This is a genomic window from Micromonospora purpureochromogenes, from assembly GCF_900091515.1.
GTDB lineage: Bacteria > Actinomycetota > Actinomycetes > Mycobacteriales > Micromonosporaceae > Micromonospora > Micromonospora purpureochromogenes.
The window spans coordinates 225,737-283,407 of sequence record NZ_LT607410.1 but is presented as its reverse complement, the minus strand read 5'-3'; the positions used below and the strand labels follow the sequence as shown (position 1 = coordinate 283,407).

38 protein-coding genes and 2 pseudogenes (2 of these 40 running past the window's edge) are annotated in these 57,671 nt (G+C 71.6%); 20 read left to right on the top strand and 20 right to left on the bottom strand.

Annotated features, from left to right (window positions below; translation table 11 throughout):
- The 7 genes and pseudogenes from GA0074696_RS01250 to GA0074696_RS31570 all read right to left on the bottom strand — a co-directional run.
- A protein-coding gene (locus GA0074696_RS01250; RefSeq protein WP_157745751.1) for an ATP-binding protein crosses the window boundary here: on the bottom strand, positions 1-398 show its beginning. It extends 5,593 nt beyond the left edge of the window; only the first 398 of its 5,991 coding nucleotides appear in the window; the start codon lies at positions 396-398; the stop codon falls past the left edge of the window.
- A gap of 69 nt (positions 399-467) precedes the next feature.
- The gene (locus tag GA0074696_RS01240; RefSeq protein WP_088959391.1) at positions 468-2,840 is read right to left on the bottom strand and encodes a hypothetical protein; all 2,373 of its coding nucleotides are present in this window, start codon (positions 2,838-2,840) and stop codon (positions 468-470) included.
- The gene (locus tag GA0074696_RS01235; RefSeq protein WP_231925220.1) at positions 2,837-8,656 is read right to left on the bottom strand and encodes a DEAD/DEAH box helicase; all 5,820 of its coding nucleotides are present in this window, start codon (positions 8,654-8,656) and stop codon (positions 2,837-2,839) included. The genes GA0074696_RS01240 and GA0074696_RS01235 overlap by 4 nt, the downstream gene beginning before the upstream one ends.
- A 1,069-nt stretch (positions 8,657-9,725) precedes the next feature.
- A pseudogene (locus tag GA0074696_RS32380) lies at positions 9,726-9,995 on the bottom strand (PIN domain nuclease); the annotation flags it as partial.
- On the bottom strand, positions 9,992-10,189 hold the full coding sequence (locus GA0074696_RS01225; protein WP_088959390.1) for a type II toxin-antitoxin system Phd/YefM family antitoxin: 198 nt from the start codon (positions 10,187-10,189) through the stop codon (positions 9,992-9,994). The pseudogene GA0074696_RS32380 and the gene GA0074696_RS01225, both read right to left, overlap by 4 nt.
- Positions 10,190-10,445: 256 nt before the next feature.
- The gene (locus tag GA0074696_RS01220; RefSeq protein WP_088959389.1) at positions 10,446-11,924 is read right to left on the bottom strand and encodes a tyrosine-type recombinase/integrase; all 1,479 of its coding nucleotides are present in this window, start codon (positions 11,922-11,924) and stop codon (positions 10,446-10,448) included.
- A 2-nt stretch (positions 11,925-11,926) separates the two neighbouring features.
- On the bottom strand, positions 11,927-12,322 hold the full coding sequence (locus tag GA0074696_RS31570) for a DNA-binding protein (RefSeq protein ID WP_231925219.1): 396 nt from the start codon (positions 12,320-12,322) through the stop codon (positions 11,927-11,929).
- Between the two features lie 2,360 nt (positions 12,323-14,682).
- Here GA0074696_RS31570 and GA0074696_RS01210 point away from each other — a divergent pair.
- A complete protein-coding gene (locus GA0074696_RS01210; protein WP_088959388.1) occupies positions 14,683-16,392 on the top strand; it encodes a replication-relaxation family protein in 1,710 nt (569 codons plus the stop codon).
- 1,301 nt (positions 16,393-17,693) lie between these two features.
- On the opposite strand, the gene GA0074696_RS01200 is transcribed toward GA0074696_RS01210, so the two are convergent.
- From GA0074696_RS01200 to GA0074696_RS31565, 3 genes are all read right to left on the bottom strand, one after another.
- Entirely contained in the window at positions 17,694-18,161 is a 468-nt protein-coding gene (locus tag GA0074696_RS01200) for a restriction endonuclease (protein WP_088959387.1), read from the bottom strand.
- A 22-nt stretch (positions 18,162-18,183) separates the two neighbouring features.
- Positions 18,184-20,601 carry a DEAD/DEAH box helicase gene (locus tag GA0074696_RS01195; protein WP_157745750.1) on the bottom strand — a complete coding sequence of 806 codons (2,418 nt, stop codon included), beginning with the start codon at positions 20,599-20,601 and terminating at the stop codon, positions 18,184-18,186.
- 650 nt (positions 20,602-21,251) lie between these two features.
- A complete protein-coding gene (locus GA0074696_RS31565; protein WP_231925218.1) occupies positions 21,252-22,427 on the bottom strand; it encodes an OmpA family protein in 1,176 nt (391 codons plus the stop codon).
- Positions 22,428-22,432: 5 nt separating this feature from the next.
- Between GA0074696_RS31565 and GA0074696_RS01185 the strand changes: the two genes are divergently transcribed.
- Together GA0074696_RS01185 and GA0074696_RS01180 are read left to right on the top strand one after the other, a co-directional pair.
- Complete coding sequence (locus tag GA0074696_RS01185) at positions 22,433-23,152, top strand: hypothetical protein (protein WP_088959385.1); 720 nt, start codon at positions 22,433-22,435, stop codon at positions 23,150-23,152.
- 86 nt (positions 23,153-23,238) lie between these two features.
- Positions 23,239-24,450 carry a hypothetical protein gene (locus GA0074696_RS01180; RefSeq protein ID WP_088959384.1) on the top strand — a complete coding sequence of 404 codons (1,212 nt, stop codon included), beginning with the start codon at positions 23,239-23,241 and terminating at the stop codon, positions 24,448-24,450.
- A gap of 7 nt (positions 24,451-24,457) precedes the next feature.
- Here the strand turns inward: GA0074696_RS01180 and GA0074696_RS01175 are convergent, their stop codons facing one another.
- A complete protein-coding gene (locus tag GA0074696_RS01175; protein WP_088959383.1) occupies positions 24,458-25,111 on the bottom strand; it encodes a 4Fe-4S single cluster domain-containing protein in 654 nt (217 codons plus the stop codon).
- Positions 25,104-26,366: a hypothetical protein gene (locus tag GA0074696_RS01170; RefSeq protein WP_088959382.1), complete on the bottom strand. Its 1,263-nt coding sequence runs from the start codon at positions 26,364-26,366 to the stop codon at positions 25,104-25,106. Before GA0074696_RS01170 ends, GA0074696_RS01175 begins: the two co-directional genes overlap by 8 nt.
- A gap of 80 nt (positions 26,367-26,446) precedes the next feature.
- On the opposite strand from GA0074696_RS01170, the gene GA0074696_RS01165 reads away from it, so the two are divergent.
- The 15 genes from GA0074696_RS01165 (at position 26,447) to GA0074696_RS01095 (ending at position 49,074) form a co-directional block, all read left to right on the top strand.
- Entirely contained in the window at positions 26,447-28,726 is a 2,280-nt protein-coding gene (locus GA0074696_RS01165) for a protein kinase domain-containing protein (protein WP_088959381.1), read from the top strand.
- A complete protein-coding gene (locus tag GA0074696_RS01160; protein WP_088959380.1) occupies positions 28,723-30,087 on the top strand; it encodes a hypothetical protein in 1,365 nt (454 codons plus the stop codon). Before GA0074696_RS01165 ends, GA0074696_RS01160 begins: the two co-directional genes overlap by 4 nt.
- Positions 30,087-32,036 (top strand): AAA family ATPase, encoded by a 1,950-nt coding sequence (locus GA0074696_RS01155; protein ID WP_088959379.1) that lies wholly within the window; start codon positions 30,087-30,089, stop codon positions 32,034-32,036. The genes GA0074696_RS01160 and GA0074696_RS01155 overlap by 1 nt, the downstream gene beginning before the upstream one ends.
- A gap of 89 nt (positions 32,037-32,125) precedes the next feature.
- The gene (locus GA0074696_RS01150; protein ID WP_157745749.1) at positions 32,126-32,638 is read left to right on the top strand and encodes an FHA domain-containing protein; all 513 of its coding nucleotides are present in this window, start codon (positions 32,126-32,128) and stop codon (positions 32,636-32,638) included.
- A gap of 445 nt (positions 32,639-33,083) precedes the next feature.
- The gene (locus GA0074696_RS01145) at positions 33,084-34,091 is read left to right on the top strand and encodes a hypothetical protein (protein WP_088959377.1); all 1,008 of its coding nucleotides are present in this window, start codon (positions 33,084-33,086) and stop codon (positions 34,089-34,091) included.
- Positions 34,088-36,946 (top strand): ATP-binding protein, encoded by a 2,859-nt coding sequence (locus GA0074696_RS01140; RefSeq protein WP_088959376.1) that lies wholly within the window; start codon positions 34,088-34,090, stop codon positions 36,944-36,946. Before GA0074696_RS01145 ends, GA0074696_RS01140 begins: the two co-directional genes overlap by 4 nt.
- A 184-nt stretch (positions 36,947-37,130) precedes the next feature.
- Positions 37,131-39,473, top strand: a complete 2,343-nt coding sequence (locus tag GA0074696_RS31320; protein WP_088959375.1) for a caspase family protein — start codon at positions 37,131-37,133, stop codon at positions 39,471-39,473.
- Positions 39,474-39,512: 39 nt separating this feature from the next.
- Positions 39,513-39,737, top strand: a complete 225-nt coding sequence (locus tag GA0074696_RS01130; RefSeq protein WP_088959374.1) for a hypothetical protein — start codon at positions 39,513-39,515, stop codon at positions 39,735-39,737.
- Between the two features lie 129 nt (positions 39,738-39,866).
- Positions 39,867-40,880: a hypothetical protein gene (locus GA0074696_RS01125; protein WP_088959373.1), complete on the top strand. Its 1,014-nt coding sequence runs from the start codon at positions 39,867-39,869 to the stop codon at positions 40,878-40,880.
- Positions 40,881-40,907: 27 nt separating this feature from the next.
- Entirely contained in the window at positions 40,908-43,310 is a 2,403-nt protein-coding gene (locus GA0074696_RS01120) for a CHAT domain-containing protein (protein ID WP_088959372.1), read from the top strand.
- A gap of 22 nt (positions 43,311-43,332) precedes the next feature.
- A complete protein-coding gene (locus GA0074696_RS01115; RefSeq protein WP_088959371.1) occupies positions 43,333-46,281 on the top strand; it encodes a CHAT domain-containing protein in 2,949 nt (982 codons plus the stop codon).
- 11 nt (positions 46,282-46,292) lie between these two features.
- Positions 46,293-46,454, top strand: a complete 162-nt coding sequence (locus tag GA0074696_RS01110) for a hypothetical protein (protein ID WP_157745748.1) — start codon at positions 46,293-46,295, stop codon at positions 46,452-46,454.
- A gap of 604 nt (positions 46,455-47,058) precedes the next feature.
- Positions 47,059-47,541 carry an anthrone oxygenase family protein gene (locus GA0074696_RS01105; protein WP_088959369.1) on the top strand — a complete coding sequence of 161 codons (483 nt, stop codon included), beginning with the start codon at positions 47,059-47,061 and terminating at the stop codon, positions 47,539-47,541.
- A 112-nt stretch (positions 47,542-47,653) separates the two neighbouring features.
- Positions 47,654-47,947, top strand: coding sequence for a hypothetical protein (locus GA0074696_RS01100; protein WP_231925217.1), 294 nt, complete (start codon positions 47,654-47,656; stop codon positions 47,945-47,947).
- Between the two features lie 44 nt (positions 47,948-47,991).
- Positions 47,992-49,074, top strand: a complete 1,083-nt coding sequence (locus GA0074696_RS01095) for an NAD-dependent epimerase/dehydratase family protein (protein ID WP_088959367.1) — start codon at positions 47,992-47,994, stop codon at positions 49,072-49,074.
- A gap of 95 nt (positions 49,075-49,169) precedes the next feature.
- On the opposite strand, the pseudogene GA0074696_RS01090 reads toward GA0074696_RS01095, so the two are convergent.
- The 4 genes and pseudogenes from GA0074696_RS01090 to GA0074696_RS01075 form a co-directional block, all read right to left on the bottom strand.
- Positions 49,170-50,359 (bottom strand): annotated as a pseudogene (locus GA0074696_RS01090) (hypothetical protein).
- Between the two features lie 128 nt (positions 50,360-50,487).
- The gene (locus tag GA0074696_RS01085; RefSeq protein ID WP_088959366.1) at positions 50,488-51,237 is read right to left on the bottom strand and encodes a ZIP family metal transporter; all 750 of its coding nucleotides are present in this window, start codon (positions 51,235-51,237) and stop codon (positions 50,488-50,490) included.
- A gap of 214 nt (positions 51,238-51,451) precedes the next feature.
- Positions 51,452-52,636 (bottom strand): GNAT family N-acetyltransferase, encoded by a 1,185-nt coding sequence (locus GA0074696_RS01080; protein ID WP_088959365.1) that lies wholly within the window; start codon positions 52,634-52,636, stop codon positions 51,452-51,454.
- Between the two features lie 50 nt (positions 52,637-52,686).
- Complete coding sequence (locus GA0074696_RS01075) at positions 52,687-53,406, bottom strand: PP2C family protein-serine/threonine phosphatase (protein WP_088959364.1); 720 nt, start codon at positions 53,404-53,406, stop codon at positions 52,687-52,689.
- Positions 53,407-53,469: 63 nt separating this feature from the next.
- On the opposite strand from GA0074696_RS01075, the gene GA0074696_RS01070 reads away from it, so the two are divergent.
- A complete protein-coding gene (locus GA0074696_RS01070; protein ID WP_088959363.1) occupies positions 53,470-54,498 on the top strand; it encodes a LuxR C-terminal-related transcriptional regulator in 1,029 nt (342 codons plus the stop codon).
- A gap of 117 nt (positions 54,499-54,615) precedes the next feature.
- Positions 54,616-55,938 (top strand): benzoate/H(+) symporter BenE family transporter, encoded by a 1,323-nt coding sequence (locus GA0074696_RS01065; protein WP_088959362.1) that lies wholly within the window; start codon positions 54,616-54,618, stop codon positions 55,936-55,938.
- 260 nt (positions 55,939-56,198) lie between these two features.
- Here the strand turns inward: GA0074696_RS01065 and GA0074696_RS01060 are convergent, their stop codons facing one another.
- From GA0074696_RS01060 to GA0074696_RS01045, 4 genes are all read right to left on the bottom strand, one after another.
- Positions 56,199-56,573: a hypothetical protein gene (locus GA0074696_RS01060; protein ID WP_088959361.1), complete on the bottom strand. Its 375-nt coding sequence runs from the start codon at positions 56,571-56,573 to the stop codon at positions 56,199-56,201.
- Between the two features lie 29 nt (positions 56,574-56,602).
- Positions 56,603-56,860, bottom strand: a complete 258-nt coding sequence (locus GA0074696_RS01055; RefSeq protein ID WP_088959360.1) for a hypothetical protein — start codon at positions 56,858-56,860, stop codon at positions 56,603-56,605.
- Between the two features lie 81 nt (positions 56,861-56,941).
- Positions 56,942-57,415 (bottom strand): large conductance mechanosensitive channel protein MscL, encoded by a 474-nt coding sequence (mscL, locus tag GA0074696_RS01050; protein WP_088959359.1) that lies wholly within the window; start codon positions 57,413-57,415, stop codon positions 56,942-56,944.
- A gap of 39 nt (positions 57,416-57,454) precedes the next feature.
- A protein-coding gene (locus tag GA0074696_RS01045; RefSeq protein WP_088959358.1) for a FadR/GntR family transcriptional regulator crosses the window boundary here: on the bottom strand, positions 57,455-57,671 show its end. 467 nt of this gene lie beyond the right edge of the window; 217 of the gene's 684 nt are visible here — the last part of the coding sequence; its start codon lies beyond the right edge, outside the window — the gene reads right to left on this strand; the stop codon is at positions 57,455-57,457.

Here is a 57,671-nt window from a genome sequence, read left to right as displayed (position 1 = left end):
CCAGCCGCGTTCTTCTTCCACAGCGCGTGGAGGCGGTCGGCGACAGGGTGGGTGATGAACAGGGCGGCATCGTCGCGTTGGTGTTTCGGCCAATGCCGCAGTTTGTTCAGACCCATGCGAGCGGCGGTGGCGGTGGGCCGCCTTGCGGGCGGGACTCCTAAGTGGGTCAGGAAGTCGGTCCTGCCTGGTTGAGGCACTTGCCAGACGAGGCTGGCAAACTGCTCCCCGCTGAGGGATTCGAGCGCGGTCCCGATCGGGTCGGTGAGCTTGTCCAGTTCGCTTCTGAGTGCTGCGACCGCGTCGTCGCGGGCTGCCGCCAGTTCCGGGCCGATGTGGGTGCATTCGTGGGCGCAGGTACGCGGGTTCCGGCGCCGGTGGCGCCGTGACGAGGAAGCCATCTCAGGGGTCTCACTTTCCGCGGTGGTTCACGCTCGAGGGAGTGGCGGTGCGGGTCAGGCAGGGCGGTGCTACGGCTCGGCCGCGAGACGTAGCAGGCCGGCGGATTCGCCGGCACCGCGCAGCTGGCCGCGAACGAAGGTGTAACCGGCCGGCAGGTTGGTGTCGGCGTCCGGGCCGCGCACCTCGACGACCCACGCGGCGTAGGCCTGGCGGGCAGTGTCACTGGCCTGGTGGCCCGGCTGCAGCAGCCGACAGAACGGCGGCACCCAGTGCTCACGGACCCGGCCGGCGAGGACCGCATCCCGGGGAGTGTTCTGATGGGCGTTACGGCGGGCGGTGTCATCGGGCCACCACACGAACACATCGGGGCCGCCGCTGCCAAGCCGGCCGGGGCTGGTGGCACCGGATTCCTTTGTCAGCTTGCCCGCGTCGACGAGCCGGTCGCAGGTGTAGATGACCTCCCACATCAGCGGCGGAGCGACCAGGTCGGGTCCGAATAGGGCGGCGAGCAGCTGCGGGCCGGTGAGTCGTCGCGCCTGAAACGCTCCGGGCGCGCCGTGGCGGCGCAGCGCGGCGATGATCAGCCCCCGCAGCTGGGGGACGCCACGGTGCCGTTGCGAAGTATTGACCGGCAGCGGCTCCGGCGCCTCGGGTGGGGCGGTGGGTTGCGGTGGTGGCTGGTCGGCGCCGATCGCGGCGGCGAGGATGGCGGTGTTGGTTTCCCACCGGTAATGGTCGCCGTACGGCAGCGGCTGGTCGAGCAGGGTGGTGGTGACGCTGAGCCGGGTGGCGTTACGGGCTGCGGCTACGGTGACCTTGATGCCCGGGTAGAAGCTCCACGGCCAGCTGATACCGGTCAGGACCGTGCCGTCACGGCTGATCCGCTGGATCTGCTCGGATTCGTCGAGGGTCTCACCGTCGTGGTGCAGCTGCATGATCAACAGCCCGTCGGCGAGGACGTCCGCCGCCTGCTCGGGCAGGGGCAGTTCACCGGCATTCCAGTGACTTTCGCGCAGCGCAACGGTGTAAACGACCAGGCTGTCGCGGACGACGACGAGATCGGATAGGTTCTCGCCGGGTTCCTCGCCAGCTGCGGCGTCCTCGCCCGGCGTGCCGTCCTCACCCGGGATGGTCTCCTCGCCTTTGGGAACGCCATGTTCAGCGGGCGGTTCTGGTGGTGCGGGCTGCCGCCCACCTGCGGACGAGGCGGAGCCGGTCTCGGACGGTTCGAGGCTGTCCTGGACGGCGGGCTGGTGGCCGAGGCCGAGCGGGGTACGCGGGTCGGCGGCCAGCACCGTCGCCGGGATCGGCTCCCGCTGGGCGCGCCACAGGCCACCGGCCTGCCAGACGTCGTCGACGCGTAGGTGCACACCGCCGGGCAGGAGACCGTCGATGGCCTCGGCGACCAAATCTGCGGCGGTCAGGTTGGTGTGCACGAGCACGTCGGCGGCGCCGGCGAGCTCAAGCGGGTCCGCATCCATGCCGTCGCCGGCGACGCGGGCGGCCAGCAGCGGCCAGACACCGGTGTAGCGCGGCTGGGGGCCGCTGCGGCGCACGGCGCCGACGACGTCGTCGACGTCTGCTGCGGGCAGGCCAGGCCAACCGACACGGCGCCGCTGTTTGAACCGGGCCCGGCTGATGGCGTACCCGTGCCAGCGGCGCAGCGTGCGGGCGGTGTCGAGGAGTTGGTCGATGGTGCGGAGTGCCTGATGTAGGGCGGCAGTGAGCACCCGCCCGTCACCAGGGTCAGTGAGTAGACCACCGAGCGGGCCGCCGAGCAGCAGCGGGCGGGCCGGGCCGAGCAGGTAGGCGCCGTACAGGGCCACGTCGTCACGCCCGCCGTTCCCAGCCGGGTAGTGCACGGGCCCGGTCAGGTGACCACGGGCGTCGAGCACCTGGCCGCGGCGGCGCAGCCGGTCCAGTTCGGTGTAGTCGGCGGCGGTGAGCGGGGCCCCGAACGCTTCCACGTCCAGGATGACCCGTTCGACACCGGTGCGGGTACCGTCGGGTTCGTCGCGGCCGGGCGGGGCACCGGATAGTGCCGCCGGTACCCAGCCGTCGTCGTCGACGGCCGGGTCGGCGCCGTAGCGGGCGACGACCTCGGCCAGCAGCGACCGGCGGCCGCCGCGGTCGATGTGCACGAACGTGCCGACCGGCAGCACAGGCCGCTCCTGCTGCTCCGCGGCGACCTGAACGAACAGGTCAGGGGCGAGGACCTCGGCACGGTAGCCGTGAGCGTCGAGGTCGAACCCGAAATGCAGCGCGTTGAACGCGGTGCAGGTGTGCAGCGGTGCCCGCCGGATCTCCGCGACCCGGGTGAGGTAGCCGACGATCCTGTCCCGCAATAGGCCGGGGACAGTGTCGGGGCCGTGCAGTAGTTCCGGCACGAACAACGGCTCATCGTAGAACGGCCGCCACACGGTGCTGCTGGTCGCGGTCATCTTGTCCCATTCCCAACCGCCTGGGCGCGGGCCCGGGCGGCGTCACGTTCGGCGTACCGGGGCAGCCGCCACAGCCGGCCGTCACCGGTGATGTCGCCGCAGCCGGCCAGTTCGTTGACGGCTTCCTGTACGTGAGCGACCTTGATGCCGGGGTCGACGCCGCGCAGCCGGTGGTACAGCAGCCGCGGCCACAGTGGTCGGCGACGACCGTCGCCGGCCAGATACGTCTCGTCGCCGTGCAGAACCCGGTGGATCATGCCGATGGTTAGGCCGCGGTAGTTGTCCCACAGCAGCGACCGCACATACCGCTGGACCGCTTCCCGGTACGGCGCCGCGTCCCGGCGTGCGGTCGGCCGCGGCCGTGGCGTGTTCAACGCCTCCAGCAGCGCCGGCACCGGCCTAGGGTCGCCGCTGATCGCCCAGCAGGTGGAGCAACGGCACGCTGCGGTTGAGCAGACCTCGTCGGGCAGCATCGTCGACCCGGTCAGGGAGAAGTAGCCCGCGAACCCGGCATTGGCGCACACGCTCGCGTCGTACCAGGCGCCCAGTTCCCGCAGGTCGTCGGTGAGGCGGGCCCGGTGCCCGGTCATCTTCCGCAGATAGTCGACCGGAAGGGCGCTGCTGCCGCCCGGGCCGACCGCGATCAGGGTTCGGTTATTCCCGGCCTGGGACACGTCGACGACGCCGAGATCGTGCAGGGTCGCCAGGACCGCCCACGTCTGGGCCGGGTCATCAGCGATCAGCCGGTACCCGCGCACCTGGGTGGTCAGGGTCGTGTGCACGTCGGTCAGCCGGTGCCGGCCTGGCGAGGTGAGAGCGAGCGCAGCGACCGCAGAGGCGGCGGCGGTGAGGGTGTGGTCGTCGCAGCGGGCCGGGTCGTCGAGCGGGGTGATCATCACTGTCGAAGGGAAATCGCCGTGGTCGTCGACCGTCCCGGTCTCGGCGAGGACGGCGAGGGCTCGGACAACCGCCGACCGATACTGCGACACCGTGCCCGGCCGGCGGGCGTCGTCACGCGACAACCTGCCGGCGGCGAGGTCCGATGCCATGCAACTGTCGGTGACCCGGTCGGGGTCCAGAACCCCACCGGTACGGGCTGCGGTCAGCACCGCCTGCCCGACGGTGCGCAACGTGGCCGACGGCAGGCCTTGCGCGGCCATCCACGCCACGGTCCGGAACCCGCGGCCGGAGCCCAGCGCCAGCCCAGCCGACGGGGCGGTCACATCAGCCGGCGGCCTACCGGCCTGGTCCCGTCCAGCACGGCCGAGCTGCTGATACAGCGCGGCCAGGTCGGTCGGCGGGGACACCACGAACACGCAGCGGATGTCGCCGCGGTTGACGCCCAACCCGAACGCGCTGGTCGCCACGATTAGCAGCGGCGCGTACCCGTCCTCGTGCCTGGCCGGGGCGTCACGGAACTCGGTGAGCACCGCCGTCTTCTCCGCCTCGGACAGCCGGCCGTGGAAACGGCGGACCCGCTGCGCGCCGTCGCCGACGAACTCGCGCAGGTGCGCGTAGACCGCGTCGACCTCCTTGACGGTCAGGCAGTAGAAGATCGCGTGTTCGTCGCACGCCGCAGCGACCTCCTCGGTCAGCCCGGCGATCGTGTTCGGCCCGGCAGATTTCATCGCCCGGCGGTAGATCGCCAGCTCCGGGCGCAGCGGGTCAGCCGCGACCGTCACCAACGCCTCCCCTGGCGCGGAGGTGGCGGGCAGGCCGAACAGGCCGGTCCGCAGCCCTTCCCGGACCGACCGGTTCGCGGTCGCCGTGACCGCGGTCACCCGCACCCCGTACCGGAACCGCAGCTCGGCCAGCAGCCGCCCGGCCCGTCGGAAGCTGGGCCGGAAGTCGTCACCCCACTGCACGAACGTGTGCGCCTCGTCAACGGCCACCCGCCGCAGGATCCCCGCAGCGGCGGCGGTCCGCAGCAAGTCCTGGAAACGGCGGTTCCCGAGCCGTTCCGGGGACACGTACACCAGCTTGATGCCGTGCTCACCGATGCCGGTGAGCTGCTCGGCTACCTCCGTCTTACCGCGCCGGCTGTTCGACTCGGCCATCGGCCCAACCAGGGCCCGGACCGCCCCGCCGACGGTGGCGTTCAGTTCCAGGGCCTGGTCGGCCATCAACGCAATCAGCGGCGACACGACCACGGTGACACCCGGCAACGCCAGCGCCGGCAGCTGGAACGTGTACGACTTCCCGAACCCGGTCGGCATCAACGCCAGCACATCCGCACCATCGGCGACCGCCTCGATCACCTGAGCCTGCTGTGGCTTTAAAGCCAGCGGTGTGTCAGAGAACCGCAGATACCCGCCGATCGCGGCGCACCGGTCGGTCAACAACCGTCCCAGTGTGCCGTCGGCGTGGGCCGCAGCCTCCTGCTGCGGGGTCAGCTGCGCCTGCAGAATCTTGCGGGTCGCCGGCAGCAGCGTTTGCTCGGTGAGCGCATCCGGTTCGCACAGCTGCTCGAGCCGGTCGGCGGGGACCAAGCCGTTGTCGCCGAGGAACCGCCAGATCCGCGCCCACCCGTCAGCCATCGTCGTCAGGTTCCCGCCCGCCGCCTCTCCGGTGTCCTCGTCGGGGACCAGCAGGCCCGGTTCGAGGGACTCCAGGAATACCCGCCGGTACGCGCGGCGCAACGCGGTCCGTCCGGCGAGCTTCCGGTCGCTGATCACGACCACACCACGGTGTTTACTCGACCGGATCAGCCGGCCGACCGCCTGCCGCAGATCCATCGCTGCCAGCGGTAGGTAATACGACTCGGTCGCCACCCGGTCCGGGTCCGCAAGCCCGGCCAGTTCGGCGCGGCGGGCGACCGCAGCGCGGCGGGCGGTGATGATGGGGTCGGCGAACGGCGCGAAGGGCAGCTTGTTGATCCACACCAGCGACAGCCGGTCGGCAGGGAAGTCGACGCCCTGCCACATGCCGCGCGTTGCGACACAGAACCCGCCAGTCTCGGTGAACGTCCGCGCGGCGCGGGCGTTCCCCAGTATCGGCGCCGACGTCACCGGCACCCCTACCGCCTGCTCCTGCAGCCGCTGCGTGATCGCAGCGGCGGCCCTCGTCGCTGTGGTAAGTACGAGCGCACCACCGGTGAACGCCGCCTGCTGATCGGGACGGATCACCTCGCGGCCGTAGCCGGCCAGCTGATGCGCGACGGTCCGGACCGCGCCGTCGGTCTGTTCGGCCCAGCTCGGAAAGTCAGTGAAGCAGACCAGCCGGGCCTGCTCGGCCAGATCGAACGGGCCCGGCAGGGTGTGCGCGTCAACAGCCGGACCGAGGCCGAGCCGCTCCCGGATGTAGTCCCACCGGCCGGACACCTGCAGCGTCGCCGACACGTAGAAAATCCGGGCGAACCGCTGCCGGACCTCCAGCCACTGCGGGTCACGGGCCAGATCGATCGGAGCGGACGTCAGCGAGAATCCGTACCGGCGCGCGGATACGCTGACTCCGGCGAGGTCCTGCTCGACCGCGTACACCACCCGGTTACCCAGGTCCGGGCCTGTCAACGGGAACAGACCATCCGGGCCGAGGTCCTCACCGTCCGCGCCGAGCTCCTCCTCATCGACGCCGACCGCGCCGACGACTTCACCGTCCTCGGTGCCTTCGTCCATGCCGGAATCCCCGTCACCGTCCGTGCTGGGTTCCGTATCCTGGTCGAGGATGGCGCGGGCGTCAGCGACGATGCGTCCGGCCGCGTCCGCGAGCCGCGCGACCCGGGTTACGAGCGAACCGGCCCGCTCCTTCTCCCACCACGACACCGACTGCATCCCCGGCGCCTGCAGGTACGCGGCCAGCTGCCGGTGCACCTGCTCAGAGACAACTGCGATCGTGTCCAGCCGCGACAGCAGCTGCCGGGCCGGCCGGTCACCGCTTAGCCCGCCGAACGGGCTGGCCAGGGTCGCCGCCCGGCTTCCTGGCTCCCCACCGGCGGCGTCGAAGACCCCCTGCCCCGCCCGCGGCAGGATCTCCGTGTCGAGGTGTCCCTCCAGCTCGGCGACCACCGCCTGCAGCCGCGGCGGCACATTAGCCTGCTCGTCGGCCCAGCGGCGCAGATCCGCCGTCAGGTTCTCCAGCAGCCGGTAATCTACGACCGCGCTGGCCGCTCCAGTGACGGCCAGCTCAAGCGCATGCGCCTCATCAACGATCAGCAGGGTGGTTTCGTCGAACACGTCCGGGCGACTCATCAGCAGCGCATGGTTCGCGATGACCAGCCGATGCCCGGCCAGCGCCTCCGCTACGGAGTCGGTCATCGCCGCCAGCGGCGAACCCGACCCGCGGCCGTAGTCGTCGCCGTCCTGGCTGACAATGCGCAGCCACGATCCGAGCACCGGACCGTGCGTTGATCCGATGTACTCGGCCAGGAACATCGGCAGGTCCACCGGGTCGGCGCTGCGTGCCAGCCACCCCTGCGGCGTTGTGCCCGCAGTGATCAGCCGCCGGGTCAGATAGATCAGCAGCTCCCGAAATCCGGCCTGTGCGGCGAACTGCGGCCGTCCGGTCCTTGCCCACCAGGTCCCTGCCTGCACGGCTGCAGCGGCATCGGTGAGCGCTGCAACCAGGGCACGCAACGACAACCGGTTCGCCGCCCCCTTGACCAGGTCCGCTGTCTGTTCTAAGCCGGCGATCACACCGGTGAGCCGGTCGATGTCAGCGCCCAGCTGCGTCTGCAACGCCTTGGTGTAGGTCGCGATCACGGCACGGCGCCGCGGGTCGCCGTCCAGCCACTGCAACGCGGCCGCCAGCACCGCGAAGCTCTTCCCGGTGCCGGTCGGCGCTTCACACAGCGCATCCCGGCCGGCGCGGATCTGCCCGCTCAGCAGCTCCGCCATCTGCTGCTGCGCTGCCCGCCGCTCCGCCGTCCCGGACGCGGCCGCCTGCGCCAGCGCGTGCGGGTCAACGTCCCCACCGGTGCCGCGAACCGCAGCAGGCAGCCGTAGCACCGGCCGGGACCGGCCACGCCGCACCGGCTGATAACCGCCGGCCGTGTCGAGGCCAGTCAGCGCGTCAGCCAGCACCCGCGCGACGGTTACGTCGTCGACCGCCGGGCGGGGTACCGGGCCGGGCAGCAGCGACGAAAGCAGATCCCAGGCCGAGCTACCGGAACCGACCGCGCACAGCAGTTCGCGAACGCCGACGTCCCAGCCTTGGACGGCCGCGGCCGCCTGCCGCAGCAGCCTGGCGGTCAGCTCGGCGTCGTCGGCAGCCTCATGCCAGCTGAGCCCGGACCGATCGACGCCGACCTCATCAGCGAGCTCAGCCAGGCGGTGTGAATCGGCGTGGGGCCACACCGCGTACGCCAGATAGAGAGCATCCACCCGGCGCTGGTTGTGCAGCATTGGCTGCCCGGCCCGGGTCGCCGCGTCGTCCAGGATCGGGAAGTCAGCCCCGACCCCGTTGTAGGCGACCAGCAGGTCAGCGTCGGCGACGTACTGACGCAGCCCGTCTAGCACCTGCTCCAGGTCGACCGCGTGCTGCGTGTACTGCTCGCGGACGTCAGCTGACCGCAGCTGCTGCTCCCACTCCAGGTTCGGAAGCTTGACCCAGGAACTGAACGACGGCTGTTCGGCACACCACTGCGAGTCGGCCGACAAGCGTACCGCACCAATCTGGAAGATCCGGCGGTCACCGTTTGGGTGGTCGGCGCTGGCCCGGATCACCGCCTCCACGTCCACGATCACCGCGCGCAGCGGACCCGGCAGTCGCTGCACCAACGTGGGCCGGCCGGTGGGCGTGGGGTCATCGACGGCGGAGAGGACACCACCGTCGTCGTGGATTAGGTCGGCGGTGATGGCCTTGGCCACGACGCTGCGCACCCGGGGAGCCGGCGCCCCGGGCCATCGCTGCTGGGCAGCGGTCACGAGGGTGTCGCTGTCGCACGGGCCGATCTGCTTCAGCAGTTGCTGAAGCTGCAGCTCGCGGGTATCTACCTTGCCCGTAGAACCACCCCGTCCATTCAGTGACGCACTCGTGCCTCACCGTTCTGCGATGCTGGCGATGCGCGTGCCGCTCATTGTGTCGGGGACCCCCCGACAGTTTCTCGTCGTGTCGTCCTAAAGTCGAACCTCTTTCGGGTGATTGACACTGTGGATGGTAAGTGCTGTCCCTGTCCGTCTGAGGAGATGGTGGACGCGCATTGATCGAGGCGCGGCCGCGGTTGCGGGTGAGGATCATGCGGTGACCCGGATCTGTCGTTGGCCGCAGCGAGTTCCGTCCAGCCGCGCGGGAACCGAACCTGTTCAATGATCTGTCGTTGCCGTTGCGGCGGCGCGCCGGTGTACAAGGGGGATCAGGTGCTGCAGTTCGGACGGGGCTGCCGGATCGGATTGGGATGGTCGTCACCGACGATGCCCGCGGCTGCCAGCAGGCGGCGCCAGCAGGCGGCGCCAGCAGGCGGCGTTCCGGCTCACCGAAGGCCTCCGCGATCCGGATCAGCCCAGCCGCCCGGGCCGCTGTTGCCATGACGCGAGTTCGAGACGGTGGTGTGACTGATCCCATCCCGGGCGGTGAGCTATCTGTCGTAGAAGACGCGAGGGCGGGATCTCAGGTCGTCCAGGAAAGCCAGAAGATCGTGCTGTTCGGGCCAGTCGAGTTCGGCATCAGGCGAACCCTACAACCGGCCCATGTGTACATACATCAGTGCACGGTCAGCCGACTTCTGCAACCGCACGCAAACGGCTTCGCTGGCCGGTCCGGTGCCGGGCGCGGCCGGAGCTCGCGACGGCACCGGGTCGGCTCACCCGGCGGGAACAATCCGTTCAGCGATGACGGAGAGGAGCCCTCGCCTCCCCCGACAGAGCGGAGACCGTCATCACCGAAACCTCGACCGGCGGGGCGCCGGTAACTACCGAACGGATCATCGACATCACCCCGATTCCCGCTCGCGTCGTCCAGCGCCATGGACGCGTCACGGGAGGCCAGAGTCAAACTCTTTGTGATCGCCTGTGCCACGAGCATTCGGTCGAAGGGATCGCGGTCATTGGGTGGCTGGCGGCGATGGCGTGGGCGTGCGTTACCGGGAGTTCACGGAAGCCCAGGTCCCTCACCCACTCGGCGAGGTCAGGAGTCCTGCAAGCTTCCCCGCTCTGCATGATGGTGATCTCCCACAGACTGACCGGGGAAAGAGGTGTCAGGCTCGTGGCGTAGCTGGTCTATGGGGAGTCCCAGTCACCTGAGAGGCGCAATTGCCCGGCAAGGGGGCCCACAGCGGTGCGGTTGGTCCATCGCACAAGCGATACCACCCTCGCCACCAGGGTGCCCGCCCGGTCGATGGGGATCTCTTCGCCGTGTTCCACCCGTTCAATGATGCGCGGCAGGTGGGTCTTGTAGTGCACGGCTTCAGCCGACATCGTTCGACCTCCCTGTTTAGCTGACAGCTAAGCCAACACTCGACCCGATTTCGTCACCGCTGCACCGGATGAGCTGGGCTGACTCATCGGTAGCGGACAACCGGCGATAGTGGCGCTGTGGTTCGCATGGTGGCATCTCCGGCTCACCAGCAACCACCCGTCTCAGCCACGTTGTCGTAGCGAGCACGTCAAGATCCGGACCAGGTCGGGTCGGCAGCCCTGGCCTGCCGTCCGACCGGCCGGATATCTGTGCTGCCTACGCGGCTCGTGTCCGCCGACGGGGGAGCAGCTTGGCGGCGGCTTCGGCTTTGGCGCGTTCGACGTCGAGTTCGGCGATGACGGAGGTGTAGACGTCGGTCATGGCGGCGGAGGAGTGGCCGAGGAGTTCCTGGATGTCCTTGAGGTCGGCGCCGGCGGCTTTCAGGTAGGTGGCGGCGCAGTGCCGCAGGTCGTGCAGTCGGATCGGCGGTAGGTCGGCGTCGCGGACGAGGGCTTCGAACCGGTCGGTGACGGTGTTGGGGTGCCAGGGTTGCCCGTCGGGTTGGACGAAGAACAGTCCGGTGTCGGGCCACGTGTGATTAGCGGCGAGTTTCCACTGGGCGCGGCGGGCGTGGTGGGCGCGCAGGACGGTACGGGTGATGCTGGCCAGGGCCATGATCCGGTTGCCGGACTCGGACTTGACCTTCTTGATGACGGGTGTGTAGCCGTGGGTGGCCATCTGTTGGGTGACGCTGATTAGGGAGTTGTCGAGGTCGACGGCGGTGTCGGTGAGTCCGACGGCCTCGCCTCGGCGCAGGCCCCGGTGCAGGATCAGCGTGAACAGCGGGTAGAGGGCGATGTCGTGTTCTTCGGCGTGGTCGAGGAACTCCCCGGCCTGCTGGGGTGTCCACACCATGACGGGGCTGGGTCGCTCGCCGGTGTCGCGCCACCGTTGGACGGCGTTGGCGGTCCAGACCCGGGCCTTGGGGCGTACGCCGGAGGGCAGTTCGATGTGGGCGGCGGGGTTGAAGTCGATGAGCCGGTTGTTGCCGCGGCGGATGGCGTCGTTGAGTGCTTTGCGCAGGGTGGCGCGGATGCGGTGCATGCTGGCCGGTCGGGTGGTGCGTAGGCCGCGGACGCTGGCGCGGATGGCGGGTTCGTCGCTCTGCCGGGCGATCTCGATGGCGGTGCTGCGGTCGGCGATGGCGGTGAACATGGCCTCGATGTGCTCCACCCGCAGTTTGACCAGGGGGATGGCGCCGAGGTGGGGGACCAGGTGGGTGCGGATGTGCGACTCGTACGCGAGCAGGGTGTTGGGTTGGACGCTGCGCAGGTTGCGGCGGGACGCCAGCCACGACTCAAGGTATTCGCCGACGGTGGTCGTGACGGTGGCGGGTAGCCCGGCGCGGACCCGGCGGGCGATGGTGTCGCGGTCCGGTAGCGGTGCGCCGGAGGGGACGGTGAGGAGCAGGTCGGCGATCTCGGCGGCGACGGCCGGGTCGTCGCTGGCGAGGGCGAGCAGGGCTTTGGCGTGGTCGCGGTCGGCGGTGGCGGCGTCGCGGGTGTCGAAGGTGCTGCGGCGCAGTTGCCGGCGTGGCTTGCCGGGGTGGGTGGGCAGTTCGAGTTGGTAGGCCCACCGGCCGTGGGTGGGGCTCCACGCCCCGCTGGGCCGGCGCAGGTGCGGGCAGCGGTTGCCGAGTTTGCGTCCGTCGCTGTCGCGGCAGGAGCAGCGTTTGAAGACGGGTCCTTCCGCCATGATCAGGTGTTCCCTTCGGTCGGGGCGTGCGGCAGCCGGGGGCTGCGGATTCGGTACGGGGTGATCGACGCGTGACTTCCGCCGGGGGTCAAGTCGTCGCCGGGCGGTCCGGTCGAGGACCCCGGGTCGTCGGCGGCGGGTAGGTGCAGGGCGTCGAGGATCGCCGCGACCGGTACGCGGTAGCGGGTGTCGAATCGCAGCACCGGGACGGGGAACCGGTCGCGTTTGGCGAGGTCGTAGGCGACGGAACGGGACAGCCGGAAGATCCTGGCGGCGGTGCTCAGGTCGGTGACCGCGCCCAGGGCGCGGATCCGCTGGGCGGTCCAGGTGTCGTGCGAGCCGTCGCCGGCTGGGCGGGTGGGAGTGGCGGGGGTGGGGTGCTGGTCAGGGGTGCTCATCGTGCGGTGGTCCTTCCGGTGATCAAGACAGGCGCAGCGACGGTGTCGCCAGTGACGGGGCGGCCGACCGATCCGGTAGTAGCCATCGGCTCGGAGGTGCCGACGGCCCGTGCTGTGGCCCGGGCGTCGGCGGATCGTTGACCAAGCCGGGTGGTCACGAGGACGGGCGAAGGCGGTAGGGGTTGGCGGGCTGGACAGGCGCCGTGGTGGCCTGGGGTGGTGCTCGCTTACGTTGATGTCGACTCCGCGCCGGGCGAGTCGTGCCTGTCACTCCTAAACCCGCGTTTGTGTGCTCTGGCGAACGCCTGCCCCACTCACAGCCGCTCACAGCGACTCACAGAGCCGCCGTTCAACCGCTGACTCTGGTCCGCGGGACCGGCACCGCGCTGGGTGCCGCCGCGCCCGCCCGAGGCGCACGGACAGCGATAACTGCCGATTGCATAGCGGGTGCCTCGCGGTCGTGAATGCCCCCGGATGTCGCGCCCGATGACACGCCGACGGCGACGTGAACGTGTCACACGGCCGTGGCCACGGCGGTCGCGCAGGCACTCATGTTCGTCCATGTCATGAGTTGTTGGCGGACATGTGGCACCGCGAGGCACGCGCCACTGCCGGCGGGCCTTCGGCGGGTCTGTCCGCGCCGCCACAGTGGCATAACGCCGGTGCGGCCGGCGCTGGCGCAGGTGCGCCCCGTGGTCGACCGGATGTCAACGGAAACCCGTGTCATGCGCGCATCCCGGCCGTCAAAGCCCTGCTCAGCGACCGCGCCGGACAAAATGTCAACGACCGGTGCCGATGACATGTGCCACCTCTCGGACATCGGATCGCGGAACGCGTTGACACGCTCCAGCCACCTGCAAGCAACGCCTACGTACGCCATGTCAATAGCCGAGTCTGGATGGATGACGACTGCAGCCGGCGTGCGTGTCCGGACACGCGACGTGGTGCCGCTGTCGGCGGCTCTGCCATTTTGTCCGTGGCCGCGCCACGCCGCGGCGGACAACATGTCAATCGAAGAGTCCCGTTGACATTGGCGGCGCGGTGGCGTCGGAGTTGGCCCCCCGCATCTCCCGGGGTGCGACGGCGCCTGACGTGGGGTGAGGCGCTGACATGATGTCCCCGGACGAGCGGGGTGCCGTCAGCGTGGTCGAGACCCCGTGTCCCTCCCGCGCGGCTCGTGCGCCCAAAGCGCCAGCAGTACGTCCCACCTGCCCGTGCCGGCCGCTGTGAGCCGCTGTGAGTGCCAGGGTGTACGGCTCCCGGATAGCCACTCGTCTCGCGCCCTCGCGCCGGGGCCGCATGCTCTCACAGCCCTGCCAGGACCCCGTAGGAACGTGGGCTGGCCGTCGGTCGGCGCGGAGCGGCGCAGCGCTGTGAGTGGCTGTGAGCGGGTGCGAGTTGGGCAGGCGTTCGCCAGAGCACACAAACGGCGGTTATATAAGCGCAAGCGCAGTGCGGCCTCCCGATCGGGTCTGCGTCGTGCTGCATGACCGGGGCAACGCCTGCTGTCGATCCGGCCGCGCCAACCGGTGGCCCTAACCGCCCAGGCGGTCGTCCGGGCGCGACACGGCGAGCAGACCCTGGTGCTTTGCCGGGCCGACACCGTCGACCTGGCCGCCGCGCGGCATGAGCGGTGATCTCCTCGCACCCTCAAACCGGCTCCTGTCAGCTCTGGCGGACACCCCCCGATCTGACAGGTCTCTGACAACGACTCCGGCTGGCCTGACAGCCCTGGTCACAGGCCCACCGGCCCGCACCAGCTCACCTAACCAGCAGGCGGCGCAGCCGACTGTCAGAGCGTCGTGGCCGTCTCGACGCCGCTGTCAGATTCCGGCGGTGACGGCAACGGCTGCCCTGTCGGCCGTCGGCGTCACCGGCCTGCTCTTGGCAGGCGCATGGCGGCTGAGCTGCTCTGACAGCCCTCGGCGGCCATCCCGCCTGGGGGGTGTCAGATCCGTGTCAGACACCAGGGTGTCCGCCAGAGCTGACAAGAGCCGGTTTGAGGATGCGAGGGCTGCCCGCGCGGCGGACACATCAGGCGGCCCCAGGCGACTCCGGGCCGCCGGGGGTGGGCAGGTCGGTAGTGGACCCGTCGATGACCGTCCGCCCCTGGGGCGACGATTCACGGCTGGAAGGGGTGTGGGGTGCCTCGTCCGCAGGCATGGCGCTGTGGTCGACGGGGCGTCAGATGCGGCGGTGCGGGGGCTGTCGGGGTTGCCGTTCGCTTCGGACCCGAACGGCAACGCTCACGGCCGTCACACCGCAGCACAGGGCCACTGTGACGGAGTTCGATCGACAGGCGACTGACACTGTCCGTGTCACCGAGAGTGGGCCATACGAGCGAGATCAAGGAGGTTGGCATGTCGAACCAGGCTTTCGTGCGGCGGCTCCGGTCCTCCGGTGGCCCGTCGCACGAGCTGCTCGTCCTGCTCGACGCCCACCGGGTCCTGACCACCAACCAGCTGGCCCGAGCCACCGGCGCGCCGGTGCGCACGGTCCGGCACCGCCTGGACCGGCTGCGCACCGCCGGCCTCATCGACGCGGTCCGCCCCGGACGCGAGTCCGGGTCCGCGCCGCGGCACTGGTGGCTACGCACCACCGGGGCGCGCCTGGTCACCGGGACGGCCGCCGCGCCGGGCCGGCAACGCCCGTCTGGGCTGCACGTCGCGCACGCCGCGGCGATCGCCGACATGTGGCTCGCCGTCCGCGACCACGGCCCCGCCGCCGGCCTGACACTGCGCAGGTGGTGGTCAGACCGCGCTGGCTGGCAGACCTGGGAAACCCGCTCGCCCGGCTGGGGCACCCGCACCCGCCGGCTGACGCCCGACGCCGCACTGCTGGTCGACGTCGAGAACACCGACGGCACCGGCACCGCCGCCGCGTTCGTCGAGATCGACCTCGCCACCATGACCCAGGCCGTGCTACGCGACAAAGTCACCCGCTACCTCGCCTACGCCGCCGACCGGGCCTGGCAGGACCAGTGGCCGCACTGCCCGCCGCTTCTGCTGCTCACCACCACCGACGCCCGCGCCGCCACGTTCCTCGCCGCCGCCCGCAAAATGCTCGCCGCCGCCCGCCGCGACCACCAGGCGGCAGGCGGGCAAGCCTGGCGGGACATCGCCGACGCCAACAGCCTCGTCGTCGCCGCGTGCGGGCTCGTGCGCGACCCCACCGCCGCCATCGACGCACCGGTATGGCTGCTACCCGACCACGCCGCGACACGCGCCTCACTGCCGCAACTCCTCGCCGGCCGCATCACCGCCCAAACCCGCGCGCGGCACCACTACGACCAAGCCGCCGCAGCCGCGCACCGCCGCGACCGCATCGACCAACTCGGCGCCATCCACGACGCCGCCGACGAGGTCGCCCGACTCCTCGACGCACCCGCCACCGAGCACCTGCTCGCCCGCTGGTACCCGGCCACCCAGCCCGACCTGCACGACCAGGACGGCGAACTCGTCGACACGTTGCTGGCCTGGTGGACCAACCGCGACGACCCCAACCTGACCCACCAGGCCCGGACCGCGCTGCTCGACCGCCACACCGCCGCCTGGACCAAGCAGGCCAAACAACTCCTCGCCGCCGCCGAACGCCACGGCGACCACCCCCGGCTACGCGCCGCCGCCACCACACTCGCCGACGGCGGCCGGCTCCTCGACACGTGGATGCTCGACGAGCTTCACCAACCGCCGCCCCGGTCCTGGGCGCAGGTGCAGGCAGCCGCACTCGAGGGCTACCAGGCCGCCCGTGACGACGAGGTCACCGCCGTACGAGCCCACCTACCGTGGCGGGCCCGCCGCCACACCACCCTCGACCAGCTCACCGCCGAGCACGACCGCGAGCACCTGCTCATCTGCGACACCTGCGCGATCACCTACCCCCGCCCCGACCCCGACGGTGAGCATCGGCGCGACGACGAGGTGTGCCCCCACTGCCACACCGGCACCCCACTGCCCTACGAGCAGCGAGACCAAGTCGCCACCCTCGACCAGCGGCTGACCGCCATCCGTGCCCGATTGCACGCCGCATCCGTGACGCCACCGCCAAGACCGCGCCGCAGGGTCGAGTAGGCGTCGCAGTGCTATGGAAGCGCGGCTCACAGGCCGCTCAGGCATCGCCTTCAGCGCCGCAAGGCTTCGCTCTCAGGAACCCGAGCGGGACGGACGACTTGACCTTCCGGTAAAGGTGAGCGTCGATCGTGTCGGCCGCCGCTCCAATGAACCGGGCAGGCGGCGGACACGACCGACGAAAGGGCCTTGCCGTGCCTCACGAACGCCTCAGCCTGCTTGCCGTCATACCCGACGATGTGACCGCTCCACTGCTGTGGCGGCTCGCTCTCGACGTCATCGCCGCACACCAACCCGACCACCACGGCAACTGCCGCAACCTGCAGTGCGCCAACCACCGCGGCATGTGCCCTGCCGCCCGCGCCGCCCGCCGCGCCATGAACCTCGCCCGACCCGCACGCCCCGCCTCCGCCCCACCCGCGCCTCGGCGTGCCCGAGGACAACACACCGTCCCCGCATGTCGACCACGGGTTTTCCGTGGCTGGTTCGCCGCCACACCAGCACCCTCGCGGCCAGCGGCAGACTTGCCGCAACGGCAGGCTCTCCAGACACCCACGCCGGTCACCTGCGCCGCGTAAGACCCCGCCAGCACTGCTAATCGCATGGCAGCAGGTCGCCACCACGCCCGGCCGACCAACCGACGAGACGGCGGTTCCAGACGCGCGTAGTGACATTTACTGCGGGCGCGGCAGGGACATCCACATCATGATTCCCGGTTGGCCGTACTCGCTGGTCACCGCCCGCCGTGGAGACCGGCCGCAGCTCGTGGACTGCGCCGCTGGACGCCCGCCGTCTCGCTCGAAGGCAGCGCCGGAGCCGCCGGCCGGGATCCTTCAGTTCATCCAGTTGGGCGCCAGGGCGATAGCCCCCGACCGCCGGCACGTTCCGTCAGCTGAGCAACCCCATGCGCGCGTGGCGGGCTGCGTACGCATCGAGGACGGGGACACACTCCGGCGTTTCGCCTCCTTGCTCAACTTCACGCTGCGGTCCGCGCACCACCCGGGCGCCGGTCCAGCATCCGGATGAGAAGATCGTCTACTACCAGGCGCTGATCAGTCTGGCGCACCGCACATTGTCTGTGACTCGGGCTGGGTCTAGAAGAGGGTGACGGCGTCGACGTGTCGTCCACACCTCGGCCGCCAGTCGCGGCAGCGGCGGCCTCGGCATGGAGCCATGTAACTCTGTAGGGCTTGGAAGGCAGTGGGCCGCCATGTCCATGGCGCGTGGCGGACCAAGGCCGGGTTCTCTGCCGAGGCCTGCCGAAGAACAAGCAAGCGGTGACAGACGAAGATCGAAGCGCTCGGCTACTGTACGGGCTCGGTCGTCGTAACGGTGTGGCGCGTGATGTACGTCCATGCGTTGTCCACGAGGCGGACGCAGGCGATGCCGTGAGCCTTGGCGAATTCGAGGGCGCCGCTCTGGAAGCCGGTGGCGGCCACCACGACACCCTTCTGAGCGCCGGTTGACTGGAGTTTGGTGAGTAGTACCTGGACGTCGGAGCGTTTGACGGGGTCCTTGTGGCGCTTGCACTCGAACAGGATGAAGAAGTCCATGCCCGCCAGCTGGAACCGGGCCGTGACGTCCATGATGTATGTCCCGTCCAGCCCTTCGACCGGATCGAGGTGTCTGACCTCCCAGCCGACCAGGTCCAGGTTCATCGACTTGGCGATCGCGGCGACCGCTTCCTCGTACGCCTTCGGCGTGATGTCGAACGACGGCCAGTGATCCTCTTCGGCCGCGGTGGCGGTTCCAGTTAGGGAATCGTCGCTCATGATGGTGCTCCCTCGGTGAGGATTAGTCGGTGGAGGCCGGCAGCAGGTCGGCGAAGTCGGTGCTGTCCTCGCCGTCACGTGCGGCGCGGGCGGCCTGCCGCAGCGACTTGAGCTTGCTGGTGTTGCCGTTGAGGCACGGCAGCAGGACGTCGTCGGCGGCGTCGAGGATCACCGCCGGATCGGTGAGGGACCGGGCGGCGAGCCGCAGGTAGTCCGTCCGGTCCAGCACGGCACCGGCACGCTGGGCTAGCGGCACCAACTCGGGCGGGATGCCGAATTCGAGCTGGACGGACAGGACCCGGGCGAGGTCGTCGAGTTGGGCGTCGGGATGCAGGCACCGGGCGATATCGATGACGGTGCCGACGACGCTCTGCGTGCGGTCCGCGGAGGCCCGGGCGGCGCCGGCGGCGTCCTTGGACGGAAGGTGCACCATGAGCTGCTGCTCAATGCGGCCGATCGGGACGCCGGCCATCCACCACATGCAGGCCACCGCTCGCTTCGCCCGCTCGGCGGCCGTCTTGCGCTCCCGGCCGGGCAAGGCCGCGAGCACCGGGCCAGCAAGACCGTGGCGCTGCAACTCGCCGATATAGGTCGCCTGCTCCCTCTGCCAGCCTTTTCCGTTGACCGGGGGACGAGCGCTGGTCACCTCATCGGTCAGCTGCGCCGCAGCGATGATCGTGACGCGGTTCAGCGCGGCCGGATGCACGGCCCGCAGCGCACGGGCGACCCGCACGGCCGACGACACCCGCAGACCGCTCTGCGAGACGTAGGTCCCGAGCTCAGTCAGCTCGATCCCAGACAGGTCGGAGGACAGCAAACCGGCATCCACAAGGTCGCGTAGGACGGCGGAGACGGTGGCGGCGGGGAACGGGTCCGGCGCGCCCGCGAGCCGCTGCTGGTGCGCGGCGAAGCTGTTGGACAGGTACGCGATGACGTCAGCCTCGTTCAGCCCGGTCGTTCCCTCCCGCCGTGAGGCGACTGCTACCACGCGCAACAGCAACGTCGCGGTGTCCTGCTCCGGATTCAGGAGCTGAGACCGCAGATCCTCGGGCTTGCCCAGCACGTAGTCGTGCCACCGGCGGTCGCCGTCGATGCCGCCGCCGGCGATCAAGACGGCGCGTCCCCCGTCGGTCAGTCCCAGCCGGCCGGCGCGCCCGGCGATGTTCTTGTACTCCGCGACCGAATACGGGGCTGTCTGGGTCGGCCCGGTCGGGTGGTCCAGCTCCACCATGATCACGGTCTCGGCGGGCAGGTTGACGCCCTGGGCAAGCGTCGTGGTGCACACGAGCACCCGGATGCCGCTGTCCGGGGCACGGAACTGGTCCTCGATGGCGATCTTCTCGTCCCGTGCCAGGTCGGAGATGTGGAAGGCGACCCCGCCAGCAAGGCACTGGCGCAGGTCCGCCAGCACGGCACTGGGGTCGGCGCCGGCCAGGCTCTCCAGCGCCGCCTTCGCCTCGGGCAGGCCCAGGCTCTGCGCGAGATACCGAGCGCAGCCGCGGGTCAATCCCCGCGTGCTGCGGAAGATGATGACCTGCTGGCCCTCGCCCACCAGTTTGCGGACCAGCGGAATGATCAGGTCCTGGTTGCGCTGCGTCCATCCGGTCGGCCTGATGAGCTGCTCGGATGCCTCCTCGCGGTCGGCGTCGAGGTGCCGGTAGATCCCATCGGGTCCGAGTACCCCTTCGAGCAGCGGGATCGGCCGCTCGGTCCGGGCGATGACGTTCGCGTCGAGCCAGCTGTCGAGACCGCCGAGATCGCCGAGCACTGCGGACAGCGCGACGACCTGCGGCGCGACGCCTTCGGGCCGGCGCGCCTTGAGCACGGTGAGGAGGAACTCGAGATAGGCGCCACGACCTGGGTCGACGATCGTCTGGACCTCGTCGATGACCACGACGGAGACCAGCTTTAGCAGGTGCGGGTTGCCCAGCGCCAGGCCTGCGAACTTCTCGTAGGTCAGCACGGCCAGGTCGAACTGCCCCTGCAGCAGCGCCGGCACGTCGTCGGCGGTTTCCCCAGTGGCCCGGATGGTCTGCAACCCGGCCGGCCCGTACGTGCGCGAGAACCGCGCGTACTGCTCGTTGACCAGGGCGCGGGTCGGCAGCAGAAACACCGACCTGCCGCCCAGCCGGGCAGCGCGGACAGCGGCGAGTTCCCCGATCATGGTCTTGCCGGACGACGTGGGAGCCGTCACCAGGACGTTCGCCCCAGCGAGCAGCCGACCCTGATTGATCGTAGCGACCTGAAGGTCATTGAGCTCGTCGATGCGTTCCGCCCAGGCGTCCAGCACCACCTGCGGGATGCCGTGACCGCGCAGGCTCGCGAGGTCTCGGATGACCGGAGCCAGCACGGACGACGGGGACTGCGCCGAGTAGAGCGGGCCGGTATCGGTGAAGACCGGCCACCGCAGCTCCCCGTCCATCTGATCGGGCGCACTCACGATCAAGGCTGTGACCAGCAAGAACGCCGGTCACAGCCTTGATCGTTCTTAGCATGCGCCGCGAATTTCCACACATTGGGAGCGTGGTGCTCGGATGGTGCTCGATCGTCGGTGTTTCGTGTGGGTGAGGGTTCGTGCTCGCCTGTCCTTGCCAGTGCGTTTCTCTATCGCCCTGTCTGGATCTTAGAAGGTACCCTTCGGTCGGCCCTTGATTCTTGTCCATTGTGGCCTGTTGGTAGATCTCCTTCGGCAGCGTCGGGGTGGCGCGGCGGCGGTCGGTCGCCGCGGACCCGCAGGTGTGTACGGCGACACGCCGTCCCTGCGACGGCTGGTCCGGAACTGGGGTGAAAGCGACGCGGGCGGGTTGCAGCAGTACCCCGGACCACGCTCTACGCGCGTCGATGACGTACGCCTGGGTGCTGTTTCTCTGGCCGCGCCGGCCACCGCTGGTGGCCAGCGCGATCCGCCTGGCATGGTGCTGGGCTGTGGAGCTTCCACCTGACCGGATCCCCGCTGAGCTGTCCGAACGCAGGCTGCTGGCCCGGCTGGTACTCGGCGTACAGTTCGCCCCGCCGACCTCCTCTGGTATCTGCCGGGCATCGTCCCGCTTGTCGTGGTGCGCGTACTCCTGCGCCGGTCGGCACCCGCGGTCAGCAGCTGACCTCGATCGTGACCATGCGGTTCTTCTGGTCGTACTTCGCGTCCGGAGGGGCGCTCACGCTCGGGTACGGACCCCAGCCCATCCCATTCGCGGTGATCCTTCTAGTGGCACCCAGCGTGGCTAACTCCTGCTTCACCCGGTCGGCGCGGCGTTGCGACAGGTCGCCGGAACCGTAGTGGGCCACATATCCCCTGACCACGGCTTGGGCGGTGGGGTTTTCCCTGAGGAATGCGACGAACCTGGCGAGGATCTTGTGGGCGGCCTCCGGATCGCGGAACCTTGCCTGATCGGGGACGAAGCCGACCGCGCCGTCGTCCGGGAATACCGCAAGCGTGTCACAGCGGGGCTGGATGTCGCCGACCACGAACTTCACCACGCTCACGGTCGGGCTGGTCACGGCGGAATCCGCCGTGTTGGCATTCGAGTCGATCACCGGATCGGTCGCACCGGCGGCGAGGACGATCTCGCGCCACAGGTTCATCAGGGTCGACCGGTTGCGGTCGTCGAGCGGCTCCTGCGGCATCGCCGTGTAGCCGAGCCCGGTCATGATGACCTTTCGGCCGCTGAGGTTGGGCAGCAGACGCTGCTGCTTGAGCAGCTTGGCGACGGCCGCCGGACGCCGCGACAGCAGGTCGTTCCTGCGGAAGTCGAGCGGGGCGGTGGTCTGCACGCCGGAGTCGACGAGCACCACCGTGCCGCCCGGACCGGCCGCGTCCGACGCCACACTCAGCGCCTTCAGCACGTTCGCCTCGGGTGCGCCGGCCTTCGCGTTCGCGATCATCGCGCTGGCCCTGTCCAGGAAGGCCTTCTGGTCGATGGCGAAGTTGGACTTGGTCCGCGCCTGGGTGCCGAACACCGCGGCGTCGACGATGCTGGGACGCCCGTCCACCCGGATCGCGGTGATCTTGCCGCAGCCGTTCATCGTGTCGACGATCAGCTTGCGCACGTCGGTGGGCAGGGCCGGGGCGGGGCTGTTGGCTCGGGCGCCGACCGCGATGGCGAGGCCCGCAGCAGCGGGTTGCGGACAGTTGAACGTGAACTTGTCGTCAATCAGCGGGATGCAGCCGGTGATCGCGCCAACCAGCGGCACACACAGCGCCAGGGCGGCGATCCGGGCAGACCGGTGAGTCATCATGCCCTGTGCTGACGGACGGTCCGTCAGCACAGGACATGGTGGCCACGAGCGACACGTTTTACTCTGCCGCGCTGCGACGCGCCGACCAGGCCCGGGGAACGCACGACGGCGAGCAAGGCATCCCAGCCCTGGCCGAGGTGCGGCGCCGCCAGGCGGAACTGGCCGGCACCGGGGAAACAGTCACCGTCGGGTATCAGCTCGTCCTGCTCGCCGAACTGCACGAGAAGCTCGACCACCTGCACGCCCAGTTCCTGCAGATGGGCCGCGCCGCGGCGATCGAGCTCGACCGCTGTGACGAGCGGATCGAACGGGCTCGCGAGGACGTCGTACGGTGGGAGCAGCGCGTCGAGGCGGCAAGGCTTCCGCTGACTCCCGAGGAGCTGTTACCCCGTAACCGGGAGGAGCAGCGCTGGTCGGACGCGATGTTGCGGCACCGCCGGGAGGTGGCCCGCTCCCGGCGGATCATGCGGGCGCAGGAAGAGCTTGAGCACGCCCGTGACCAGGTCGACCGTCGGCGGGCCGAACGCGTCGCCGCGGTGCGGCAGCACCAGGCGGCGGCCTCCGGTCCAGGCACCCGGGCCCGAGGCTTGGTAGAGCTGTACCAGCGGCGTCTCGCCGAATACCTGGCCGCGCTGGCACGCGCCCACCCGCACGGGCGGACGCTCTCCCCGCTGCTCACCCTCCCCCCGGTCGCACTCCCCACCTGGGTTCTCGAGACATCGTCCCCTTCCGCCGACACCGGGAGCTCATTGTGAAGATGCCGAAAGAATGGAAGCGCCGTACCGAGTTGCGTCGGACCGCCAAGCGGCTCAGGCAACTGAGCCTGCATCGTGTCCCGGCGATGGACGGCGAAGATCGACTCAGTGCCCGGGTCAGGCGGCACCTCGCGGCCGTCGCACCGTTCGGCATCGACGACGGTGTGATGAAGGCGATCGACGAGGTCATCGAGTCGCACGTGATCGAGATGAAGGCCACGATCCTGCGCCACCACACGGTCGAGGAGGTCGAGCAGGGCGACCTGCAGGCCCGGATCGACGGCCTCATCACCCAGTTCGACCACGAGTCGGAGGGCCGGAGCGGCAAGATCAAAGAGCTTGAGTACGTGAAGCAGCGGGCGGTCCGCGCCGTCGAGCAGCGGGACACCCCGGAACCGGCCGGACCCGACGGCGAGGAGGACCCGGGACCGAGCTACCAGAGCGGCAACGTCGGCGAGTTGGCCGGCCGCGGGTGGATCGGCCAGTCGATCCTCTACATCGTGCTGCTCTTCGCCATGGTGGCGGACCTCATCACCTTCAACCAGGTCGTCGAGCGGATCCTCAACGACGCGAGGGTGTGGCCGCTGGTGGCCGCGCTGGCCGTGACCACGACCTATGTCGCGCACTGGGCCGGTGAGGGATTCAAGCGCGTCAGGGAGCAGCGACGGAACGTCCGGCGCGCGGTGTCCGGCTGGTCGCTCCTCGGCCTGTGGCTCTCGATGGGTCTGGGCGCCTTCGCCCTCCGGCTTCTCGCACCCGAGCTGCCCAGCAACGACGCTCAGGCGTCGTTCATCAGTGGTGCCGCACCGCCCACCGACGCCAGCTCGGGCCTGGGTGCGATGGTGCTGCTCCTGCTCTATCTGCTCACCGGGGCCATCGCGTTCACCGCGGGGTATCGCCGGCCACGCGAGGAGGTCGGACAGGTCAGGCGCAGCGATCGGCGCCTGCGCCGGGCCCGGCCGCGGCACGGGGCGCTGCTGCGCGACGTCGCCGAGGCGAGGACGCTCCGCCAGCAGCTCGACCACCTGCGGGACAGCCGCAAACGGCAGTACGTCGTCGAGGTCGACCGGTGCGAGTCGGCGGCCCGGCGAGTCCGAGCCGAGGCGGCGATGCTCGTCCGCCGGTTCCAGGCGCCGCCGGAGTCGGGCTGGCGCCGGCTGGTCCGCCCGCGCCGAATGCCGACCGAGCCCACCGAGCCGGGCCCGGACACCGAGTCGGACCCGGACCCGGACGTAGACACCGAGTCGGGCCCGGAGCCGAAGCCGGGCCAGAAGCCGAAGCCAGACCAGACGGACTGACGAGCCGCTACTGGCGGCGCCAGCTCGTCGACTCGAGGGAGTAGCCGAGCGCCGCCAGCCCCCGGTCGAGAGCACGCTTGGTCTCGGGACGGTTCGGGACACCCGCCCACCACAGCCGGCCTTCCCGGTCGGCCTCGATCTGGACGGGCGGGTGTTCCGGCTCGTACTCGATGAAGTCCGTGTAGCGGTCGCGCGCCAAAGGCGTACGCAGGTGCATCCGCTGGTTCGCCGAGCCGCGCCAGATGAGCCCGGTGGGGGCGGTGGCGACGTACCGCCCGGTGATCAGGACGTCGGCGAGCTCGGCCGTCTCCCGCTGCGCGGAATCCAGCTCGTCCAGCTCGAAGCCGGTGTAGAGGAGCACGTCGAAGGCGGCACCCAGTTCCTGTACGCCTCGAAGCAGCGACCCGACCGCGGCGGCCTGCCGCAGTGGCTCGCCGCCGCTGACGGTCAGCCCGTCGGCGCCGGCCAGGACCGCCCGACGGACATCCCCGAGCAGGTCCGCGACATCGACCGCGACCCCGCCCGCGGGGTCCCAGGTGTCCTTCGCGATGCACCCGGGGCACGCCAGCGGGCAGCCCTGCACCCAGAGCACCAGGCGGTGGCCGTAGCCCAGCGACGTCACCGGGAAGTGGGCGCGGGCCAACCGCAGTCGCTCACTCACCGGCCGGCTCCGGCTCTCGCCGATGCCGCATGACGGCCTCGGTGAACGTCGGATCCGCCACCGCCTCGGTCAACCCCTGGTAGTACGCCTCCTCGGCCGCACAGTAGGCGTTCCTGATCGCCGCTTCCTGCTCCGGCGCGACCATTGGGTCCGGATCGTCCGGCCCGTCGTCCGTGGTGGTCATCGCCCGGTAGTCCGGGTTGATGCGGATACCCATCCGTTGGGTCACCCCGAGCGTGCGGTTGCGCACCTGCCGGCTGCGGGCGAACGCCTGCTGGAACGGATGCGGCTGGGCGAGCCCCAACAGGTACGCCATCACGCACGCCAGGAACAGCACCACGTCGAAGACGACGATCAGCGTCGCTGGGGTGAGCCCGAGCGCGGCCGTCCGGGACGGGTCGGTGGCCCCGCCGAACGAGGCGCCGCCGGTGACGCCGCGGTCGAACAGTCTCGCGGCGAGCAGTCCGAAGCCGAGGATGATCGCCATGGTCGGCAGCAGCAGGACGAAGGTCAGCGGAGCCAGCAGCCGGTCGGACCCGGTCGCGTGCCGGTTGCGGAACAGTTGCCCGGACATCAGGGGCGCGATGACAGTCAGGGCTGCGATCGCGCCGGTGAGCAGCAGACCCGTGGTCCGTCCCACATCGGTCAACGGCAGGTAGCCCACGGCGACGTAGTGCTCGATCTCGAAGACCACCGCGACGAGGAAGAGCAGGACGAGGATCCGCCAGATCAGACGCATCGGCGGCGCGTCGCCCTCCCACACCTCACTGTTCAGCGGTGGCAGTTGCAGCCGATCGGTGTCGATGTTCCGCCGGCGCAGGTGGGCGCGCAGCGAGTCGTCCTCGTCGTGCTGATCACGGGTGGCGATCCGGGCCATCCGGTCGCGGGCCGCTCGCATCGCCCGGTCCGCCTCCCGCACGGTGTGGTGCAGGTCGACCAACCGGTCGGCGGTCTTCTGCTGCCGATCACGGAGCTCGTGGAGGGCGGAGTCACGCAGCCGGCGCAGCGTCTCGACGTATTTGGGCTCGCCCACCGCCTGCGGCGGGTCGCCCTCGTGCCCGAACGACCACCCGTCGTACAGCGCTTGCCGGCCGTCGCTGAGGCCCTTCTCCCGGGCTTGTGCGACGAGTTGTGCGGCGTCGACCCGTGGGTTGACGGCGGGCCTGGGCAACGGATCGAGCAGACCCGCGTCCGGGTCGCGGAGAACGGTGAGGGCCTGACCGAAACGCCGGCCCCACAGCTGCACGTAGCTCACTGGTCCGTCACTCCCTCTATAGCGGGATTGGTGGGTCACCAGAGTTCTGGCGGACCGGAGCGCGGAGGTGTGAGCGGCGAATGAGCCAGCCCGATCGACCGGCCGTGCTGGACGAGACCCTGCTGGACGCGGGGCGGACCAGGCTGTTCCCGCCGGCGCGGGGCGGCGACGCGCTGGACGAGACGCTGCTGGACATCGGTCGGAGCCGGCCGGACGGCTGGCCCGCCGACGGGCTGCCGGCGGGGCTGACCGCCCGTTACGAGCTGCTCCGCCGGTTGAAGCGGCCGGGACTGTTCGTGGTACGGGTCCGCGCGGACGGCACCGAGGCTGTCGTCAAGCGTCACCAGCCGGCCCGCCGGCCCGATCCCGCGCTGGCCGCCTACCTCGCCGGCCGGCACCCTCGGGTGGTCCGGCATCTCGAGTTCGAGGCCGAGTACAGCGTGATGGACTTCGTCCCGGGCCAGACGCTGCGGGAGCGGCAGCGGGCGGATTCCCGCGGTTTCGGGTTGGCCCAGCTCACCTCCGTGGTGCAGCAGGTCGCGGCGGCACTGATCGGCCTGCATCGTTGCGGGTACGTGCACCGCGACGTCAAGCCGGCCAACGTCATGCTCGACGGGACGGAGGCGACCCTCGTCGACTTCGGCGTCGCCGGGCCACTCGGCGCGGCCGGGTGGCCCGAGCCGATCAGCAGCTTCTATCAGCCGCCGGAGTGGAGCAACCTGAGACAGGTCGGCGCGGCGACCGACTGGTGGGGCCTGGGAATGACGGTCCTCGAGCTGGCCGCCGGTGAGCACCCGTTCGAGGGGCTGAGCGACGAGGACGTGCGGCGTCACTTCGGGCAGACCCGCCCGGTGGACGTCTCCGGTGTGCCGGACGACCGGCTGCGTGCGCTGTGCCAGGGGCTTCTGGTCACCGATCCGGCGGACCGCTGGAGCGGCACCGAGGTCGGGTTGTGGCTGGCCGGCCGGGCGCCGGCGCCTCCCCGCACCACGCCCTCGGCCACGTCGACGGCGGATGCGGCGGAACAGCCGTACCGGTTCCGCGGCAGCTCTTACCAGCGGCGCGACGAGCTGGCGACGGCGATGACAACCGCCTGGAACCATTCCGTGCGGACGATCGTCGAGCGGGACGGCGGGCTCGACGGGTTGTCGGCCTGGCTCGACCAGTTCAGCGACGACGACGCGGCCGAGGCCCGCCGGGTGGTGGCCGCCGTCGGAGAGGCCACGGAGTCCGGGCACCTGCGGCTGCTCCGGATCCTGCGCGCGCTCGACCCGGCCCGGCCGGCGGTCTACCGCAACCACGTCATCTCGCGTCTCGGCCTGCTCGCCATCGCCCGGCGAGCAATGGAGAACGAGGGCGACAACCCCGAGGTGCTCAGCGACCTGTGGAACGGCCGGCTGCTGCGGGAGTTCGACACGTCGGTCCCGGCGGACGCCGAGCGGGGCGGTCAGGCCCTCACCGACCTGGACCGGGCCTGGCGCCGCGCCTATCGGGAGTGGCCCGAACTGGTGCGGCAGGTGACCGACCCGGAGGCGCAGCGGCATCTGCGGGACACCGTCACCGACCGGGATCGGGTGGCGGTGTGCCTGCGCGTGGCACTGCGCCAGCCGGACGACCTGCGCGCCGTGCTGGAGCAGATGCGGCGGACCGACGCGGAGCTCGCCTGGGAGGTGCCGTGGTTCACCGACCTGGCCCACGATCCCGCGACGGTCTGGGCGGCGCTGCTGTTGGCCGGCTTCGCCACCGCACGGGCCCGGACCATCGCCGATCGGGTCCAGGTTCGTGAGCTGGGCGAGGAGTCCACCCGCGCGATCGCCGCCTTCCGGGAATGGTCGCGCCGGCAGAACCGGCCGGTCGCCCTTGGCTGGGCGGTGACCGGCGTCTGCCTGATCGCCGTGGCCTGGGTCGCGGCGATCACGGGCGCCGACGCCGCCGGCCGGGCCGACGACCGGGTGATCGGCCTGGCCTGGGTGGCCGCGTCCTGCTGCCTTTCGGTCTCGCTGCTCGCCGAGGGTCTTCTCGCCGTCCAGATCGGCGGCCGGTTCCACAACCGGTATTCGATCCCCGGCGCGGGTGCGATCGCGCTGCGCCCGCTCGGCCGGTGGATGCAGCGATCCTGGGCCTCGGCCGCGCTGGCGCTGCTGGGGGCGCTGGCCGCGGTCGCTCTGGTGGCGAGCCTGTTCCCGCAGTACCTGGTGATCGCCACGACGGTCGGTCAACTCGCGTGGGTGTCGCGCCGCTGGACGGCGTGGGGCCGCCAGGTGACCGCCGAGGAGGAGCAGATCGCCGCAGCCGAGCGACGCCGACCGTCAGACAACGACGACGGCCCGGACCGGGCCGCAGAAGGAGCGGATTCATGAGTGGTGGAGAGATCGCGGTGCTGCCGGTGGGCCTCGTCGTCGCCCCGGTGGCCCTGGCCGCTGCCGGGGCCGGAGCGGCCGCGATGCTGGCGATCCGGGCGGCGCAGGCGGGCACCGAGGCCACCGGCCGCGCACTGGAGCGGTTCGGCGACGAGATGCAGCGCAGGGCGGACGCGCAGGACGACGTGGAGATCCGGGCCCAACTCTGGGACCTGGCCGCGGGTTCCGTGGCCCGGACCAATGAGGACCTTCGCCTGCTGTCCGCCCGCGCCGCGAGGGCGGGCGTCCGGCTGGCCCTGCCCCGGCCGGTGGACCTGACCGGATGCCATCTGGCCGGCGCCCCGGGCCTGGTTGCACGGGCTCAGGAGGCGCTGTCCGCAGCGCGGGTCGCGGTCGAGCGGGCCGAAGCGGCGCGGGAGCGGCAGCAGTTGTTGTCCCGGATGGCCGCCGGCGCTGCGGGAGAGCCGAGCGCCGCCGAACTGCTCTCTCGCTATCAGGCGGTACTCGCGTCGCGGAGGCGGCACGAGAGTGCGACACCGCCAGCGCCGAGGAAGATCGACGAGAGCCGGTTGCAGGCCGACATCGACGCCATCCTGAGCCGCCTGCACGCCGACGCCACGTCGGACGACCGGATCCAGGCGCTGGAGGCGGCGGCGAAGGCGGAGCGGAAAAAGCACTCTCCGATGGGGCGTACCTTCGTGGAGTCCCTCGCCCGGACCGTGGACGTGGATCTCAACCCGCGCATCGTCCGCCGTCGCGAGGCGGCGAATCTGCTGACCGCGCTGGAGCAGCCGCTCGTCGCCGAGGTGATCAACGATCTCGGTACGCCGCGGCCACCCTGCTTCGACGCGATCGAACGGCTGCGGGTCGTGGTGCTCGGCGAGGCGGATCTCACCTCGACCGACCGCCGGGACGCGCAGAGCGCGTTGAACCGGGTGCAGGTGGAGCTGGACCGCCGGCGGCTGCTGGAGGGGGTGGCCGAGGCGTTCGGCAAGCTGGGCTACTCGGTCACCACCGGCATGCAGGTGCGGCGTCATGCCGCGCTGTTGGTGACCCGGCCGGACTGGCGGGGCGGTCACGTCGCGGACGTGTGGCTCGACGAGGCCGGCCGGGTGCACTCGCAACTGGTCCAGGTCGCCGCCGGCGCGGGCGGGGAAGCCGTCCGCTGCGCCGAGCTCAACGACGGCCTACGGCGCGTCGGCGAGGAGCTGGACCGGCGCGGGATCGCCGCCCGGGTGCACGTGCCCGACGAGCCGGTTCGCGCGCTGGTGGACATCGATCCGCGGTCGGCTGCCACGCCCCCACCGACCGAGGTGACCGAACCCGTCCTGCGACAGATCGACCCCACTCAGGAGAATTGATGAGCATACCGTCGGAGTTCCTGCCCGGCTTCCCGTCGTTCGCCCAGGAACTGGCCGGGACCCTCGCCGTGCACTCCCAGTACGTCCTGTATGGCAACGTACGCGATCTCTATCTGGTGCCGGAGACCCGACGCCGCACCCCGGACGGTGTCCGTCCGGTTCCCCTGCTCGAGGTGCTCTGGCAGGCGTTGCGGCCGTCCGGTTACCGCTGTCTGATCGTCTCCGACCAGGTCGATGGCGTCACCGTCTACCCGCCCGATGACCGGAACGCGCGTGCGGTCGCCGAGCAGATCCTCGGCCGGCGCATGCTCGGGCGGAAACAGACCCTTGAGCGGTTGCGCACCTGCATGGCGCGGGTGGCCGGGGCGAGCGATCCGCCGCCGATCGACGCCGATGCCATCCCCGCCGCCCAGCAGCCCGAGGACACCCCGGCCGCGGATCCGTCCGGCACCCGGGCCGCCCTGGTCATCGACTACGCGGCCCGGATTCCGCGCAGCCAGGCCGGGCTGGAGGGAGTCGAGCGCGACTTCTTCCTGTTCGCCCAGAAGCTGGCGGCCACCGCCGAGACCCACCTCGGCGGCCCGCCCGACCGGCCGACTGACCTGTACAACCCGATCATCTGGTTGTCCGAGGGTGAGCGGGACCTGCCGGCCTGGTTGACCGTCGGGATGGAACGGGTACGCACCATCGCCGTGTCCAACTGCGGCCTGGCCGACCGGATCAAGGCCGCCCGGTACTTCGCGCCGATCATTACCGGCAGCCCTCATCCGCCCGCCGTGACCGACCCGGGGGTGGTCCGGTTCGCGCAGCGCACGGACGACATGACGCTGCACTCGATGCGGGAGATCGCCCGGCTGGGCGCTGACCGGAAGATCCCGTTCGCCCGCATCGACGAGGCGATCCAGATCTACCGGATCGGCGTGGACGAGAACCCGTGGCGGCAGGAGACTGTCCGGGAGCAGATCATCCGAGGCGAGCGGGAGGTCCCGGGCCAGATCTTCGGTCAGGAGGCGGCCGTGGTGAAGGCGTTCGACATCCTCAAGCGCGCCGCCCTGGGCCTGTCCGGCGCGCAGGCGACCAGCTCGGCGAAGCGGCCCCGCGGGGTGCTGTTCCTGGCCGGGCCGACCGGTGTCGGCAAGACCGAGCTGGCCAAGCAGTTGGCCACGATGCTGTTCGGCGACCCGGAGGCGTATCTGCGGTTCGACATGTCGGAGTTTGCGACGAGCCACTCGGCCGACCGGCTGACCGGCGCACCGCCCGGCTACATCGGGTACGAGGCGGGCGGCGAGCTGACGGGGGCGATCCGCCGCAAGCCCTTCTCGGTGGTCCTGTTCGACGAGTTCGACAAGGCGGACCGGCAGATCTTCGACAAGTTCCTGCAGATCCTGGACGACGGCCGGCTTACCGACGGACAGGGCGTCACCACGTACTTCACCGAGTGCATGCTGATCTTCACCTCCAACCTGGGCATCTTCCGGGACGATCCGCAGACCGGCGAGAAGATCCAGCTCGTCCACCCGGGGATCGGGTACGAGGAGCTGGAGCGGACCATCAAGGCGGCGATCAAGGACACCTTCACCCGCAAGCTGGGCCGTCCCGAGTTGCTCAACCGCTTTGGCGACAACATCGTGGTGTTCGACTTCATCAACGAACCGACCGCCCTCAGCATCCTCAACCGGCAGTTGCAGAACGTTCAGGACCGGCTGGCCCGGGAGCACGACGTGGAGCTGGACCTGGCCCCCGCCGCCCGGCAGCGCCTGGAGGGGTGGTGCACCGCTGCCGAGACGCTGACCAACGGCGGCCGCGGGATCGGCAACGAGGTGGAGAGCAAACTGATCAATCCGCTCGCCCGCTACCTGTTCGACGCGGGCGTACGGTCGGGGAAGGTGCGGATCGACGACATCGTCGCCAACGACGGCGTGGTGACGTTGTATGCGAGGCACGACTGATGGAGGCCGAGCTGCACTGTCGCCGCTGCCGGCGGAACTACCCGGCGGAGACGGGCTATTTCTGCCCACAACATCCGGGCGAGGAGCTGATGCCCGTGCCGGATGTCACCGAGCCGGTGGCGGCGTCTGAAGCCGAGCCGGAGACGGTCGCGGGCGCAGCGCCGGCTCCGGAGTGCTGGTCCTGCGGTGCCCGGGCGACGGACTCGCGCAACGACCGGTGCACGGTGTGTCACCAGTCGCTCGTCCCGCCGGCCCTGGTGATCAGTTTTCCGTCCGGCTCGGTGGTCCTGCCGGCCCGGCCCAGCTCCACCGAGCTGGGCCGGGCCGGCGAGCACGGCCACATGTTCGCCCGCTATCCCAACGTCTCCCGGCGGCACGCCACCGTGAGCGTGGACGAGGAGGAAACCGCCTGGATCACCCCGTTTCCGGAGGCGCCGAACGGCACCTTCGTCAACGGTACGGAGATCCACGACCGCACCCGGGTGCGTCCCGGCGACCAGATCCGCTTCGCCACCGACCAGGAACCGCACGTCGGTCCGGTCAGCGAGTCGATCCGTCAGCCGGGCCGGGATCGGCAGTTTCCTCCAAGCCGGCCAGCATGAGCCGTACCCGGCGTAACCGTTCCGCAAGATCGGCCGTCACCGCGTCGGGGTCCGCCCCGGCGCGGATGGCGGCCGAGGTGGCTTCGCGCAGCTCCGACGCGAGGTACTCGCGCAGCTCGTCCGAAGCCGTCATGGTCGCCGTCCTGTCAGCCGGTCACGGGTGTCTCTTCGTCAGGATGCCCTGAACCCGGCGCCATCGGCAGCCGCTTGCGGTCAGGACGGCATCACGCTTTCGGGCCAAGTCGATGACCTCGGGCTACGCCGTTCATCCGTCGGAATCGACCTACCCATGCTCCCCTGTGGACCGAGCGGCTGCCCGGCCCGACTGAGCCGCGCGCCGGCCCGACTGACCGGTGACGCAAACAGATCGTCCCGCTGTTCACGCTACGCAGTCTCCCGGGTCAGAGTGGGTCACCTTCGTTGGTTCGACTCCTAGGAGGGTGCCGTGCTCGGATCGACCCACACCGACGGCGTCGACGAGGTCCGGGACCTGGCTCGTCGCGGCCTGCTGGCCACCGCGATCGCGCGTGCGACCGGGGCGCGCCGGTCGCGGTTGACCGGCGCGACCTACTCGATCGCGTGGCCGGTGGTCTACCGGCGGCTCACCCAGCGGCTCGAGCTGCGGCGAGGTCACGTCGGCTGTGCGGCATCGGTGACCCGGCTGAGCGACGAATGCCTGGACCGCTTCGAGAACGACGTCGAGGCCGTCGTCGACGACGTGGCCCGCAGGGCGAGCACGCGGATCGAGAACCTGGAGGGCTGGATCGTCGGCCGGCTGGTTCCGGCCACCGTCGACGGACATCGTCGGCGGCGCGGCGCGTACGGCGCGCTTCAGCGACCCCGGGTGCCGGCCTGGCTCGCCGCCGAGTTGCACGGCGACGCCTGGCTGATCGACCTGGCCACCCAGATGCTCGTCTGGGTGGGCACGCCGGTCACCGCCGGCCACGACCTGTGGCCAACCGAAAGCTGGGTGGCGCGGCGCTGCGAACGACACGCCGGCGGGTCGTACGGGGAGGCCGAGGTGCAGGCCGACATCCGGGCCGTGCTGCGGGCGATGGGCTGCCGGCCGCGGTGGTTCGAGCGGTACGTCGAGACGCCGCTCGGCCACAAACAGGCCCCGGTCGCCTCGACGGAGCAGGCCGACGACCGGACCGAGACGCCATCCGACGCGTACGCCGAGCGCGAGCGGCTCCTCACCGCCCTGGCACACAGTGCCGTCGAACTGATCCGGGCCCGGCTGGCCCGGGGTGAGCCGGCACGCACGGTGGTGGCCGAGGTGCTGAACACGGTGTTCGGCACCGACACCGGGGGCGGGCCGACCGGGCGGGCGTACGACGACCGGCTCGCGCTGGTGCTGCGCGACGCGGGCGAACTGGACCGGATCGTGGCCGTGGTCTGGGAAGTGCTGCCGGCGGGCACAATGGACGGACCCGGGCCGGGAGGTGACAGGTGACAGAGGAGTCGCCGTTCGTCGGCCGCCCGAACGAGCTGGAACGGTTGAGGCGGCGGCTGTCCGAGGTCCGCGACGGCGCTGCCCGGACGGTGCTGGTCGGCGGCGGGCCGGGCCTCGGCAAGACGCGGCTGCTGAGCGAGTTTCTGCGCGGGGCCCGGGTGACCGGCATCCACGTGCTGTCCGGGGCGTGCGAGGAACACTTCGGCGATCCCATGCCGTACGGGCCGCTGATCGAGGCACTGGACACCTTCGGCCTGGAGTACGGCGAGAGCGGGGCCACCGAGTTGGGCGGCCCGGCGTACCGGAAACTGACCGCCTTCTTCGACCTCGGCAATGATTCGATGGGCGTACCCTTGCAGGTCTTCCTCGCGGTGCGCCGGATGCTGGACCACATCGCGACGGACGCCCCGGTGGTGTTGATCCTGGAGGACCTGCACTGGGCCGACCCGTCCACGCTCGACCTGGTGCGGCACCTCGCCCAGACCCGCGCGGAGGATCGCCGGGTGCTGCTGGTCGGCAGCTACCGGCCGGTGGGGCGGGCGCACCCGTTGTGGCGACTGTTCGGGGGTGCCACGTTCATGCGCCGCACGGACCGCTTCGAGCTGCGGCCCTTCACCCTCGACGAGATGCGCGAACTGCTCGGCGAGGTCGACCGCCGACTGGCCGAGCGGTGCCTGCGGCTGTCCGACGGGATTCCGTTCTACGCCGAACAGTTGATGGCCACCGGCGCACTGGCCGGCGGGGACGAGGACATCGCGCTGCCGCCCGACATCCGGTCGATGATGCTCGGCCGCCTCAGCCAGTTGACCGAGGACGCGTTCCGGGTACTGCAGACCGCGGCCGTGGCCGGTCGCGCGATGAGCCGGCAACTGCTGCACGCGGTCAGCGGCATGCCTGCCGAAACCCTGCGGGACGCGCTGCATGAGTGCGTCGACCACCAGATACTCAGCGTTGGCCAGGGGACGTACCGGTTCCACCACGCACTACTGCGCGAGACGGTCCTGCAGGAGACCGCCCCTGATGTTCGCGTCGAACTGCACGTCGCGATGGCGGAGGCGCTGGCCGCCGACTCCCGGATGTGCGTGACCGAAAGCTCGGCCGCGGCCGAACAGGCGATCCACTGGTACCGGGCGGGAGTGTGGCCGCAGGCGCTGACGTACGCGGTCACGGCCGGTCAGGCCGCCGCCCGCACACTGGCGTTCTCCTCCGCGGATCTGCAGTTCGACCGGGCCCTGCAACTGTGGCATCGGGTCGACGACGCCGAGGCGCGGGCCGGGATGACCCGATCACGACTGCTCGCCGAGGCGGCCGAGGCCGCGCGCTGGTCCGGGCGTGTCGACCGAGCCGTCGATCTGGTCGAGCAGGCCATCGACGCCCCGGACCACGGCGGCGACCCGGGGCAGCTCGGCGAGCTGCACGAGCGGCGGGCCAACTACCTGGCCGAGGCGGGCAGATGGGCCGACTCCGCTGCGGCGTTCCGCGACGCGGCGCACCTGTTGGCCGACCGACCGCCGTCGGCCGCGCAGGTCCGGGTGCTGGCCGGCATCGCCCTCGCCCATCTCCAAGCCGGCCGCTACGAGGAGGGCAGAGAGACCGCCGACGAAGCGCTGAGCATGGCGATCGAGGTGGGGGCGCACGCCGAGGAGGGCCGCGCGCTCAACGTCTCCGGGCTCGCCCGCGGCATGCTGGGTGACCCCGAGGGCGAGGTTCGGCTCCGCCGGTCCATCGAGGTCGCCCGGTCGGCCGCGCACATCGAGGACCTTCTCCGGGCCTACGGAAATCTGGGGTTGATCCTGGAGCACGCGGGGAGGCTGCGTGATTCCGCCGAAGTGACGCGGGACGGGCTGGACGAGGCACGCCGGCTCGGCCTGACCGGCAGCCGGCAGAGCACCATCGTCGCCAACAACGCCAGCGCCGCGCTGGTGCTGCTGGGCGAGTGGGACGACGCCGAACGGATCATCACGGAGGCGATCCAGGATCTGCGCCCGGCGGAAAGCCTCTATCCCCGCCTCACGCTCGCCGAGATACAGGTGCACCGTGGCGATCTCCGGCGAGCGCGCGAGTTGCTCGCCTCGATCGACGACGTGGAGCACGGCGCCGACCCGCGATTCCTCGGGCCGCTGCACGCGATCCGCGCCGAGCTGGCGATCGAGGAGGGCGAGCTGACCCGCGCGGCGGCGGAGGTGGCCCGGGGGTTGGCCGCGGTGCGCAAGGGTGAGAACACCCTGGAGCTGCTGCGGTTGTGCGCGGTCGGTATGCGCTGCGCGGCAGACCAGGAGGCGGCGGACGTCGGTGATCGACTCGCCCTGCTGGCAGGCGAAGCCGTGCGCGCACCGGTGGAGAAGGAACCCACCCAACTGGCGAGGCTGCTGGCGGCGGAACGCCGGCGTATCCGCAGAACCGACACCGCCCGGGTCTGGGGCCAGGTGGCCGACGGATGGGCGGCGCTGGACCGACGATTCCCGGCGGCGTACGCCCGGTGGCGCCAGGCCGAGGCCGCGCTGCGGGCCGGCGAGCGGGCCGGGGCCCGGGAGCCGGCCCGCATCGCCTACCAGACGGCGAAGGAACTCGGTGCCACCCCGTTGCGCGAGCGGGTGCGGACGCTAGCCCGCAAAGCCGACCTGGACCTGGCCGATCGCCCCGCGCCCGCTCGGCTTCCGTACAACCTGACCCCCGCCGAGCTGCACACTCTCCGCCTGCTCTATCAGGGCAGTGACGTGGCCCGGATCGCGAGCCAGCGGGGCGTGGCGAAGCGGACGGCCGAGACCCAGTTGGCCCGGGTGTACAAGAAACTCGATGTGCACACCGCCGTCGAGGCGATTACCCGGGCCCGCGAGGAACACTTCTTCGACTGAGCACTCAAGCCCGGCCACGGGCTGTCCGTCAGAGATGGGCATGACGGGTAAGGCACTCCTGATTGGCGCAGCGACCCACGGTCTCACCGGAGTCCGCAACGATGTCGAGGCGATGGCGCAGACCCTGAGGGCGCGCGGCTTCGCCGTCCAGCCGCTGGTGACGCCGTAGGCCACCCGGGCGGGAATCCTCGACGCGTACGAGAAGCTCATCGCCGACGCCGCCCCGGACGAAGCGTTCGTCGTCTACTACAGCGGCCACGGCGGCCGCATCCAGGGGGCGGACGGACGAATCATCCAGTTCATCGTCCCGGACGACTACTCGGACTCCAACGACGACGACTTCCGGGGCATCACCGACCCCGAATTGTCCGTGCTGCTTGCCCGGCTGACCGAACGCGCACCGAACGTCACCGTGGTGCTGGACTGCTGTCACGCCGCTCACATGTCCCGGCAGTCCGGGCCACGGGTGCGGGCGCTGCTTCGGGCGGCGCCGGGACAGTGGCAGCCGACGTACGAGAGCGTCGAGCGGCACGTCCACGGACTCATCGCCGGCGGCCTGCCGATCGACCGACGCCCGCTGATCGGCAGCGACCGGGCGGTCCGGGTGGTCGCGTGCGCGCCGACCGAGGCGGCGTTCGAGGACACCAACCGCGACGGCGTCCAGATGGGGCTGCTCACCGACGCGCTGACCCGGGCGTTGCGTGAGGCGGACGGGCTACGGGTCAACTGGTCGACCCTGATGGAAGCCGTGCGTCGCCAGGTGCAGGCGATCGCCTTCACCCAGCGACCCGAGGCCGAGGGGCCGTCGAGCCGGGTGCCGTTCGAGGTGACCGAACTGGATCCGCTGGACACGCTGCCGGTGACGGCCGACGGTACGGCCCGGATCCAGCTTCTCGGCGCGCCGCTGCTCGGGGTCGAGGTCGGCGACGAGTTCGCGATCGGCGCCGACGGCGCGGACCTCGGGATGGTCTCGGTCACCCGACTGCTGCCCACCGCGGCGGTCGCCGAGCTGCCGCCCGAGATCGCCGGGCAGCCCCTGCCGCCGGGCGCGCGGGCGCGCCGGGTCCGCGCGGCCGCGCCCGCCATGCCGGTACGCCTGCCGGCCGACCACCCGGCGACCGCCGACCTGATCGAGGCGCTGGCCGCCCGGACCATGCTGCGACCGGCCGACCCGGACACCCGGCCGGCCGTCGAGGTGGTGGCGGACGAGCAGGGCCGGCTCGTCATCCGCGACGACTACGGCCCGCTGCACGCGCCCCGACCGGCGACCCGCGCCGACATCGCCGCGATCGCCACCAACCTCCAGCGGATCGCCCAGGCCAGCGCGCTGCGGCGGTTGACCGGCGACCCGGACCGGCCGCTCCGGCACGACGTACGCGTCGAGTGGGGGCGGGTGCGCGACGGGCGGGAGGAGCCACTCGAGCTCACCGGGAGCCTGCTGTTCACCCAGTCCCACGAACGCATCTGGTTCCGGCTGCGTAACGAGGGCGACCGCGCGGTGTACGTGTCGCTGATCGACATTGGCATCTCCTCCCGGATCGCCGTTCTGACCCAGTCCGACCCCGGCGGCATCAGGCTGGCGCCAGGTGCGTCCTACACCCACGGCTGGAACTCCGACCGGCGGCTGTTGACCGGTGTGCCGATGACCTGGCCGGACAGTATCGATCCGGCGGTACCACGACCCGAGACGGTCCTGGTGCTTATCAGTGACGGTCCGGTGGACGTCTCGGTGTTCCAGCAGCGGGGGCTCCGCGACGGTCGGGTCCGGTCGGGGCTGGAGAACCTGCTCGCCCAGATCGCCTACGGGGTGAGCCGCGAGATCGGCGACGCACCCGCGTCCCAGGTCCGCTACGCGATTCAGCCGATCGACTTCACCGTCAGCCCGACCCCCCCACCGATCACCGAGCGGGCGACGTTCCTCGTCGACGACCGCCCAGCCCAGCCGATCCGGTTGTTGGCGCCGCGCGGCACGACGCCGATCCAGGTGGCGGTCCGCATCGCCGACCTGATTGTGCACCGTAACCGAGCCCTGGGCAGCGCCGATGTTCGGGTGGACGCGGTCGTGCTCACCGGCGGATCGGGTACGCAGCCGGTCTACCGGGCGGCGACGATGCGGTTCAGCAACGTACGGGACAACGAGCGGCTCCCGCTCGACAACGTGCTGATCTACCACGGTCCGGCGGTCGACTTCCTCGACATCGCGGTGTGGGTCTCCCGCGACACCAGCGGCAGCCTCGCCCTCAGCGCGCTGCTCGAGCAGCGGCTCACGAGCCCGGCGGTGCAGGGTGCCGGTCTCCGGGTGGCCGAGCTGGCGCTGACCGCCCCGCACGCGGCCGTGGCGGTCGCCGTGGCGGGCGCCGGAGCGGTCCTGGTCAACACCGCCTACGAGCTGCTCACCGGCGTGGTGGGCCCGAGCATCGGGCTGTACCGCACCTCGCTGCTGGCCCAGGAGCAGTTCGGCATCGGCCGCCACGAGCGGCATCCGCAGGACTTCTCGTTCACGTTCACCGTCGACGAGGTGACCTGACCGTACACCCATCCACATCACCGGAAGGATCCAAACCGCATGGACAAGAAGCTCATCATCGACCAGTCCGAGTGGTCGGTCGCGGACGAGGATGCGCTCGCCGTGTCCGGTGCCGTCGAGGACGCGATGGTCAACCGCACCACGGTCCAGCTCCGCCTCTACGACAAGGAGCGGCGGCCGGTCACCGTCTACCTCAACGGTGCCGCCGCGGCCTTCGTGGTGTTCGACCCGCACGGAGAGCCGCGTCCCAGCCAGATGTCCTGAGTCCCACCGGCGGCCCGTACGTATCGTGCGGGCCGCCGTACGTAATCTCTGGTATCTCGCCGCCGGCACCTCCCCGCGCCTCGCTCCGGCCCCGAACATCGGGGCAAAGGTCGAGGTAGGAGGGTTGTCGTGGCAGATTCCCAGAAGCAGTCCGCCAACGCGGACCGGGTCCGCGAGCTGGCTCGACAGGGACGGCTGGCCCAGTACTTCTGGAACGCGTCCGCCGAGGAGCGCCGACTGCTCCGCACCGGCGCCTTCGAGATCGCCTGGCAGCTCGTCTTCCTGCGGATCACCCAACCGATCGAGCGCAGGCGCCACCACGTGTGCGCCAAGGGCGTGCCCTGGCTCGCCCCGGACTGCCTCGACCGGTTTCACCACGATGTCGAGGCGGTCCTGGACGACCTCTTCGCCCACGCCGACGTGCCGATCGAAAACCTCGAAGGCTGGCTGGTCCGGTGGATGCAGCGCGCCACCGTCGACGGCTACCGCCGGCGCCGGGGCGAGCGCGGGGCTCCGCAACGTCCGCGCGTGCCCAAGTGCCTGGTCACCGCGCTCGGCGACGATCCGTGGTTGGTCGAGTTGGCCAGACTGATCCTCGACTGGGTCGGCACCGACACCAGCGCCGGCGGTTCACTGTGGCCGCTGGCCGCCTGGGCCGAGCGGCGTGCCGGGTTCACTGGCGACCACCACGGCGGCGAGTCGGCGGTCTCCGCCGAGGTGGAGGTCGTCCTGGCCGCGATGCGGCGCCGACCCGGATGGTACGAGCGGACGGTGGAAGCACCGCTCGGCCGCAAGCAGGCACCGGTTTCATTCTCGGCCGGTCACCCGGAGTCCGAGCCGCTCGCTCTGGTGGCCCAACACGAAAAGGACGACTCGCTGTTGCAGGAGCTGGCCGCCCGCGCGATCGATCTCCTGGAACGGCGGATGAAGGCCGGCGAGGACCTTCACATCCTGGTCACGGACGTGCTGACCACGGTCTTCGGCGAGCTGACCACCGAGCATGATCTGGGCCGTTCCCCGGGCGAGGACCCGGTCGACCCGGACCGGGTAGCCGCCCTCATCAGCGACCGGAAGCGGTTGGACCACATCGTCGCGACCATCGTCGACCTGCTCGGTCGGCGCAATCGTCCGTCAGAACCGTAGGAGGCGAACGGAGGGAGGCGGACATCGATGAGCCGGCCGGAGGAGACGAACGTCGCCCGACGGATGCGCGGGATCGCCCGGGTCCAGCGGGTGCTGCAGGCCGCCGCGGACCGGACCATGACCGACCCCCGGGCGGCCATGGCCGAGATCGACGGGGTAATCGCGGAACACAGCGGTGACCCCCACGTCAAGGCGCTGGCCGAGGCCGCCCGCAACGGCCTGGAACTGGCCGCCGGATACACGATCGGCGACGGGAGCCGGCTCCGTGCGTCGCTGACCGAGCTGGGCGAGATGCTTGCCGGCCACCCGGAGGGCAACCAGCTTCTCGGACTGCTGCCGGACTACCTGAACGCCTTACAGATCCAACAGGGCGGGGATACCGAGACCGCCATGGCGATGCTCGTCGACCTGGCGGGCCGGATGAACGAACTGCCGCAGGGCAACCTGCTGCGCGAGTCGGTGGCCGAGATCATGCCGATGCTGCAGGCACTGCAGGCGGCATCGCGTGGTGAGGCGAGCGCGTTGCCGCCGCCGCGCGCCGGGTCCTCGGACGCGGAACGTGCCGTCTACCTGAACGCCCGGGGCGGCACGACCCTGCGGATGGGCGACGAACGGGACCCGGCCAGGATCGCCGCGGCGATCGCCGATCTGCGCGAGGCGGTGTCTCTCACCCTGGACCACCATCCGGATCACGTCTTCCACCTGGCGTCGCTGGCGCTGGGCCTGAACCACCGCTCGGAGGTCACCGGCTCGCTGTCCGACGTGGGCGAGGCGGTCACCGTACTGGAGCGGGCGCGGGAACTGGCCGGTGGTCCGGAAAACCAGTACTGGTCGTACATCACCGGCCTGCTCGGCCAGTTGCGGCGCCGAATCGGCGAGGCGTCGCCCGCCCGGCTCGCCACGCTCGAGGGGCTGCGCGGATACGCCTGGCGGGTGCTGCTGGAGCCCGACCCGGCCACCGCGCGCGCCGTCGCCCGGCAGGCGGCCACCGAGGCGATCGCCGCCGCCGGCCGATGCCTGGTGGACCAGCAGCCCGAGGACGCGCTCCGGGCGCTGGACGGCGGACGCGCCCTGATGCTGTTCGCCGCGACGGAGCTGCGCGACCCGGGCACGCGGCTCACCGCGGCCGGCCACCCGGAACTGGCCGCCCGGTGGCGGGCGACGGACACCCCGGACCCCCGGCTACGGGAGGATGTCCTGCAGGTCCTGGCACGCGACACCGGGCTGCTCGACCCGCCCGGCCTCGACGAGATCCGGGACGCCCTACGCCGGCTCGGCGTGGACGCGCTGGCCTATCTCGTACCGGCCGACCCGCCGGCACCGGGCTGGGCGGTGATCGCCCCGGCCGAGGGCGAACCGTGGTTCCTGGCCCTGCCGAATCTCACCGTCGGCGAAGGCACCGATGTCGAGCGGTACCTGACTGCTGTGGCCAGCCGCTCCCCCGAACTGACGACGCGAGAGGTCGGGGTGGACGATCCGGCCGAGTTCGCGGACCGGGTCGACGCGCTGTGTGGCTGGGCGTGGAAGGCCGCGATGGGGCCGCTGGTCAAGCCGTTCCTCGGCGCCGATCGCGTGCCACGTCTCGTGCTCATCCCGATGGGCGACCTGGCCCGGGTGCCATGGCAGGCGGCCCGCGACCCGGGCGGGACCTACCTGGTGGAGCGGGTTGCACTCTCCCAGGCCGCGTCCGCCCGGATGTTCTGCGACACGGCCGCGGCCGAGCCGGTCCGGTTGAGCTCGGGCGGCATGGTGCTGGCCGACCCGGACACCGGCCGGCGCGCGGCCGACCTGCGCTCGGCGCGTCTCGAGGCCTACGGGATCCACCAGTCGTTCTATCCCGCGGCCACCTACTTCGGCCGGTGGCCGAACGGAAAGGTCAGCCCCTCCGGGGCGGGCACGCCCGACGACGTACGCTCCTGGCTGCTCGCCGACGACGCCCAGGCCGGCACGATGCTGCACCTCGCGTCGCACGGCGTGATCGAGACGGCTCGTGCCTCGGCGTCGTCGCGTCTGCTGTTGGCCGGCGGGGACCTCACCGCGGACGAGTTGATCGCGCTGCTGGCCGGTCCGGACCGGCACCCGATCGCGCTGGTCGTGCTCGCCGCCTGCCACACCGGCCGCTCGATCCACGGGTACGACGAGGCGTACAGCCTGGGCACCATGTTTCTGGCCGCGGGCGCCCGCTCGGTGCTCTCCACCCAGTGGAGCATTCCCGATCAGGACACCTCGCTGCTCATGTACATGTTCCACCATTTCCTGACGACCGAGCACCGCGCTGTCTGGGACGCACTGCGCCGGGCGCAGATGTGGATGCTCGACGGCGATCGGCAGCCGCCCCGAACCATGCCGCGCCCGTTGCGTCGCATGCTCGCGGACACCGACCCGGCGCGGGTGGTGGCGTGGGCCGGCTTCACCCACTGGGGACAGTGACCGACCGAAGGGCGGTAGCGCCATGCAGGACTCCATCGAGCGGCTCCGGGACGAGCTGTCCCGGGTCACCGGCCCGGCCCGGCTGCCGAAGCTGACCCAGCTCGGGCAGGCGCTGGCCACGAACTACTGGCGGACCGGACCGGGGCGGCCCGCGGCACTCGGTCTCCTGTCCGCCGCGATCGAGGCGTGGGACGAGGCCTACCGGCTGGTCGACCCCGGCGACCCGGCCCGCGGCCAGGTGGCCGTCCAGCTCGGCTGGCTACTGTCGGCCCGGCACAGTGCGCACGGCAGCGGGCCGAGGGACCGGGACACCGGCATCTTCGTGCTCACCGAGGCGACCAGGTTCACCAACCTGCCACCGATGCAGGCAGCCATGGCTCGCATCGCGTTGGGTCAGCTACACCTGGCCCGGGCCACGGAGGCGATGAGCCCGGCTGCCGCGCGCAGCGGCTTCCTCGGTGGGGGGTTGTCGGGCGCGGCCCAGGATGCCGACGAGGCGGCGCGGCTGTTCCGGGAACTGCTCGCCGGGCCGGTCCTGAGCACCGACGTCACCAGCATGGTCCGCACCATGCTGGTCGTGGCCGAGTCGATCCACCCGCTGCTCGGCGGTGACGTCGCCAACTTCGACTTGAGCAGGATCATCGACGCCATGTCCCGGCTGCAGGACCTGCAGCGCAACGGCCTGCCGATCAACCTGTGGAACCAGGCGAACATGGCCGATCCGCTGGACTATCCGGTCACCGTCATGCGCGGCGACGGACAGTCCGCCCCGGTGGTGCCGCCACGACGCCCCACTCCGGCGACCGGGACGCCGACGGCGACCGCAGCGGCAACCAGCACGCAGCCGGCCTTCGCCCGCCGGGTCGCCCGGGAGCAACTCGCGGCGCTGGCCCTCGACCGCGAACGGCCGGTCTGGGAGCAGGCCCTGACGATGCTGCTGGCCGGTCCGGACGAGATCGAGCCCGCCGCCCTGGACGCCTTCGTCGGGGCGACGGCCAGCGCGGTCGACGCGCAGGATGGTGGGGACCCGGTCGAACTGGGCCTCGACCGGCTGCTGTCGGTGGTCGGGCTGTGCCTTCGCGAGCGGCGCGACGGCAGCGGCTGGGACGACGAGGACGCCGGCGGCGACGCCCGCCGGGTCGCCGCGCGACACCTCCTGGCCGCGATGAGGGACGTACCACCCGGCCATCCCGCCGCGGTCACGATCGTGGAAGCGGCCGGTGGTCTGCTGGACGAGACCCGGCCGCTGTCGGGCGCCATCGCCGAGATCGCGGACGACCTGCTGTCGTACGCGGAACGGATCGAATCCCGGCCGCCCGTGGTGAGCGCGCTCGCCGAACTGTGCCGGACGGTGACCGCGCTGCACTCCGGTAGCCTGAGCCATCCGGACCCACTCGCCGCCGTGGCCGCCCTGCCGGCCGGTCATCCCTGGCGGGGCCCGCTCGGTACGGCCGCCGCGCACGCCCGGCTCGCCGCCGCGGTGCACAACTGCTCCCCGGCCGCGGGCAGCGCGGGCAGTGGCGGCGATCTCACCGCGGTGCTCGATGCGCTGCTTCGTCACGATCCGGCCGATCTCCGGATGGCTCTCGACGCCGCCGCCGACCGGTCGTCACCACCGACCCGGGCCGTTCTCGCCGCGGCTCGCCTACGCCTGGGCGACGACCCCGACCGCGCGATCACCCTGCTGGCCGGTGTCGTTCGGCTGCTGGACGAGGGCGGCCTACGCACCCGGACCTGGTGGCGGCTCGCCGAGGCGTACCGGCGGCGGGGTGCCGCCGGCGACACCGAACGGTGCCGGGACGCCGGCCGGAACGCGCTGGACGGCCCGGACGTCGACCCGGCCGACGCGGCCCGTTTCGCCGGATGGATGCTCGCGGAGGGCCGGGGGGCGGAGGCGTTCACCGCGTTGGAGATCGCCGCGGTCGCACCGAAGCGGGCCGGGGCCGACTCGCTGACCCGCGACGTGCTGGCGGTCCTCGTCGGAGTCGTGCCGCCTGAGGCGCCGATCGCGAGCGTGCCCACTCCGGCCGAGGTCGCCGCCGCGGTCCGCGAGATCGGCGCGGGTGCCCTGCTCTATGTGCACTCGACCGACGATGCCGGGCTGACCGCCGGGGTGCTCTGCCTCGATCCGGCGACCGGTCAGCTCGACGTGCTCGCGAACCTCCCGGTTACCGATCCGCTCGTCTCGGACGATCCCGGTTGGCCGGCGATCCTCGGCCGGTGGACCGCCGGGCGCCTCCTGGTGGCCGCGACGGGCGGACTGAGCCGGGTGGGCCTGGGTGCGGTGTGCGCCGGGGACGGCCGTCGACTGGGCCAGCAGATCGGCATCACCGACGTCCCGTCCGGCACACACGTCGTCCGGTTGGCCGCGCGGTCCGTTCCGCCGCTGACGGACGAGCCGGTGTTCGTGGTCAACCCGCGCGGCGACCGGGACGCCGCGATGGCTGAGGTCATGGTTCTGCGGCGGCTGTTCTACCCGAGGTCGGTCTGTCTCGGCCGAGCATTGGAGCCGGTCGACGCGGTGGGTGGGCCGGAGGACGTACGCAAGCACCTGGCCGCAGCGTCCGTCCTGCATCTCGCGTGCGGACTGGACGGGACGGCCCTGCAACTGGCCGGCGGAGAAGTGCTCGACCTGGCGTCGGTCAGCGGTGCCCGTGGCCTGGTCGTCCTCTCCGCCCCGGGCGGGTCGGACCTCGTGCCGGCGCTGCTCGACGTCGGGTTCACCGGGGTGATCGGCTGGCGTTGGGCTGTGCCGGCGTCGTTCGCCGCGCTCGCGCTCTTCCTGGTCCACCTGGAGCTCGTCGACGGTCGGCGACCACCGGCGGAGGCGGTCGGCGTGGTGCAACGGTGGATGCTTGACCCCGATCGGATCGTCCCGCCCTACCTGCCCGGCGCCCACCTGAGCACCGTCACCGCGACCGACCTGACCCGGCCGGCCCTGTGGGCGGCGCTGGCCTACAGCGGCCGCTGATCGGGGTCGACATGTCCGAGGACGTGCGAGATCTGTTGGTCCGGGAACTTCGGCAAGCGGTGGTGGACCGGATCGCGGACGGGATTCACCCGGACGAGATCGCGGCCGGACTGGCCCGGCGGCTGCGCCGGCTCAAGCAGTTGCAGAAGGCTGCAGCCAGGTCGGGGAGCTGAGATGGGAAGAGCAATCGGTTTCGTTCGATCAGACAGGAGTCAGAATCTTCTTGACAGTCACGCCGCGCTTGCACTCGGGCGCGTTGCAGTGATTGATCAAGGCTCCGAGCTGGACCCTCTGACCTGTCGTCCACGGATCAGAAGGTTTGATCGTCGGGACGGCACCCCGAAACCGCACCCCGGATCCTACGAAGAATCTTGGGGTCCGCGCGCGGCTCGACCACTCGCCAACTTCTCGGGCGGCCTGTCCCTGTGGACACCGTCGGACAACACTGCATCCGGGTGGACGTGGCCACACTCGACCGCTCCGAAACAGATGAGCACCCATCGAGCGCCTGTTTTCCACAGTGGACAACTGGTGTCAGTGTTTTGGCTGCTTGGCGACGGTCTACCTCAGAAACGAGGGCGTATTCCTGCGGATTAAAAGTCCACAGCTCTGCCATTGAGCTAGCGGCCCGAGCCCTCAGGCTACCGGACCTTGGCCGGCGAGGCCTTCCGGCTTCCGGCCCGCCCGTCGATGCCCCGCACAACCCCAGACGCCCACGCATGCCCCCGAGCCTCTCGACCATGGTCAACAGGGGCGCGCCGGGTGAGGCTGACAGGCATGAGAACGATCTCCCTCGCCGCCGCCACCGGGGTCACCGGCCTCATGGCGGGGCTCTTCTTCGCGTACTCGTGTTCGGTCATGCCGGGCCTGGCCGCGGTCGATGACCGGACCTTCGTCGGGACCATGCAGTCGATCAACCGGCGGATCCTCAACGGCTGGTTCCTGGCGGCCTTCCTCGGCGCGGTGCTGCTGATCGCCCTGGCGGTGGCGCTGCACCTCACCGCCGGCGGCCGGGTGCTGGCCTGGATGGTCGCCGCGCTGGTGCTCTACGGTGCGACGCTGCTGATCACCATGCGGTGCAACGTGCCGCTCAACGACCGGCTGGACGCGGCCGGGCCGGTGGACCGGATCGCCGACCTGGCGGCGGTGCGGGAGAGGTTCGAGGCGACCTGGGTGCGGTGGAACCTGGTCCGCACGGTGACCAGCGTCGCCGCCTTCGCCTGCCTGGTGGCCGCCCTCGTGTCCCGGCGCGCCGCGTGATCCACGCCGGGTCCGGCGAGGGGTGGGTGGGACGGCGCGATGTCGGCGAAACGGAGTCGATCAACCGGGCGGGTCTGAAACGGCGGGAGGGGGGAATCGGGACGGGATGAGGATGAGCAGCACCCCGGCCGTGGCGGCGTCGAGCGAGGAGACCGGGCCGGACGGGACACGGGTGCCGGGCGGTGAGGTGCACGCCTGGCAGCCCGGCCAGAACGCCACCGTCTGCGGGCTCCAGCTCAGCCGTACCCGGCTGCGCCGCTTCCCGCACGTGCCGTTCGACTACACCTCGACCGACGTGCTCACCGAGGCCGACCCGGTCGGCTTCATCTGCCCGCGCTGCCTGGCCGCCACCCAGGGCCGTCGCAAGCAGGAGAAGAGTTGGGTACGCCAGTCGCCCCGCCCCTGACCGTTGCGGGGTTGGAGTCCGGTTCAACGGGTACGGCAGCCCGCATGCGGATCGTCATCGTGGGTGCCAGTGGCAACGTGGGGACGGCGCTGCTGCGCCGGCTGCGCCCGGAGTCGGGGCTGGAACTGGTCGGCGTGGCTCGGCGACTGCCCGGCCCGGACGCCGGTGAGCCGTACGACCGGGTGGAGTGGCACTCCTGCGACATCGGGGCGCCGGGCGCGGACGGGAAACTCGCCGCGCTCTTCGCCGGTGCCGACGCCGTCGTGCACCTGGCCTGGCAGATCCAGCCCAGCCACGACCAGCGCACGCTCTACCGGACCAACGTCGGCGGCAGCCGCGCGGTGATCGAGGGCATCGTCCGGGCCGGCGTTCCCAGCCTGGTGTACGCCTCGTCGGTCGGCACGTACGCGCCCGGCCCGAAGGACCACCCGATCAGCGAGCGCTGGCCGGCGACCGGGGTGCCTGGATCGTCGTACAGCCGGGACAAGGCCGAGGTCGAGGCGATGCTCGACCGCCTCGAATCCGAGCACCCGACCGTGCGGGTGGTGCGGCTGCGGCCCGGGCTGATCTTCCAGCGCGACGCGGGCACCGAGATCGCCCGGTACTTCCTCGGGCCGCTCGCCCCGGTCCGGCTGCTGCGCTTCGGGCGCATCCCGGTCGTACCCGCGAACCGCCGGCTGCGGATGCAGGCGGTGCACGCCGATGATGTCGCCGACGCGTACGCCAGGGCGGTTCTGGGTGAGGCGCGCGGCGCCTTCAACGTCGCCGCGGACCCGGTGCTGACTCCGGAGCTGGTGGCCCGGCACTTCAAGGGCTGGACGATCCCGGTGGCCGCCCCGGTGCTGCGCGCCGCCGCCGCGCTGAGCTGGCGGTTCCGACTGCAACCCGTCGACGTCGGCTGGGTGGAGCTGGCCCTGAACGCGCCGCTGATGTCCAGCGAGCGCGCCGAGACCAAGCTCGGCTGGCACCCGAACGTGGACGCCCTCACCGCCCTCAAGGACCTCTTCGCCGGCATGGCCGCCCGCGCCGGCACCACCGCCCCACCCATGTCCACCGCCCCCGACCTCCCCGGCCGCCCCGCCGCCCTCCTCAAAACCCGCCTCCCCGGCCACGGCAACCCCTACTGATCAGTCCTTCCTCCCACTCCACCGCCCGTTGATCATGAAGTTGTTGTCACGACACGCCGGTGCGGCGGGCAACAACTTCATGATCGACGGGCGGGTCAGCTCAGGCGGGAGGAGGTGGTGGTGGGTGGGCGGGCGCCCAGGAAGAAGATGCCGGGGAGGCCCTGGGTCTCGAAGCCGTCGCTGGGGTTGCGGCGGAGGGTCGAACCTTCGATACGCATGGTGCCGGTGCGGTTGTTGCTGACGAAGAAGATCGCGCCGCCGCCCTCGTTGGCGTGGTTGTTCTCGATGAGGGTGCCGGCGATGCGCACGGTGAACTCGTTGCCGTCGCAGTAGATCGCGCCGCCGCTGCCGCCGCCGGGGGTGCCCGACCGGGCCGGGTTGGCGCCGCTGCCGACCGCCCTGTTGCCGGTGAAGACGCTGTTCAGCACCGTCCAGGAGACGCCGATGCTGCTCAGCGCCGCCCCGTTGGCGCAGACCCCGCCGTGAAGGTGCTGTTCACCACGTACACCGGCTTGTTGTCGTACTGGCTGAGCACCCGCAGCGCCGCGCCGCCCAGGTCGGGGCCGGTCCGGTCGCAACGGTTGCCGGTGAAGCGGGAGTTGACCACCTTGACCCGACCGCCGCGTACGAAGATCGCGCCGCCCCCGCCGCCCTCGGTCCGCTCGCCGGTGGAGTTGCCGTCGGCGAAGGTCAGGTTCTGCACCGTGAGCTGCGGGTGGTCCTGGTTCTGGCAGTGCGAGGTGGTGAAGCCCTGGGCAGCGTCGCAGGTGTTCATGTAGAGGATGCGCCGCTCGCCGCCGCCGGAGAGGGTGACCTTGCCGCCGCCGTCGAGCACGGTCCGGGCGCCGACCTTGTTACGGACCTTCGCGGTGGCCTTCATCCGGATCGTCACCGGGTCGGGGCCGCAGTCGAAGGTGATGATCCCGCCCGCCGCAACCGACCGCACCACCGCGTCCGAGGTACAGCTCGCCGGGGAACCCGTACCCACCGTCCTGGTCGGACGGGAGATGGCCACCGCCCGCGCCTCGGCCGGGACCGTGGCGCCGCCGTTCGGGTTGCCCGCCCGCAGTGGCGAGCCAGCGGTCTTCGACGGCCTCGGGGACGCGCTCTTTCCCGGCCCGCCCAGGCCGCTGCGGGCCGTCGGTCCGCCCGACGGGCTCGCCGTCGGGGCGGCAGCCTCCACGGTGGACCGCGCGACCGGGGCCGCGCCGTCCCCGCTCCCGCCGCAGGCGGGCAGGGTGGCGGTGGCGACGCCGAGGGCGAGCAGGCGGACAAGGGATCTCACGCGCACCCGCCGATGCTAGAGGCGTGGGCGGTCCGCGGCGATTCCTCCGCCGAGGCTTAACCCACCGCTAACCCGCGCTGCGTCGGTTGATCCACTCGCCTCGCGGACGGCGAGCCGCCGACGGGTGGTCAGGCGTGGGAGAGGGCGAAGGCGGCCAGGAAGCCGAGGACCGTGATCAGGCCGACCAGCAGATGGGCGTCCTCGAACGCCTCCGGCACCATGGTGTCGGTGATCATCGCGAGGATGGCGCCGGCGGCGAGCGCGGAGATGGTGGCCAGCACCTCCGGCGGCGCCCCGCCGAGCAGCGTGTAGCCGGCGAGCGCCGCCGCGCCGCTGACCAGCGCGATCGCCGTCCAGAGCAAGAAGACGTACCGCCGGGAGCGGCCGGCCTGGCGCATGCCGGCGGCGCTGGACAGCCCTTCCGGGACGTTGCTCAGGAAGACCGCCACCACCGTCACCAGGCTGACCGGGCCGCCGGCGAGCAGGCTCGCGCCGATCACCACCGACTCGGGTACGCCGTCCAGCAGCGCGCCCACCGCGATCGCCGACCCCGAGCCGGGCTGTTCCTGTTCCGTCGGCTGCTCGTCGCCGGAGCGCTTGCGGTGCCGGGCACCGCGCCGGGCCAGCAGCAGGTTCGCCCCGGTGTACGCCAGCGCCCCGCCGGCCGCCCCGATCACGGTCGGCAGCAGCCCGCCCTGCGCGTGCGACTCGGCGATCAGTTCGAAGGAGACGGCGGAGAGCAGCACGCCCGCGCCGAAGGCCATGACCGAGGCGATCATCTTGCGGGGCACCCGGGCGAAGAACCCGACGACCGCCCCGATCAGGAGTGCCGAACCGGCCAGCAGACCCCAGGCACCCGCTTGCAACCACTCCGGCACCTGGCGGACGGTACCCGACCCCCCCGACCCGAAAACCGCATCGCACCAATATCACCGCCCCACCCCGCCCACCGGACCGACCGACCGGCGTGCCCCAGGGGCGCGCACTTTCTCTGAAAGAGTGGCCTCCGGCCGCGTGATGAGCCCGCTTTCTCTGAAGCTGTGCGGATCTTGACGCCCGGCGCGGGGGGCGGCGCAAGGCCGCGAGGTGGGGTTAGAAGTCGGCGAAGAGGTAGGGGAGGTGGCGGGGGAAGAGGCGGCGTAGTTCGGCGGCAGCCTCCGGGCCGATCGAGCCCAGCCCTCGGACGGCCACCTCGGCCGGGTCCAGGACCCCGTACGCGAGGGCGGAGAGCCCGGCGGCGGTGAGGGTCGCCGACGGCGCCGGGCCGCCGGTGGTCAGCGCCAGGTGGCCGGTGGTGCCGTCGAGCAGGTGGGTGCCGGCCAGCCAGCGGTCGCCGACCAGCTCGACCCGGACCCGGCCCGGGCCGGCGGGGAGGCCGGCGAGCGCGTCCAGCGACAGCAGGCGGGCCATCGGGGCGGGCGAGCCCGGGCGGGAGACCCGCGCCTCGACGTGTACGGCCAGGTCGGTCAGCCAGAGTTCGGGCAGCTCGTCGGCGGGCACCTGGAGGGTGATCCGGTCGACCTGGTCGACGTGCCGGGCGAGGAACTGCAGCAGCAGCGCCCGGGCGTACGGGTCGCTGACGAGCAGGTCGTCGCCCTGCAGCTCGCCGCCGTGATCGTCGATGCGGTAGGTGAGCGCGCCCATCGTCGTACCGTCGATCCGGGCCGTGACCAGCCAGCGGTCGTCGCGGTCGCGCAGCCCGACGGCGCGGAACTCCGGGAAGATCGCGAAGCCGTGCCGCTCCCGTACGCAGCGTTCGGTGAACGCCCGGTAGCCGGGGTAGCCGGCGCCGATCCGCTCCCAGGTCACCTCGCCGGGCAGTTCGGCCCGGAGCAGCGGGTCCAGGTCGGCGGGGGAGAACCGGGCGGTACGCGCCCGGGGCAGCCCGACGTAGCCGAAGCGCTCGTAGAAGCCGGCCCGGAACGGGTACAGCGCGGTCAGCGGGTGCCCCTCGTCGCGCATCTCGTCGAGGAGCTGGTGCAGCAGCGCCCGGACGTGACCCCGCCGGCGGGCCAGCGGGTGGGTGGCCACTCCGGCCACGCCGGCCATCGGCAGCACCCGCCCGCGCAGGTTCTGCCGCATCGGGATGGCGCTCGCCGCCGCCTGCGTCTCACCGCCCTCGTCGACGACGAGCGTCCGGTTGCCCTTGTTGTACGGCAGGTACCGGTGGAACGCCTCCACCCGTTCGCTGCTCAGCGGGGACGCCTCGAAGGCGTACGCCTGGAGCGGGAAGCTGGTGGTCAGGCGTTCCTCGGCGGCCAGGCGACGGATGAGCATCCGTCCATCCCAACCCGGCCGGCGGTCCGCCGCAACCCGATTGGTCCGGTTCAGGCCTCCGTCAGGTCGGAGACGACCACGGTGACGTTGTCCGGCGCGCCGGCCTGGTGGGCGAGCTTGACCAGCTGTTCGCCGCAGAGCTGGCGGTCGCCGTACGTGGTCAGCGCGGCGTGGATCGCGGCGTCCTCCACATAGTCGGAGAGGCCGTCGCTGCACAGCAGCAGCCGGTCGCCGACGAACATGGTCAGCACCCCGATCGCCGGTGGGGCGTCCGCGCCCTGCACGGCGCGGGTCACCAGCGACCGTTGCGGGTGGTGCCGGGCCTGGTCGGGGGAGAGCGCGCCCTGGTCGACCAGCGCCTGCACGAAGGTGTCGTCCCGGGTGAGCTGGGTCAGTTCGCCGTCGCGCAGCAGGTAGCAGCGGGAGTCGCCGACCTGGGCGAGGACCAGGATGTCCTCGGCGAGCAGGCCGGCAGTCAGCGTCGTACCCATGCCGTCGCGCGTCGGATCGGCGGAGATGGCGGCGCGGATGCGTTGGTTGGCGGTGGCGACCACGGCGCGCAGCGCCTCGGCGGCCTCGTCGGCGGCGGTCGGCGGGTCCAGCTCGTCCAGAATGCGGATGACGATCTCGCTCGCCACCTCACCGGCGGGGAGCCCACCCATGCCGTCCGCGACCGCCACCAGGCGGTCACCGGCGAGGGCGGAGTCCTCGTTGTTGGTGCGGACCAGGCCGACGTCGTTGAGGATGGCCGAGCGGAGGATCAGCGTCATGCCACAAGCTTGCCAAGAACACCCTTGATCCGTCTCTACGCACTAGTGCGTAGGGTGGCAGAAATGATGCCGGTGTCCATGGTCGGACGCGCCGGCGAGCGTGCCGAGCTCGACCGGGCGTGGTCCACCGTGGTCGACGCGGGCCGTCCGTCGCCCGCCGTCACGGTGATCACCGGGGCGGCCGGGGTCGGCAAGAGTCTGCTGGTCGCGGCGGCTGTGGAGGGCTTCTCGCCCCGCCCGGCGGTGGCCCTGTCCGGCGCCGCCCGGCTGCACGACCCGGCCCCGTACGACTGGCTGGCGGCGGTGCTCAGCGGCCGCGACACCAGCGGTCTCGATCTGCCGCCGGACGCGCTGGCCTGGCTCGCCCAGCAGCCCACCGCGCCGCGCGAGCGCTACGCCCCGGGCACCCTGCTGCGGCTGGCCGTGCGGACCGTCCGGCGGCTGGTAGGCGCCGGCCCGGCCGTGCTGGTGGTGGAGGACCTGCACGCCCTCGACCCGGCCAGCCTCAACCTGGTCGGCGAGCTGGCCACCGCCGGTGACCTGCCGGCCCTGCTGGTGGTGGCGAGCCGGCCGCCGGCCGACGCGGTCGCGCCGGACCTCGCCGTCCGCGTCCTGTCCCGGCTCTGCGGGGTACGCGGCGCCGTGCGCCAGCACCTCGGGCCGCTCGGGGTGGCCGAGGTGGCCGAGGTGCTGACCCAGGTGTACGACGGCACCCGCCCCACCGACCGGATCGCCACCGCCGTCTGGCGGCGCACCGGCGGCAACCCGTACGCGCTCACCGAGCTGCTCGCCGCGCACGCCGGCCGGGGCCTCGAGGCGTTGGCCGAGCGGCCGCTGCCGGAGCATCTGCGGCCGCCGGCGCCCCGCCCGGCCGCCCCGCCCGACGCCGAGCTGACCGGCCGGGAGGTGGAGGTGCTCGGCTGCCTGGTCGCCGGGATGTCCAACAAGCAGGCGGCCCGCGCGCTCGGCATCTCGGTCCGCACGGTCACCGTGCACGTGTCGAATCTGCTGCGCAAGACGGGCTCGGCGTCGCGCACGGAGGCGGCGCTGTGGGCGGTACGGCACCGCGTCCCGTCCCGCCGGCTGGGCTGAGCGGTCCGGTCGCCTGCCCCCGCCTCCCCGCTCCCGCCTCCTGGGCGGGCCGGGTGGACGGGCGCGGCGTGCTGGTGGGCCGCCGCTAGGGTGGCCGCGACGACGGGGGGTGCGGTGATGGCGCGACGGCTGCAACCGGTGCTGGCCGGCGTGGTGACCGCCCTGGTCGGCTTCGCCAGTTCGTTCACAGTGGTGCTGGCGGGGCTGCGGGCGGTGGGCGCCGACGAGGCCCAGGCCGCCTCCGGGCTGCTCGCGGTCAGCGTCGCGTCCGGGCTCTGCGCCCTCTGGTTGGGGCTGCGGCACCGGATGCCGATCGCGATCGCCTGGTCCACCCCGGGCGCGGCACTGCTGGTCGCCACCGGCCCGGTCCCCGGCGGCTGGCCCGCGGCGGTCGGCGCGTTCCTGCTCTGTGGGGTGCTCATCGTGGCCGCGGGTCTCTTTCCCGTGCTGGGTCGGGCGGTCGCCGCGATCCCGGGCCCGGTGGCTGCGGCGATGCTGGCCGGGGTGCTGCTGCCGCTCTGCACCGCCCCGGTGCGGGCGCTGGTCGAGGTGCCCCGGCTGGCCGTACCCGTGATCGTCACCTGGCTGGTGCTGCACCGGTTCGCCCGGCGCTGGGCCGTGCCGGCGGCGCTGGTGGTGGCCGCGGTGACGATCGCGCTCACCTCGCCGGCCGGGGGCGTCGGCGGGTTCCGGCCGGTGGTCGAGCTGACCGCGCCGGCGTTCACCGTGCCGGCGCTGGTCGGGCTGGCACTGCCGCTCTTCCTGGTCACCATGGCCGCCCAGAACGTCCCCGGTACGGCGGTGCTGCGCGGCTACGGCTACCAGCCGCCGCTGAACGCGGCGCTGCGGGTGACCGGGCTGGCCAGCGCGCTCGGCGCGACCTTCGGCGGGCACGCGGTCAACCTCGCGGCGATCAGCGCCGCCCTGGCGGCCGGGCCGGATGCCCACCCGGACCCGGAGCGCCGCTGGATCGCCTCGGTCACCGCCGGCCTGGGGCTGGCGCTGCTCGGGCTGGGAGCGGGGGTGGCGACCGCGCTGGTGCTGCTCTCCCCGCCGGTGTTGATCAAGGCGGTGGCCGGGCTGGCGCTGCTCGGCGCGCTGGCCACGGCGGTCGCCGCGGCGGTCGCCGAGCCGGAGAGCCGGGAGCCGGCGGTGGTGACCTTCGTGGTCACCGCGTCGGGGGTGAGCCTGCTCGGGGTGGCCGGCGCGTTCTGGGGCCTGCTCGCCGGCTGGCTGATGCTGGTGCTCTTCCGCCGGCGTGCCGCGTCGCCGCCGGCCGGCCCGACCGCGCCGGCCACGGTGCCGGCGCCCTCCCGCGCGGCGGAGAACGGATCGGGTCCGGCCGGCTCGGCCGACACCGGATCGGGTCAGGTCGGCTCGGACGGGAGCGGGTCGGATGGGGGCGTGCGGGCCGAGGCCGGCGAGGTCACGAGGCGCTGACTCTCACGTCCACCGCCATCACCCGCAACCGCACGTCGGCACGGCGCGCGGGTCGAGGCGGGGCAGCCTCGGGTGCCGAGTGCCTACCGAATGGGCTATCGACCTGATGACGTGAACGATTCACCGGGTGTCGGACGCCGGAGACCAGCCTTGAGTCGTTCACGTCATCAGGTCTGTAGCGCGTCGACCACACCGGTGGTGGTCGCATCAGCCCGAGGCCCGGTCGGTCGTCACGTCCCCACGTCACCGCGAGTGGGCGGTCACTCTTCCGGGGGGAGGTCGCCGACGCCGACGCCGAGGCGTACCTGGCCGTCGGTGACGGCGGCGATCTGGTCGGCCAGCACGTAGACCGCGCCGGTGCGGGCCAGCTCGGTGGAGACCTTGAGGTAGCCGGTACGCAGCAGCCGGGCGGCGAGGTCGGCGGGCAGGTCCGGCTCCTCCACCGCGGCCGACTCGATCAGCTCGTCGAGGCTGCCGCCCGGGTCGGCGGTCGGCGCCTGCACGGTCACCGCGTTCGGGTCACCCCGCTGCACGAGGTCGACGGTGCCGACCTCGACGCCGGCCGTGTCGATGACCCGCATGCCGGTGGTGACGCGGGAGATGGCCGCCTGCTGCTCGGTGCCCTGCTGCTTCATTCCCGGGCGGTTCCCGGGCCGGCGCGCCGCTAAACGCCGGTGCTCGGCGGGGCCCAGGCGCTCGGCGGGCGCGGGGAGAGCTCCCGCCAGCCGTCGGTCCCCTCGAGCAGGGCCCGGACGGTCTCCTCGGCCTCCTCCGCGCTGCCGTACTCGTAGAACTGGGAGACGCCCTCCGCACCGCCGGCCCGCTGCTCGACGTGCCAGCGGTCGGCGTCCACCCGGAGGAAGACGTCCCGCCGGGCCAGCCGCCCCCATTTGCCGTTCCACCAGTGCTTGCGCTGTTCCATGGCCGGACTCTATCGAACATGTGTACGACACGGGACGGCCCCTGTGGGATTCCCACAGGGGCCGATGTGCATGCGGTCGCGTCAGCGCGGCGCGGGCGGCTCCGTACGCCGACCGAGCACGTCGTCGAGCGCGCCCCGCTGCTGCGCCGGGGTGGTGTGCCCGCCGACGACCAGGGCGTCCCGGATCTCGGTCAGCAGCTTGACCTCCTCGCTCGGCGCCGAGGGCGGCGGCTCCTCGCCCCGCTTGCGGCGCTCCGCGAGCCGGTTCATCGGGAAGACGACGAGGAAGTAGAGCGCCGCCGCGGTGAGCAGGAAGGTGATCACGGCGTTGACGAAGGCGATCCAGTCGAAGGCGATCCCCCGGAACGTGGGAGCGGTGCCCGCGAGGCCCTTGTCGCTGCCGGTGAGCAGCAGGACGATCACCCGGATCAACGGTTCGAGGAACGATTTGGTCAGTTGCGTGACCACGCCCGTGAACGCGGCACCGATGACGACACCGACCGCGAGGTCGACGACGTTGCCGCGCATGATGAAGTCTTTGAAGCCCTTGAGCATCCGTACTCCCGTGCTGTCCGATTCTGCGTCCGGGACAACCTATGCCCCCGGGGGCGGCTCCAGGAAAGCACCGGCCTCGATCGCCGCGCGGGCCGGATCGCCGTCCCGGATCGCGGCGACGAGTCGACCGTGGTCGACGTACCGCTCGGGCTCCAGCGCGTCCCCCATGGCCTGGGCGACCGTGCTGCGCAGCGCCGTGCCGACCGAGGCGTAGAGCTCGGCGAGCATGCCGTTGTGGGCGGCGGCCACCACCGCG

Excerpts from the sequence above, each read along its gene's own strand:
- GA0074696_RS01060 (WP_088959361.1), bottom strand. The coding sequence starts at position 56,573 with ATGAAGCAGCAGGGCACCGAGCAGCAGGCGGCCATCTCCCGCGTCACC.
- GA0074696_RS01130 (WP_088959374.1), top strand. The coding sequence starts at position 39,513 with ATGGACAAGAAGCTCATCATCGACCAGTCCGAGTGGTCGGTCGCGGAC.
- GA0074696_RS01220 (WP_088959389.1), bottom strand. The coding sequence starts at position 11,924 with ATGGCGGAAGGACCCGTCTTCAAACGCTGCTCCTGCCGCGACAGCGAC.
- GA0074696_RS01100 (WP_231925217.1), top strand. The coding sequence starts at position 47,654 with ATGAGCAGCACCCCGGCCGTGGCGGCGTCGAGCGAGGAGACCGGGCCG.
- GA0074696_RS01075 (WP_088959364.1), bottom strand. The coding sequence starts at position 53,406 with ATGACGCTGATCCTCCGCTCGGCCATCCTCAACGACGTCGGCCTGGTC.
- GA0074696_RS01080 (WP_088959365.1), bottom strand. The coding sequence starts at position 52,636 with ATGCTCATCCGTCGCCTGGCCGCCGAGGAACGCCTGACCACCAGCTTC.
- GA0074696_RS01210 (WP_088959388.1), top strand. The coding sequence starts at position 14,683 with ATGTCGAACCAGGCTTTCGTGCGGCGGCTCCGGTCCTCCGGTGGCCCG.
- GA0074696_RS01225 (WP_088959390.1), bottom strand. The coding sequence starts at position 10,189 with ATGTCGGCTGAAGCCGTGCACTACAAGACCCACCTGCCGCGCATCATT.
- GA0074696_RS01155 (WP_088959379.1), top strand. The coding sequence starts at position 30,087 with ATGAGCATACCGTCGGAGTTCCTGCCCGGCTTCCCGTCGTTCGCCCAG.
- GA0074696_RS01150 (WP_157745749.1), top strand. The coding sequence starts at position 32,126 with ATGCCCGTGCCGGATGTCACCGAGCCGGTGGCGGCGTCTGAAGCCGAG.
- GA0074696_RS01115 (WP_088959371.1), top strand. The coding sequence starts at position 43,333 with ATGCAGGACTCCATCGAGCGGCTCCGGGACGAGCTGTCCCGGGTCACC.
- GA0074696_RS01055 (WP_088959360.1), bottom strand. The coding sequence starts at position 56,860 with ATGGAACAGCGCAAGCACTGGTGGAACGGCAAATGGGGGCGGCTGGCC.
- GA0074696_RS01185 (WP_088959385.1), top strand. The coding sequence starts at position 22,433 with ATGGTGGCCACGAGCGACACGTTTTACTCTGCCGCGCTGCGACGCGCC.
- GA0074696_RS01120 (WP_088959372.1), top strand. The coding sequence starts at position 40,908 with ATGAGCCGGCCGGAGGAGACGAACGTCGCCCGACGGATGCGCGGGATC.
- mscL (WP_088959359.1), bottom strand. The coding sequence starts at position 57,415 with ATGCTCAAGGGCTTCAAAGACTTCATCATGCGCGGCAACGTCGTCGAC.
- GA0074696_RS01240 (WP_088959391.1), bottom strand. The coding sequence starts at position 2,840 with ATGACCGCGACCAGCAGCACCGTGTGGCGGCCGTTCTACGATGAGCCG.
- GA0074696_RS01165 (WP_088959381.1), top strand. The coding sequence starts at position 26,447 with ATGAGCCAGCCCGATCGACCGGCCGTGCTGGACGAGACCCTGCTGGAC.
- GA0074696_RS01200 (WP_088959387.1), bottom strand. The coding sequence starts at position 18,161 with ATGAGCGACGATTCCCTAACTGGAACCGCCACCGCGGCCGAAGAGGAT.
- GA0074696_RS01180 (WP_088959384.1), top strand. The coding sequence starts at position 23,239 with ATGGACGGCGAAGATCGACTCAGTGCCCGGGTCAGGCGGCACCTCGCG.
- GA0074696_RS01160 (WP_088959380.1), top strand. The coding sequence starts at position 28,723 with ATGAGTGGTGGAGAGATCGCGGTGCTGCCGGTGGGCCTCGTCGTCGCC.
- GA0074696_RS01105 (WP_088959369.1), top strand. The coding sequence starts at position 47,059 with ATGAGAACGATCTCCCTCGCCGCCGCCACCGGGGTCACCGGCCTCATG.
- GA0074696_RS01095 (WP_088959367.1), top strand. The coding sequence starts at position 47,992 with ATGCGGATCGTCATCGTGGGTGCCAGTGGCAACGTGGGGACGGCGCTG.
- GA0074696_RS01070 (WP_088959363.1), top strand. The coding sequence starts at position 53,470 with ATGATGCCGGTGTCCATGGTCGGACGCGCCGGCGAGCGTGCCGAGCTC.
- GA0074696_RS31570 (WP_231925219.1), bottom strand. The coding sequence starts at position 12,322 with ATGAGCACCCCTGACCAGCACCCCACCCCCGCCACTCCCACCCGCCCA.
- GA0074696_RS01065 (WP_088959362.1), top strand. The coding sequence starts at position 54,616 with ATGGCGCGACGGCTGCAACCGGTGCTGGCCGGCGTGGTGACCGCCCTG.
- GA0074696_RS01110 (WP_157745748.1), top strand. The coding sequence starts at position 46,293 with ATGTCCGAGGACGTGCGAGATCTGTTGGTCCGGGAACTTCGGCAAGCG.